Annotated in this window: 49 protein-coding genes (2 of these 49 cut by a window edge); 24 read left to right on the forward strand and 25 right to left on the reverse strand. The window is 44.6% G+C overall.

Annotated features, from left to right (window positions below; all coding sequences use genetic code 11):
* From iolD to iolG, 5 genes are all read left to right on the forward strand, one after another.
* On the forward strand, positions 1-1,394 hold the 3' portion of the coding sequence (gene iolD, locus OA79_RS09940) for a 3D-(3,5/4)-trihydroxycyclohexane-1,2-dione acylhydrolase (decyclizing) (RefSeq protein WP_063333081.1). Its footprint begins 469 nt before the window's first position; only the last 1,394 of its 1,863 coding nucleotides appear in the window; its start codon lies off the left edge, out of view; the stop codon is at positions 1,392-1,394.
* A gap of 28 nt (positions 1,395-1,422) precedes the next feature.
* Complete coding sequence (gene iolE, locus OA79_RS09945) at positions 1,423-2,346, forward strand: myo-inosose-2 dehydratase (RefSeq protein ID WP_063333082.1); 924 nt, start codon at positions 1,423-1,425, stop codon at positions 2,344-2,346.
* Between the two features lie 88 nt (positions 2,347-2,434).
* Entirely contained in the window at positions 2,435-3,961 is a 1,527-nt protein-coding gene (locus OA79_RS09950) for a CoA-acylating methylmalonate-semialdehyde dehydrogenase (protein WP_197465385.1), read from the forward strand.
* 21 nt (positions 3,962-3,982) lie between these two features.
* On the forward strand, positions 3,983-4,807 hold the full coding sequence (gene iolB / locus OA79_RS09955) for a 5-deoxy-glucuronate isomerase (RefSeq protein WP_063333083.1): 825 nt from the start codon (positions 3,983-3,985) through the stop codon (positions 4,805-4,807).
* 29 nt (positions 4,808-4,836) lie between these two features.
* Positions 4,837-5,835 carry an inositol 2-dehydrogenase gene (iolG, locus tag OA79_RS09960; protein WP_063333084.1) on the forward strand — a complete coding sequence of 333 codons (999 nt, stop codon included), beginning with the start codon at positions 4,837-4,839 and terminating at the stop codon, positions 5,833-5,835.
* Positions 5,836-6,326: 491 nt separating this feature from the next.
* Here the strand turns inward: iolG and OA79_RS09965 are convergent, their stop codons facing one another.
* Both OA79_RS09965 and OA79_RS09970 read right to left on the reverse strand, forming a co-directional pair.
* Positions 6,327-6,731: an acyl-CoA thioesterase gene (locus tag OA79_RS09965; RefSeq protein ID WP_063333085.1), complete on the reverse strand. Its 405-nt coding sequence runs from the start codon at positions 6,729-6,731 to the stop codon at positions 6,327-6,329.
* 104 nt (positions 6,732-6,835) lie between these two features.
* The gene (locus tag OA79_RS09970) at positions 6,836-7,450 is read right to left on the reverse strand and encodes a hypothetical protein (protein WP_063333086.1); all 615 of its coding nucleotides are present in this window, start codon (positions 7,448-7,450) and stop codon (positions 6,836-6,838) included.
* A gap of 420 nt (positions 7,451-7,870) precedes the next feature.
* On the opposite strand from OA79_RS09970, the gene fucP reads away from it, so the two are divergent.
* Entirely contained in the window at positions 7,871-9,175 is a 1,305-nt protein-coding gene (gene fucP, locus OA79_RS09975) for an L-fucose:H+ symporter permease (RefSeq protein ID WP_063333087.1), read from the forward strand.
* Between the two features lie 94 nt (positions 9,176-9,269).
* On the forward strand, positions 9,270-9,593 hold the full coding sequence (locus OA79_RS09980; protein ID WP_063333088.1) for a hypothetical protein: 324 nt from the start codon (positions 9,270-9,272) through the stop codon (positions 9,591-9,593).
* Between the two features lie 53 nt (positions 9,594-9,646).
* On the opposite strand, the gene OA79_RS09985 is transcribed toward OA79_RS09980, so the two are convergent.
* From OA79_RS09985 to OA79_RS10005, 5 genes are read right to left on the reverse strand one after another with little or no spacing between them, the layout of a single operon-like run.
* The gene (locus OA79_RS09985; protein WP_063333089.1) at positions 9,647-10,867 is read right to left on the reverse strand and encodes an MFS transporter; all 1,221 of its coding nucleotides are present in this window, start codon (positions 10,865-10,867) and stop codon (positions 9,647-9,649) included.
* Positions 10,868-10,897: 30 nt separating this feature from the next.
* On the reverse strand, positions 10,898-11,350 hold the full coding sequence (locus OA79_RS09990; RefSeq protein WP_063333090.1) for a pseudoazurin: 453 nt from the start codon (positions 11,348-11,350) through the stop codon (positions 10,898-10,900).
* Complete coding sequence (locus OA79_RS09995) at positions 11,340-12,176, reverse strand: ABC transporter ATP-binding protein (RefSeq protein WP_063333091.1); 837 nt, start codon at positions 12,174-12,176, stop codon at positions 11,340-11,342. The genes OA79_RS09990 and OA79_RS09995 overlap by 11 nt, the downstream gene beginning before the upstream one ends.
* A gap of 3 nt (positions 12,177-12,179) precedes the next feature.
* Positions 12,180-13,235 (reverse strand): FecCD family ABC transporter permease, encoded by a 1,056-nt coding sequence (locus tag OA79_RS10000; RefSeq protein ID WP_063333092.1) that lies wholly within the window; start codon positions 13,233-13,235, stop codon positions 12,180-12,182.
* Between the two features lie 34 nt (positions 13,236-13,269).
* On the reverse strand, positions 13,270-14,334 hold the full coding sequence (locus OA79_RS10005) for an ABC transporter substrate-binding protein (RefSeq protein WP_231908848.1): 1,065 nt from the start codon (positions 14,332-14,334) through the stop codon (positions 13,270-13,272).
* 290 nt (positions 14,335-14,624) lie between these two features.
* Between OA79_RS10005 and OA79_RS10010 the strand changes: the two genes are divergently transcribed.
* The 5 genes from OA79_RS10010 (at position 14,625) to OA79_RS10030 (ending at position 19,849) form a co-directional block, all read left to right on the forward strand.
* Positions 14,625-15,818 (forward strand): isochorismate synthase, encoded by a 1,194-nt coding sequence (locus OA79_RS10010; RefSeq protein WP_063333093.1) that lies wholly within the window; start codon positions 14,625-14,627, stop codon positions 15,816-15,818.
* On the forward strand, positions 15,808-17,430 hold the full coding sequence (locus OA79_RS10015; RefSeq protein WP_063333094.1) for a (2,3-dihydroxybenzoyl)adenylate synthase: 1,623 nt from the start codon (positions 15,808-15,810) through the stop codon (positions 17,428-17,430). The genes OA79_RS10010 and OA79_RS10015 overlap by 11 nt, the downstream gene beginning before the upstream one ends.
* A 10-nt stretch (positions 17,431-17,440) precedes the next feature.
* Entirely contained in the window at positions 17,441-18,340 is a 900-nt protein-coding gene (locus tag OA79_RS10020; protein ID WP_063333095.1) for an isochorismatase family protein, read from the forward strand.
* Positions 18,337-19,092, forward strand: a complete 756-nt coding sequence (dhbA, locus tag OA79_RS10025) for a 2,3-dihydro-2,3-dihydroxybenzoate dehydrogenase (protein WP_063333096.1) — start codon at positions 18,337-18,339, stop codon at positions 19,090-19,092. The genes OA79_RS10020 and dhbA overlap by 4 nt, the downstream gene beginning before the upstream one ends.
* Positions 19,093-19,165: 73 nt before the next feature.
* A complete protein-coding gene (locus tag OA79_RS10030; RefSeq protein ID WP_063333097.1) occupies positions 19,166-19,849 on the forward strand; it encodes a 4'-phosphopantetheinyl transferase family protein in 684 nt (227 codons plus the stop codon).
* 144 nt (positions 19,850-19,993) lie between these two features.
* Here OA79_RS10030 and OA79_RS10035 read toward each other — a convergent pair whose 3' ends face one another.
* Positions 19,994-22,036 carry a TonB-dependent receptor gene (locus tag OA79_RS10035; protein WP_063333098.1) on the reverse strand — a complete coding sequence of 681 codons (2,043 nt, stop codon included), beginning with the start codon at positions 22,034-22,036 and terminating at the stop codon, positions 19,994-19,996.
* A 125-nt stretch (positions 22,037-22,161) separates the two neighbouring features.
* Between OA79_RS10035 and fes the strand changes: the two genes are divergently transcribed.
* From fes to entS, 4 genes are all read left to right on the forward strand, one after another.
* The gene (gene fes, locus OA79_RS10040) at positions 22,162-23,460 is read left to right on the forward strand and encodes an enterochelin esterase (RefSeq protein WP_063333099.1); all 1,299 of its coding nucleotides are present in this window, start codon (positions 22,162-22,164) and stop codon (positions 23,458-23,460) included.
* Positions 23,461-23,488: 28 nt separating this feature from the next.
* A complete protein-coding gene (locus OA79_RS10045) occupies positions 23,489-23,713 on the forward strand; it encodes an MbtH family protein (RefSeq protein WP_063333100.1) in 225 nt (74 codons plus the stop codon).
* Between the two features lie 11 nt (positions 23,714-23,724).
* Positions 23,725-32,304, forward strand: coding sequence for a non-ribosomal peptide synthetase (locus OA79_RS10050; RefSeq protein ID WP_082825444.1), 8,580 nt, complete (start codon positions 23,725-23,727; stop codon positions 32,302-32,304).
* A gap of 77 nt (positions 32,305-32,381) precedes the next feature.
* Positions 32,382-33,671: an enterobactin transporter EntS gene (gene entS, locus OA79_RS10055; RefSeq protein WP_063333101.1), complete on the forward strand. Its 1,290-nt coding sequence runs from the start codon at positions 32,382-32,384 to the stop codon at positions 33,669-33,671.
* A 67-nt stretch (positions 33,672-33,738) separates the two neighbouring features.
* Here entS and OA79_RS10060 read toward each other — a convergent pair whose 3' ends face one another.
* The 6 genes from OA79_RS10060 to OA79_RS10085 form a co-directional block, all read right to left on the reverse strand.
* Entirely contained in the window at positions 33,739-34,539 is an 801-nt protein-coding gene (locus tag OA79_RS10060) for an ABC transporter ATP-binding protein (RefSeq protein WP_063333102.1), read from the reverse strand.
* Positions 34,536-35,525, reverse strand: a complete 990-nt coding sequence (locus OA79_RS10065) for a FecCD family ABC transporter permease (protein ID WP_063333103.1) — start codon at positions 35,523-35,525, stop codon at positions 34,536-34,538. The genes OA79_RS10060 and OA79_RS10065 overlap by 4 nt, the downstream gene beginning before the upstream one ends.
* Positions 35,526-35,527: 2 nt before the next feature.
* The gene (fepD, locus tag OA79_RS10070; protein ID WP_063333104.1) at positions 35,528-36,517 is read right to left on the reverse strand and encodes a Fe(3+)-siderophore ABC transporter permease; all 990 of its coding nucleotides are present in this window, start codon (positions 36,515-36,517) and stop codon (positions 35,528-35,530) included.
* Complete coding sequence (fepB, locus tag OA79_RS10075; RefSeq protein ID WP_063333105.1) at positions 36,507-37,535, reverse strand: Fe2+-enterobactin ABC transporter substrate-binding protein; 1,029 nt, start codon at positions 37,533-37,535, stop codon at positions 36,507-36,509. Before fepB ends, fepD begins: the two co-directional genes overlap by 11 nt.
* Positions 37,536-37,628: 93 nt before the next feature.
* Positions 37,629-39,074, reverse strand: a complete 1,446-nt coding sequence (locus OA79_RS10080) for a glycoside hydrolase (protein WP_063333106.1) — start codon at positions 39,072-39,074, stop codon at positions 37,629-37,631.
* Between the two features lie 105 nt (positions 39,075-39,179).
* Positions 39,180-39,722, reverse strand: coding sequence for a hypothetical protein (locus OA79_RS10085; RefSeq protein WP_063333107.1), 543 nt, complete (start codon positions 39,720-39,722; stop codon positions 39,180-39,182).
* Positions 39,723-39,859: 137 nt separating this feature from the next.
* Here OA79_RS10085 and OA79_RS10090 point away from each other — a divergent pair, with 137 nt between their 5' ends.
* The 5 genes from OA79_RS10090 to OA79_RS10110 are packed head-to-tail and all read left to right on the forward strand — an operon-like array spanning position 39,860 to position 46,495.
* Positions 39,860-41,011, forward strand: a complete 1,152-nt coding sequence (locus OA79_RS10090) for a pepsin-like aspartic protease (protein WP_063333108.1) — start codon at positions 39,860-39,862, stop codon at positions 41,009-41,011.
* Between the two features lie 36 nt (positions 41,012-41,047).
* Positions 41,048-41,812: an avidin/streptavidin family protein gene (locus OA79_RS10095; RefSeq protein ID WP_063333109.1), complete on the forward strand. Its 765-nt coding sequence runs from the start codon at positions 41,048-41,050 to the stop codon at positions 41,810-41,812.
* Between the two features lie 37 nt (positions 41,813-41,849).
* Entirely contained in the window at positions 41,850-44,189 is a 2,340-nt protein-coding gene (locus OA79_RS10100; protein WP_063333110.1) for an ATP-binding protein, read from the forward strand.
* Positions 44,189-45,124: a GGDEF domain-containing protein gene (locus OA79_RS10105; protein WP_082825445.1), complete on the forward strand. Its 936-nt coding sequence runs from the start codon at positions 44,189-44,191 to the stop codon at positions 45,122-45,124. Before OA79_RS10100 ends, OA79_RS10105 begins: the two co-directional genes overlap by 1 nt.
* Positions 45,125-45,169: 45 nt before the next feature.
* Entirely contained in the window at positions 45,170-46,495 is a 1,326-nt protein-coding gene (locus OA79_RS10110; RefSeq protein WP_063333111.1) for a DUF3422 family protein, read from the forward strand.
* A gap of 28 nt (positions 46,496-46,523) precedes the next feature.
* Here OA79_RS10110 and map read toward each other — a convergent pair whose 3' ends face one another.
* From map to OA79_RS10140, 6 genes are all read right to left on the reverse strand, one after another.
* Complete coding sequence (gene map / locus OA79_RS10115; RefSeq protein WP_063333112.1) at positions 46,524-47,291, reverse strand: type I methionyl aminopeptidase; 768 nt, start codon at positions 47,289-47,291, stop codon at positions 46,524-46,526.
* 1 nt (position 47,292) lies between these two features.
* Positions 47,293-47,502 (reverse strand): ParD-like family protein, encoded by a 210-nt coding sequence (locus tag OA79_RS10120; RefSeq protein WP_063333113.1) that lies wholly within the window; start codon positions 47,500-47,502, stop codon positions 47,293-47,295.
* A 90-nt stretch (positions 47,503-47,592) separates the two neighbouring features.
* Positions 47,593-48,378 carry a tryptophan synthase subunit alpha gene (gene trpA / locus OA79_RS10125; RefSeq protein ID WP_063333114.1) on the reverse strand — a complete coding sequence of 262 codons (786 nt, stop codon included), beginning with the start codon at positions 48,376-48,378 and terminating at the stop codon, positions 47,593-47,595.
* Positions 48,378-49,637: a tryptophan synthase subunit beta gene (gene trpB / locus OA79_RS10130; RefSeq protein ID WP_063333115.1), complete on the reverse strand. Its 1,260-nt coding sequence runs from the start codon at positions 49,635-49,637 to the stop codon at positions 48,378-48,380. Before trpB ends, trpA begins: the two co-directional genes overlap by 1 nt.
* Before the next feature lie 373 nt (positions 49,638-50,010).
* Positions 50,011-50,328: a bactofilin family protein gene (locus OA79_RS10135; RefSeq protein WP_063333116.1), complete on the reverse strand. Its 318-nt coding sequence runs from the start codon at positions 50,326-50,328 to the stop codon at positions 50,011-50,013.
* Between the two features lie 8 nt (positions 50,329-50,336).
* Positions 50,337-51,206 (reverse strand): M23 family metallopeptidase, encoded by an 870-nt coding sequence (locus tag OA79_RS10140; RefSeq protein ID WP_231908849.1) that lies wholly within the window; start codon positions 51,204-51,206, stop codon positions 50,337-50,339.
* 763 nt (positions 51,207-51,969) lie between these two features.
* Between OA79_RS10140 and OA79_RS10145 the strand changes: the two genes are divergently transcribed.
* Positions 51,970-52,386: a GFA family protein gene (locus OA79_RS10145; protein WP_063333118.1), complete on the forward strand. Its 417-nt coding sequence runs from the start codon at positions 51,970-51,972 to the stop codon at positions 52,384-52,386.
* A gap of 108 nt (positions 52,387-52,494) precedes the next feature.
* A complete protein-coding gene (locus OA79_RS10150; protein WP_063333119.1) occupies positions 52,495-53,058 on the forward strand; it encodes a TetR/AcrR family transcriptional regulator in 564 nt (187 codons plus the stop codon).
* Between the two features lie 79 nt (positions 53,059-53,137).
* On the opposite strand, the gene OA79_RS10155 is transcribed toward OA79_RS10150, so the two are convergent.
* Positions 53,138-54,382, reverse strand: coding sequence for a multidrug effflux MFS transporter (locus tag OA79_RS10155; RefSeq protein ID WP_063333120.1), 1,245 nt, complete (start codon positions 54,380-54,382; stop codon positions 53,138-53,140).
* Between the two features lie 155 nt (positions 54,383-54,537).
* On the opposite strand from OA79_RS10155, the gene OA79_RS10160 reads away from it, so the two are divergent.
* Positions 54,538-55,041, forward strand: coding sequence for a hypothetical protein (locus tag OA79_RS10160; protein WP_063333121.1), 504 nt, complete (start codon positions 54,538-54,540; stop codon positions 55,039-55,041).
* A 29-nt stretch (positions 55,042-55,070) separates the two neighbouring features.
* Here the strand turns inward: OA79_RS10160 and OA79_RS18215 are convergent, their stop codons facing one another.
* The 4 genes from OA79_RS18215 to dbpA form a co-directional block, all read right to left on the reverse strand.
* The gene (locus OA79_RS18215) at positions 55,071-55,229 is read right to left on the reverse strand and encodes a hypothetical protein (protein ID WP_156486249.1); all 159 of its coding nucleotides are present in this window, start codon (positions 55,227-55,229) and stop codon (positions 55,071-55,073) included.
* A 91-nt stretch (positions 55,230-55,320) separates the two neighbouring features.
* Positions 55,321-56,625 (reverse strand): guanine deaminase, encoded by a 1,305-nt coding sequence (guaD, locus tag OA79_RS10165; RefSeq protein ID WP_063333122.1) that lies wholly within the window; start codon positions 56,623-56,625, stop codon positions 55,321-55,323.
* A 42-nt stretch (positions 56,626-56,667) separates the two neighbouring features.
* A complete protein-coding gene (locus tag OA79_RS10170; RefSeq protein WP_063333123.1) occupies positions 56,668-57,057 on the reverse strand; it encodes a hypothetical protein in 390 nt (129 codons plus the stop codon).
* 5 nt (positions 57,058-57,062) lie between these two features.
* Positions 57,063-57,671, reverse strand: the 3' portion of a protein-coding gene (gene dbpA / locus OA79_RS10175) for an ATP-dependent RNA helicase DbpA (protein ID WP_063333124.1). It continues 774 nt past the right edge of the window; 609 of the gene's 1,383 nt are visible here — the last part of the coding sequence; its start codon lies off the right edge, out of view — the gene reads right to left on this strand; it ends in the stop codon at positions 57,063-57,065.

Consider the following 57,671-nt stretch of genomic DNA (forward strand, 5'->3'; position numbering starts at 1 on the left):
ATCGTCCTGAACAGTTAATTACCAGCTTGCCCGTTGCGATCAACACTATGTTGGATCCTATTTCTTGTGGTCCAGCCACCTTGGCTTTGCCACAAGACGTGCAAGCCATGGCATACGATTATCCCGTTAGCTTCTTCGCTAAAAAGGTACATGGATTACGTCGCAATCGTGCTGACTTACAACAATTGTCTGAGGCAGTTGACGCGATTAAGCAAGCTAAGAAACCCTTGATGATATTAGGTGGTGGCGCCCATTACAGCCAAGCGTTGCCAGAAATTAAAGCCTTTGTAGAAAAGCATGGTGTGCCGGCATGTGAAACCCAAGCCGGTAAGGGGGCTTTGCCTTGGGATCATCAATGGAATTTGGGTTCAGTCGGTGTGACGGGCTCCAGTGCGGCGAATGCGGCTGCTCAGGATGCGGATTTAGTCATCGCTGTAGGGACTCGTTTGCAAGATTTTACCTCGGCATCACGTACCTTGTTTGCCAATCCAGACTGCACCTTGTTGAGTCTCAATACCGCGCCTTTTGATGCGGAAAAGCACAATGCTTTGCCATTGGTGGCGGACGCGAAAACCAGCTTACAAGAGATGCAAGCGGATTTGTCTACTTGGCAGAGTGATCAGGCATGGCAAACGCAAGTTATGGAATGGAATAAAGCCTGGTTGGCTGCGGTAGACAAGGCTACGGCACTGCCACAACAGGCGAGTGATACCGCTTATTTGCCTACTGATGCCAACGTCATTGGCGTCATCAATCGTCAGGCACAAGCCAATACCACCATAGTGCAAGCGGCAGGCGGCCTGCCAGGAGAGTTGCATAAATTGTGGCGTACTTCGGACGACTTGGGTTACCACGTGGAATATGGCTTCTCTTGCATGGGTTACGAAATTGCGGGTGGCATGGGCGTGAAAATGGCCACGCCTGAGCGTGACGTGATTGTGATGGTCGGCGATGGTAGCTATTTAATGCTCAATTCAGAGATTGCTACCTCGGTTATGTTGGGTTTGAAACTTATCATAGTGGTGTTGGATAACCGTGGTTATGCCTGCATAAACCGTTTGCAAAATGCTTGTGGTGGAGAACCGTTCAACAACCTATTACAAGATTGTCATACGGTTGAAACAGGGGCGCCAAAAACGGATTTTGCCGCCCATGCCAAAGCGTTGGGGGCGGAGTCCGAGCAAGTGGCTTGTTTGGCCGAATTAGAGGCCGCACTAGAGCGAGCCCGAGCCAGTGATAAAACTTATGTTATCGCCATTGATACTGACCCAATGCCAAGTACGCAAGAGGGGGGAGCATGGTGGGATGTGGCCGTGCCAGAAGTATCGAGCAGACAGCAAGTAGTGGATGCTGAGCGTCACTATCAAGCTGCGAAACAAAAACAGCCTTATTAATCATTGAAACGATTTAGGATGCAATCAGATGAACAAAAATAACAACGCAGTAGCTGCTTCTAACGTTCGAATTGGCATTAATCCGCTGACTTGGACAAATGATGATTTGCCTTCATTGGGGGCTGATACGCCTTTGGAAGTGTGTTTGAGTGAAGCCCGCCAAGCCGGCTACAGTGGCATCGAATTAGGTAATAAATTCCCACGTGACCCAGCGGTACTTGGGCCAATTTTGCAAGAACACGATTTGTCTTTGGTATCAGGCTGGTACAGCGCGCGTTTAATGGAACGCAGTGCGGAACAAGAAATTACGGCCATGCAAGATCATTTAAACCTGCTTAAAGCATTAGGGTCTGATGTCATGGTGTTTGCCGAAGTCACCAATTGCATTCACGGGGATCTGTCTGCTCCTTTGTCACAGCGTCCTGGTATGACTGAGGAGCAATGGGTTGAGTACGCCAAACGTATTACCCAAGTAGCGGATTACATGGCCGAGCAAGGTGTTAAATTGGCCTACCATCATCATATGGGAACCGTGATTGAAACGGCTAAAGAAGTGGACAAATTAATGGCCATGACGGGCGACAATGTCGGACTTTTACTCGACACAGGTCACATCACCTTTGCTGGTGGTGATCCTCTGGAAATGGCGAAGAAACACGCTAAGCGTATTGTTCATGTGCATTGTAAGGACATTCGTCCAAGCATCCTTAAGGAAAACCTAAACCGTGACAGCGCATTTTTAAATGCCGTTCTAGACGGTGTTTATACCGTGCCAGGTGACGGAAGTATTGATTATGCTCCGATTTTTGATGTGTTAAAAAGCGTCGATTATCAAGGCTGGATCGTCGTGGAAGCAGAGCAAGACCCAGCCATTGCGCATCCATTAACCTACGCCACCATGGGCTATGAATACTTGTCGAGCAACTTGCAACAAGCCGGGTTTGCAATTTAGCACAAGCCGATAACAAGATTGATAACAACAGGGAGCACCAAAGAAGGTGTTCTGTTTACCGAATTGATGAATGAAAGAGAGAAGGTTTATGTCTAGTTCAAACACACTGATGGGTAATTTTATTGATAATCAGTTGGTAACGAGTGCATCAGCTCGTCAGGCGAATGTATTCAATCCCGCCACTGGTGATGTGTCGTTGCAGGTGTCGTTAAGTACGGTTGCGGAGACGGAAGCGGCCATTGCCTCTGCACAAACGGCCTTTGAAACTTGGTCACAGGTGACCCCGTTGAATCGTGCCCGAGTGCTGTTTAAGTTTAAAGCCTTGGTGGAAGCGAACAGCCGTGAATTGGCGGAATTGATTTCCAGTGAACACGGCAAAGTATATTCCGATGCCTTAGGGGAATTGACTCGTGGTCTGGAAGTGGTGGAATTTGCTTGTGGTATTCCTCATTTGCAAAAAGGTGAACACAGCCTAAACGTCGGTCGTGGTGTGGACAGCTACAGTTTGATGCAACCACTGGGTGTGTGTGCGGGTATCAGCCCATTTAACTTCCCAGCCATGGTACCAATGTGGATGTTTCCTGTGGCGATTGCTTGCGGCAATACGTTTGTGATGAAACCATCGGAAAAAGACCCAAGTACTATTATGCGTTTGGCGGAATTGTTGAAAGAAGCCGGTTTACCAGATGGTGTGTTTAACGTGGTGAACGGCGATAAAGAGTCGGTTGATGTCTTGCTAACAGACGAACGTGTTCAATCGGTGAGCTTTGTAGGGTCTACACCAATCGCAGAGTACATCTATGCAACCGCCAGTGCTCATGGTAAGCGTGTTCAAGCCCTTGGTGGTGCAAAAAATCATATGTTGGTGATGCCTGATGCGGACCCAAATCAAGTGGTGAATTCCTTGATGGGCGCGGCTTATGGCTCTGCTGGTGAGCGTTGTATGGCGATCTCTGTGGCGGTTTGTGTTGGGGATGAAGTGGCGGATAACTTGATTGCGAAATTGCAGCAAGAGATTTCGACTATGACGGTAGGCCCTGGTCTTTACGAACAGTTTGGTCTGGAAGAAGAACCTCACATGGGGCCTTTGATCAGTAAAGAGCATGCTCAGAAAGTACGTGATTACATCACATCAGGAGAAGCCGAAGGTGCGACCTTGGTCGTGGATGGTCGTCAGTTTGTGCGTAAAAACCATGAACAAGGTTACTTTGTAGGACCAACCTTGTTTGACCATGTGAAAGAGAATATGCGAATTTACAAAGAAGAGATTTTTGGCCCAGTGTTGTCTGTGGTTCGCGTCGATTCTTACGAAGAAGGTTTGGCTTTAATCAACCAACACGAATATGGCAATGGTACGGCGATCTTTACTCGCGATGGTGATACCGCTCGCCAATTTACTGAGAAGGTACAAGTGGGCATGGTTGGGGTCAATGTACCGATTCCTGTGCCAATGGCTTTCCACAGTTTTGGTGGTTGGAAGCGTTCTTTGTTTGGTCCTTTGCACATGCATGGTCCAGATGGCGTACGTTTTTACACTCGTATGAAGACCGTCACGGCACGTTGGCCAACAGGGCTCCGTGCGGGTCCAGAATTCTCTATGCCAACCATGAAATAATGTTTTATGAGGGGAAGCTCTATGTCTCGTTTACTCAGTAAAAAACGTCAACAGGCTGGGCAGTCACAAACTCAGCTGGTGACGCCAGCCAGTGCCAATTGGCAATATGTTGGCTTTGAAGCACATCAGTTAAAAGCGGGGGAGTCGGTTAGTCTTGCGACCGGTGGCGACGAAGTTTGCGCGGTCATTTTGAGTGGCAAAGCCAATGCGAAGACTCAACAAGCGTCTTGGGATGATATTGGCGATCGTATGAGTGTTTTTGATCAAAAAGCCCCTTATGCAGTGTATGCGCCGGCTCAAGATGAAATTCGTATTGAGGCGTTGACTGATGTGGAAGTGGCGTTTTGTAAAGCGCCAGGCAAAGGTGGCCATGCGGCTAAGTTGATTCGTCCTGAACAGTGTCAGTATGAGACTCGTGGTGTCGCCAGCAATACTCGTCATGTGTGCAATATTTTGTTTGGTAATGAGCCCGCTGACAGTTTGTTGGTATGTGAAGTGATCACGCCAAGTGGTGGTTGGTCTAGCTACCCGCCTCACAAGCATGATACTGACGCAGCGCCAGCGGAAACACAGTTGGAAGAAACCTATTATCATAAAATAGATCCGCCTCAGGGATTTGCTTTCCAGCGTGTCTACACGGACGACCGCAGCATTGATGAGACCATGGCGGTGGAAGATGGTGACTTGGTAATGGTGCCAGAGGGCTACCATCCTGTGGGCGTTCCTCATGGTTATCAGTCTTACTATCTGAATGTCATGGCAGGACCCAGTCGTAACTGGATCTTTCATAATGACCCCGATCATGAATGGATCATAGAACGCGATAAAAAAGTAAGTAATGCTTGATTGAATAAAAATAACTTAAGGATTTCACTATGTTGAATTTTGCTTTATTTGGTGCGGGTCGTATTGGCAAGATGCATGCGCAAAACCTTCAGGCGTTCGCGCATTCAAATTTGAAATACGTTTATGATGTGTATGCACCAGCCGCACAAGAAGTAGCAAAAGCCACAGGTGCAAAAGTGGCGGTCAGTGTTGATGACGTTTTAGCGGATCCAGAAGTGGATGCGGTATTGATCGCGACCAGTACAGACACGCACGTGGATTTGATCATCAAAGCGGCGAAAGCGGGTAAAGCGATTCTGTGTGAGAAACCGATTGATCTGGATACCGCGACCGTTAATGCTTGTATGGAAGAGATCAAAGATTGCAATGTGCCAATACAAATTGGTTTCAACCGTCGTTTCGATCCAAGCCATGACGCCGCAGCCAAAGCCGCTCATGATGGTAGTATTGGTAAACTAGAGCAAGTCATTATTAGTAGTCGTGATCCAGGTATGGCACCAGTGGAGTATTTGACGTCCTCAGGTGGTATTTTCCGTGACATGATTATCCATGACTTTGACATGGCACGTTTCATTTTGGCTGAAGAAGTGATTGAAATCCAAGCCTTTGGTAGTGCCTTGGTGGACGAAAAAATCACTGAAATTGGTGACGTCGATAGTGTCATGGTGATTATGAAGAGCCAATCTGGTCGCTTGATTCACATTAATGGATCGCGTCGTGCTGCTTACGGTTATGACCAGCGGGTTGAAGTGTTTGGTTCGGAAGGTATGGTGATTTCGGAGAATCAAACACCAACCTCTGTTGTGCGCTACAACACGGATACAACTGGTGTGAAAGATCCACTGTTTAACTTCTTTATTGATCGCTACGGTGCGGCGTATAACCTACAACTAACTTCGTTCATAGAGAATGTGTTGGCGAAGCGTCCTGTCTCTCCAAGTTTTGAGGACGGTCGTCGTGCTCAGATTTTGGCTGACGCGGCGCAGAAGTCATTTGATACCGGCGAGAAAGTGACCCTCTCTTGGTAGTGGGTTTGTTTAGCTATTTATTCTTTTAACGACAAAGCCCCTTTGCATTGCTTCACAGGGGCTTTTTATTAAAAAACTGTCTAAAACAAGAGGACTCGATCGCTGATTTAGGCCAACCAGTTTGTTGTCTCAACACCGCTCCAATTGACATAGGAGGCTGGGCTGTTTGGATTTGGGAATCGTTCAAGCTTGGCTTCGGTAAAGAGAAATTTGTACGCTTTATTTAGTAGTTTCATGGTGTCTTTTAACCTTCTTGTGAACAGCTGGATTATCATGATTTCACCCCTACTGGGTGACGAATTAGGCAAGCTTAAAAGGCGGCTCTGATGAGCACAACTGATGTGTTCTCAGGTGAATGGTGAGCTTATTTCAACTATCTGATTTGGAATGTGTTTTTCGCTGAATTTGGTCGGTTTCATGCTTAATTGAGGAGGATAAAGGCCCAATTGTGCACAATGCTTTATGGGCCTTAATATGAAGTTTGAAAAGCTTCAAACAATCGCCTGTTCGATTTTTTGGCGATAGTCTTCTGGCAGAGGAATGGCCGCTTGGTGTTCTTTTGAAAAACACACATAAGTGACGTCTGCTTCCACCACCAGTTTTTTGTTGTTGGCATTCACGATACGTTGTTTCATGGTGATACTACGGTTGCTTAATTTGGCAAATTGAGTTTCGACTTCCAGCACATCTCCAAATCCTGCCTCCGCTTTGAAGTCGATATTAATATTCACCACCGCCCACACAATGCCTTGTTTTAGCATGTCATCGCCGACATCGAATTCATCAAAAAAGGCCCAGCGACCTTCTTCTAAAAACTCCAAATAGCGGGCATTGTTAACATGTTGAAAAATATCGAGATGATAGCCTCTGACTTTGATTTGCACTTTACCTTGCATGCAGTCCTCCTATTATTTTTATTCATAGCAAGGTTAAAGCGACACGCCGTGCAAGCAAATAACAAAATCGCCTGATTTTAATGACAGTATGGCAGTGCAAGGAATTAGGGGGTCATGCTTTGTAAATGCTTGGCCATCGACGCGGCCTGTTCAGCGGCGTGAATCAAAGCCGGTTTTGGGGTTTCATGCCATTCATCTGGGTGTAATGCTCGTTTGTCACGGATTAAATCAATGGCTGATTGCAGATTGGGGTAGGTCTGTGGGTATTCTAGATGTAAAAATAGCGCCAGTAGGGCCACAGAGCGGCTTCTTCCACCTCGACAGTGGATCAAGAGGTTGCCTTGCTCTTTAACTGGGTATGAGGCTTTTTCCGGCATGCGTTGGCGTAATGCAGCACGCAGTAAATAGTATCCAGACAGTAGCATTTCTGGCGGATTTCCAGGGCCATCGATTAAGCCAATTTTATAGTAACGTACATGACCAGTACCAAAGTTCAGCAAAGGTGGCTGATGTTTTTGGTCGGTGGTGCTGGCAAAGTCGATGTCGAGATTGACGGCGCAGTTGAAAATAACCTTAATGTTGTGTTGCTGATGAAGCTGATGATCCGCTGCACCAACAGATCCTCCCAAATAAACGTCGACATGATATCCATCAATATTCTGCACAATTAAGCTCATTGGGGGACGAGGGTAGCGTTTTTTAGCGTGACTGTTGGTCATAATCCGTTGTGCCTTGTCAGTGTTTAGGGAGTGTGGTGCTTAGGTCAGTTTAACATGAGCGCTAAGGCCTGACCCTTTTTAGTCTTGATTAACGTTTCGTAGCGAAGCTAAGTCTGCTTTGGTGAATGTTGCGTCACGAATGTTTCATTTATGTTAATGAACTGGGTAAGAAAAAGTTAAATGCTTGTGTTTAAAACAAGTTTTCGTCATTTCGGTCATTTTTTGTCACGCTTGGTGGTAGGATCCTGCACCAAATTTTGATACTGCAAGTGCCAAAAGTCGTGTCATATTTTCCTGAGGAAAAGTGCCGTGAATTTTTGGTATTTGAGCATCATTATCAATGTCTGACAGCTGCAGAATACCTTATGTTGTTCTGGTGACAGTCTGTCTTCTAACTATAAATATAGATGTTGTTGCTTTATGAAAAATCAAAACTCAGCGATCCAAGAAAATGCTTCTAACCAGTTTGTTTATGGCAATATGAAACTGGCCTTTATTTTATTGATTACCTGCTTTGCAGCTTGGGGAGTAGCGGCCAATATGACCGATCCTCTGGTAAAAGTGTTCAGTAAAATTTTCACTATGAGTACGTTTGAATCTGCCTTAGTGCAGTTTGCTTATTATGGCGCGTATTTCTGCTTAGCCATTCCTGCCGCCTTCATCAATGCGCGTTATTCATACAAAGCAGGTGTGCTAAGTGGTCTTGGCTTAGCGATTTTGGGCGCGTTGGCTTTTTATCCTGCTAGTGCTTCCATGACCTATGGATTTTTCTTAGCAGCCTTATTCATTATGGCTGCGGGCATGTCTATTTTGGAAACTTCGGCCAATCCTTTCGTTATGGCGATGGGCCCTGAAGCGACCGCAACACGTCGTTTGAATTTAGCGCAAGCCTTTAACCCAGTCGGTACCAATATCGGTGTTTTTCTTGCTGCAACCTTGATCCTTCCTAAGCTGAACACTGCGTCAGCAGACGAGCGTGCCAGTATGGCGCCTGAAATGCTAAAGAGCATTCAAGCGGAAGAGCTGACAGGGGTCATGACGCCATATGTTGGTATGGCTTTTGTTCTGATGTTGATTTGGGTCTTGGTATTCTTTATTCGCGTACCAAAAGCAAATACGTCTGGGGCAGGCTATCGTGAAGAAGCGACTAAGATTGATTTCTTTGCAACCTTGGGACGCTTGTTTGGTAATGCTCAATACCGTTGGGGTGTGGTTGCTCAATTCTTTAACGTTGCAGCCCAGACTTGTACTTGGACTTTCACTATCCAATATGTTCAAGAAGCGATTGGCGGTACGGAAGCCAGTGCGGCGGATTACTTACAATACAGTTTGATCATCTTCCTAATCTCGCGTTTTGTGATGACTTGGTTGATGGGGTTCTGTCGTCCGGCTTTGTTGCTTAGCTTACTGGCAGCCGCAGGGACGGTATTGTGCTTGTATGCGGTATTAACGCCAGATGTATCCGGTGTGTGGGCTATTGTGTCTATTTCAGCTTGTTTGTCACTTATGTTTCCAACCATTTATGGTGTGGCTTTGAATGGTCTAGGTAGCGATACGAAATTCGGTTCGGCTGGATTGGTTATGGCGATTCTGGGTGGTGCGATTATGCCATTGGTACAAGGTGCGACGATTGACGCTTACAGTGCAACCGTATCCTATGTGGTGCCGGCGGTTTGTTTCCTAATGGTTGCGGCTTACGGTTTGTTCGCAATGAAGCGTACTTAATCGCTTATCCGACTTGTTGAAAAAAGCCTCGCTTATGCGGGGCTTTTTAATGTCTGTAAAATAATTCATACTATGTTTTTATAAGGAAGTGAATGTGTTTGCAAATGATTTTTTTACTCGTCGATCTGTGGTCTTTGCCTCAGCGGTTATTTGTACGTTTCTTTGGGGCAGTTCTTATCCAGGCATTAAGACGGGTTACTTGTTATGGCAAATTGAGGCAGACGATATTGCGTCGCAAATGGTGTTTGCTGGCCTGAGGTTTTTACTCGCAGGGGTATTTTTGCTGATCTTGATGGAAGTGATTGGGCGAAAAAAAGAGACCTTTCAATGGTTCAAATTCCGTCAGGTCTGTTTGCTTGGAATCACACAAACCAGCTTTCAATACGTATTTTTTTATATTGGAATAGCCATGCATTAATAATGAGAAGGTTTTACATTTTAATGACAGGTAATTTCCCTGTTTTGAAGTATTTAAGTCTTCAATGGCTGTTTAACCTGCCAAAACAGCAAGCTACCAGAAAGTAGGCCACAACAGGCCAAACCAGTCCAGATATAGGTATGAGAAATATCACTTGATGAGAGAAGCCAACCTATGGTGATGTTGCCGGTAAAGGCATAGAGGCCGCCTATACAAGAGTACAAACCATAATGGCTGCCAAGTGTTTTAGCTTCACAGAAAGTAGGGACATGTGCGCCCAATAAAGGAAATACCAGCATGGATCCTAAGCTAAAAAACAATGCACAAAATATAAACGGTATGGCTGGGAAGGTGTCGAAATGCAGGTTCAACCATAAATAACTGCTGCCCATAATCGACATGCCTAATCCCATGCCCAGTGCGGTGCCAAGTCGATGCTCAACAAAACGACTAACTGGCATCTGCATGAGGACGCCGGTAATGGATGACGTAGCAAACACCCAAGTAATGATGGTGACATCTTGAGTCACGACTCTTACTTCATGGGGAATGGCGACGTAAAGCTGGTGGAATAGCAGGTGATAAACAGAAGAACAAAGCACAAAGGCCATAAAAGCTTTGTGCCTGATCATACTGAGCCATTGTTGCCAAAAGGGCGGTTGGGGGTCTCTCAATGTGTTTTTCTGAGTGTCTAATTCTGGCAAAAAGCGCCACTGAATCACCAGAAGAATGCTGAATAATCCAGCTGAGAATAGACCCACTAGAGCAAAATCCACTACCAGTAAACTCAGACCAACTAATGGCCCCAATAACATACCGGCTTCAGAGGTCAGGTTTTGTAAAGCAAACACTTTTTGTCGCTGATTTCGATGAGGGTATTCTGACGCTAAATAAGCTTGGCTACTAGGCGTAAATAAGGCACCGGCAAAACCGGAACAAAAAGCCCCAAGTAAAAGTACAGGGATGCTTTGACCTAACCCCAGTAAAGCAAAACCAATAATGCGTATGGCGCAGCCCATTAAAATCAGCTTCTTATAGCCAAATAGATCCCCCAGTGTGCCACCGACCAAAAACAGACCTTGTTGGCTTAATACTCTCAAACCTATGATGGCCCCGACAAACCAACCCGTAATGCCCAAATCGTGCTGTAAATGATCTGCCAAATACGGCAGCAGCATGTAAAAGCCGAGATTAAAGGTAAAGCCATTTATCACCAGTACTTTGCCTGCTGGTGATAAAAGCCGAGAGTCGTTTATAAAGTGCTTGAAAAGCATGTTGTTGGGTTCTTTAAAGCGTTGTGGTGGCTAGCGAATTTGATTTAATAGGGTATCCATTCGCTCGGGCTTAAGGGCCATTTTAGAGCGTAAACGGGGGGCTTTTTTGTCAATCAAAGCTTGGTTTTTAGCATCGCCAACTTGGATCATACCGACCATGCCCATCATCAAATGTGGCGGGCAATAGTATAGGTGTACGCCTTCTGTATCAAGTGTGATGGTATAGGCTTTGTCCAAAGCAGATTTCCACTGTTGACTGCCTTCAGGTACCACATAAGACTGAGCGTTATGACCGGAATGATTGGGAAGAAACGTGACGGTGTCACCAACTTGAGCGTGAATAAAAGCGGGCTCGAATATCATGCCACCTTGTTCAGCTGAACCATAATTTAGCATTTGAATCTGCCATTCTTTGGCATAAGCGGTGTGGCCGAATAGGGTGATGCTAAGCGTCATTATCACGGCGTAAAGTTTAGATCGCATTGGCTATTCCTTTGGCTGATTGCGTTACTTTATTGTCTGGCAGTGCGTTTGCTTCTGCGCGGTTTCTACGAATGGTCCGTACGAAGGGTAGACCATGGCTGTCTTTGGATATTTCAGCTTGTACGCCATACACATTCTTGATTAGCTCAGGGGTGAGAATCTCTTTCGGATGGCCACTCTCCACCAATTGACCCCCTTTTAGCACTAACAGATTATCTGCATATTGAGCGGCTAGATTCAGGTCGTGTAACACCATTAAGGTTACCCAACCTTGTTGCTTAGTTTGCTCATCAAGGTGATCCAATAAAACATGCTGAAAGTGTAAGTCTAGAGCACTGACGGGCTCGTCTAACATGAGAATTTTGGGGTTACGCATCAAGGCTTGAGCGAACAAAATCATCTGGCATTGACCACCACTGAGTTTGTTTACTGAACGATTGGCCAAGTGCAACAGGCCGATTTTATCTAACGCCGATAAGGCTTGTTCAATTAAGGCATCATCAAGTCGTAAACTCAGTGCATCAAGTTGACCTAGCAAAACCACTTCCAACACGCTGAGTTCAACATCCAGTCGGATATCTTGCGGCATGTAGCCGAAGAGTGTACGCCAAGCTGACAACTGTTTTGTTGATAACGCTTGATCAAAAAAGCGTATGTCGCCAGATTTGGCTTTAATATCGCCAAATAGGGTTTTTAGTAGCGTGCTTTTGCCTGTGCCATTCGGGCCAATGATGACGTTGACTTTACCCGGTTGCAGAGAAAAAGACATATCTTTTGCGAGCGTTAAAGTATCTAACGTGACATTGAGTTGATTTATCGTCAGCATAATCTAGCGCCTTTTTCCTAAAATTAACCAGAAGAAGAAAGGCACACCTATGATGGCGGTAACTATGCCAATGGGGAATAAAGCACCAGGAACGATGACTTTCGATAACACGGATGCACTGGACAGTAAAAAGGCACCAATCAAAAAAGACAGCGGGATGAAAAAACGTTGATCTTCGCCTACCAAAATTTTCGCAATATTGGGTGCTACAATACCAATAAAGCCGATGATACCGACAAAGCTAGTCACCGTAGCGGTCATCAAGGCGACGATAAAGAGCGTTTTGAGACGCAAGCGACTGACATTTACCCCCAAACTTTTTGCTCTTTCTTCCCCTAAGCGTAACGCGGTGAGTTTCCACGCATCTTTCATCAAAAAGATCATGCAGACCAGAGTAACGCTACCGACAATCAGCAGATTAGACCAAGATGCTTTAGACAAACTGCCAAATAGCCAAAATAGAATTTGCTGACTTAACTCTGGCGAAGAAATGAATTGCACCAAAGACAATAATGATTGAAACAAAAACAATAAGGCAATACCGGCCAAAATAAGCTGACCAGAACTGATGTGTTGCATGGTCGCCAAAGCAAATAAGAAGGCTGCTGCTAGCATGCAGCAAACAAACGCGCCAAGAGGTACGGCCACATTCGCATTTAAACCAAGCGAGCCAACATACAAGGTCATGGCGGCACCAAACCCGGCCGCCGCGGCCATGCCTAAAGTATAAGGACTGGCCATGGGATTGTTTAACAGGGTCTGCATTTCAGCCCCACCTACCCCTAAAACACCACCAACGATGACCGCCATGATGGCAATGGGCAACCTTAGGTTTGTCACTATGACTTCTGTAGTGGGATCAACGGGCGTGTCAAAACCAATGAGATGAAGCAGGGCGTTTGCCACTTCTTTGACGTTTAATAACGATGGGCCAGTGGCCACATCCAAAATGAAAGAGGTGATTAACACCACGAATAGGATACTCATAACAAACCAGCGACGTTGTTCAGAACGTCGCTGGTTTGAAATAGCATCAGAAAGTAAACCTGATGACTGCATAGTTAGAATACCGGCTTAAATGTTAGGCGGTATATTACTCCGAAAGTTGAACAGTAAAAGTACCTGTAGGGGTAACAGGTAAGTATTTCTTATAGAAATCCAGATAAGCCTGCTCAGGATTGACGTCTTTGAACTGGTCTGGGTACATGGCTTTGGCCATGAATTGGGCCATAGAAGCATCTAAAATGGTACGGGAAGCACCTTGGTAAAGGCCATAGACTTGATCATTTTTTACGGCTGGCATTTGCGCCCAGCCTGCACGTTTTGTGAAACCGGCTAAGCGTTGTTCCGCCAAATCACGATCAATACCTTGTCCCATTGGCAGAGCATCGCCTTTGACACCAGACTCTGTACCTGTGATGAATACAACTTGTGGTTTTGAAGCCAATACTTGTTCTGGGTTCATTGGTCCCCACCACTCGACAAAAGGAGTGGCAATGTTATCGCCTTGCAACATGGTTACCATGGCACCCCACATGTTTTTACCGTAGGTAAAACTATATTGACTGGGTCCTTTGTTACCAAACTCGACGTAGGTACGTGGTTTTGGTAGCTTCGCTTCTTTAATGCGCTTGATAGTATTTTTAATGGTAGTTTGGTACTCGTTTGCGATTTGATCCGCGCGTTGTTCTTGACCTGTTAACTGACCAATAATCTGCGTGCTTTTTACGTGGCGTTCCAAGGTTTGTGCGTTGTAATCCACTACAACAATTGGAATACCTGCGTCTTCTAAGCGCTCAACATCCATTCCCAAGCCTTTGTATTGCCAATCGGATAATAAGACAACACTGGGTCTTAGGCTCACTACTTTTTCAATAGAAAACGTTTGGGCTTCCACTTCACCCACATCTGGGATTTGTTTTAGTGAAGGACGGTAGTTGGTGTATAGATTCCAGCTAGCCGGACGCCAAGCTTCCCAAGTATCGCGGGATAATCCGACCACATGATCAAAGGCTTTTTCTGTGCCTATCGCCATATAATCTTCAGCATAAAACCCGAGGACAACTCGTTTAGCGGGTAAGTCAACTTCAACTTGTCTGTCTAAGACATCATTAATAACCGTTACTTTTGCTTGGGCTGTAGCTGTCAATATGGACATTCCAAGAGCCATGGCAAGGAGGGAGCCGAGTTTCATCAATGTGATCCTTTATTTGAGAATGATTTTCGCATGTGAATCTTACTCAAATACGATCTTTTTTCAAGAAGTATTCATAGCAAGTACCAAAATGATTCTTATTGATAGGATTTTGTCTAAAAAGTTTTCGCTTCCAGCCCCTCTGACCTTTACTTGCAGATTTTTTACATTGAATGACTGGTTTAATTAAATGCAATTGATTATCATTCGCCGCGTCATTATAGAGTTAATGATTCTCATTATTGGAGGCTTTTATGGACGTTGCTTTTCCGGACTATGATTATGATGCTGATCTTTTGTCGTCGTCAGACCAGCACAAAACCGATTTATTTTTATTCAATTCCAGTCAAAATTTGGTACGAGCTAGAGGCGTGAGTCAAACGTTAGAGACGCCTCTGTCAGCCAAGACCTTTCAGCATGATGTTCAGAGAGTCTTTGACGCTGAAAAAATGAAAGGCATAGATAACCCTATTTTAGTGGGCGCTATTCCATTTGATTTGGATCAACCATGTCACCTTTTAGCCCCTAAATGGTCTGAAAGAGTTAAGCCCTTCTCTGCTAATTTCCCCGCCTTTAAAGACAAAGATTTTGCACATCACGTTCTAAGCCATTCGTTTACACCAGATCACAATAACTTCGTGAAAATGATTGAAGAGGCTTTGGTGACACTTGGTCACGATGATTTAAAGAAGATCGTATTGTCAAAAACCTTAGATTTGACCCTTGATAAGTCCGTAGACATCCCTCGTTTATTAACCAATATCATGGGACAAAACCCGAATGCCTATCATTTTAGTGTGCCGCTTGAAACGGGCATTCTGATTGGTGCGAGCCCTGAACTGTTGATCAGGAAAGAAGGTAGCACGCTTTATTCTAACCCGTTAGCAGGCTCTGCTAAGCGCAGCAAAGATCAGCAAGAGGATCGACGAGTTTCACAAGTATTGCAGCAATCTAAGAAAGATCAATATGAACATCGCATTGTAGTGGATGCCATTCGTAGTGCACTAATTCCTATGGTTCAGTCAATGAAGCTAGAGGAACAGCCAAGTCTTATTTCCACCCCGACGATGTGGCATTTATCAACGCAGATTGAAGCCATATTAGCGAGTGACTCAGGGCTGAGTATTTTTGATGTGATCAAGCGGCTGCATCCAACACCAGCCATGTGTGGCACACCTACAGGTTTAGCACATGACCATATTGCGGCATTAGAACCACATCAAAGAGGTTTCTTTAGTGGTTTGGTTGGTTGGTGTGATGCGCAAGGTAATGGTGAATGGGCCATTGCGATTCGCTGTGCTGAAGTGGCCAGTAACAAGGTGAGACTGTTTGCTGGTGCAGGTGTGGTACCGGATTCTTGTGTAGAAAGTGAATGGCGAGAAACCAGTGCAAAAATGCAAACCATGATTAATGCTTTTGGTATAAAGGATTTTAACAATGACGATTGAGTTTACGGCTTGGCCAGAAGAATTTGCGACAGCATACCGGGAAAAAGGTTACTGGACGGATCGTCCAATGACGGATTTGATCGATCATGCTCCTAAAGAGAATCTCGCGGTTTTGTGTGGTGAACGCCAATTTACCTACGCTGATTTAGGCCAAAAGTCTCAGAACCTAGCCGGTTATTTGCATCATCTAGGTCTTAAACAAGGTGACACGGCACTGGTACAGTTGCCTAATATTGCTGAGTTTTATGTTGTGTTCTTTGCGTTGTTGCGGATTGGAGTTGTACCAGTTAATGCTCTATTTAGCCACAATGAAAATGAGTTGTCCGCTTACGCAAAACAGATCAAACCAAGCCTTGTTATCGCCAGTCAACAGCACAGGTTATTTGCAAATGATCAATATTGGTTAACCCTGCAACAGCAAGAGTCTAGCCTGAAGCACATTTTATTGGCCGGAGCTGGCTGGGGGGCATCCTTGGATGAAGCAATGGCAACCTCGTCACAACAATTGGTTGACCACCCTAATGCACCAGACCAAGTGGCATTTTTCCAGCTCTCAGGTGGTAGTACAGGAACACCAAAGCTGATTCCAAGAACCCATAACGATTACTTTTTCAGCATACGTCGCAGTGTTGAAATATGTGAATTCTCCTCATCGACTGTGTATTTGTGCGCTTTACCTTGTGCTCATAACTTTCCCATGAGCTCTCCTGGTGCTTTCGGTGTGTTCCACGCTGGTGGCACTGTGGTAATGGCCCCTAATCCGGAAGCGAACGTTTGTTTTGATTTAATTGAACGTCATCAAGCCAATGTTGTGGCATTAGTGCCACCGGCGTTGGCTCTTTGGCTGCAAGTTGCTGTGGATCGGAAGTCCTCTTTAACCTCATTGTCCTTGGTTCAAGTAGGAGGGGCGAAATTAAGTGAAAGCATCGCAAGACAAGTTCCCGAGACGTTGGGTTGTCAATTGCAGCAAATCTTAGGCATGGCAGAAGGGTTGGTGAATTACACGAGATTGGATGATGACTTTGAAATCATTGCTAAGACTCAGGGTTACCCAATGTGCTCAATGGATGAAGTGAAAGTAATTGGGCTGAACGGCCACCCCGTTGCTCCTGGTGAAGAGGGCGAGTTGGTGACACGTGGGCCATACACCATTCGAGGTTATTACAAGGCAGCAGAACACAATGCCAAAGTGTTTGACCGCGAGGGCTTTTATCATACCGGGGATCTGGTAAGCCAAGATACGAATGGCTATCTAACCGTTGTTGGCCGAGATAAAGATCAAATTAACCGTGGTGGTGAAAAAATAGCGGCAGAAGAGATCGAAAATCTATTACTTAAGCACGAACACATTTTACACAGCGCCCTTGTTGCTATGCCGGACAGTATTATGGGTGAAAAAACCTGTGCTTTTGTTGTGCCTAGGCATGATGGATCAAAGTTGAAAAGTGTACAACTGAGAAAGTTCTTAAGAGGTTTTGGTATTGCTGATTATAAGGTGCCTGATCGCTTTGAATTCATCGATGCTTTACCGCTAACACCAGTAGGGAAACCTAATAAAGTGGCGTTACGAGACGTTATTCGTCAGCGTCTTCAGTTAAATAATGTGTCATAAGGGGAACAATATGAGCATTCCAACAATACCGTCTTATCCTATGCCAGCGGCCTGTGATTTTCCGCAACAAAAAGTAAATTGGGTGTTAGAGCCCGATAGAGCCGTCTTTTTAATTCATGATATGCAAGCGTACTTTTTGCGTTTCTATGATGCGGATTCAGAATTAATAAAGGCCTTAAAACAAAACTTATCCGCCATTAAGGCTTACTGTCATGCGCATGGGATTCCTGTTGTTTACACTGCGCAGCCGAAAGATCAGAAGCCGGAAGACAGAGCTCTGCTGAATGATATGTGGGGAAGTGGATTAAATGATTTTCCACAATTACAACATGTGGTTGATGAGCTGACGCCAAGTGAACAAGACACGGTATTAGTGAAGTGGCGATACAGTGCTTTTCATCGCTCTAATTTACAGGAGTTAATGGAAAGCTGGGGGCGAGATCAGTTATTGATCGGCGGAATCTATGCTCATATTGGTTGTATGATGACGGCTGTTGATGCCTTTATGCGCGATATTCAACCCTTTATGATTGGCGACGCCTTAGCAGATTTTAGTGAAAGTGAGCATTATCAAGCCTTGACTTACACTGCTGGACGGGCGGGTAGAGTGATTTCTACCAATGAGGTTTTGCTTGCCACGAGTGCTCGTTCAAGTGGTCTACATTACGAGCAATTTAAAGCACAAATTTTGAGTTTATTAGACGAAGACGAGCTTGAAGACTTTCAAGCGGATGATGAGTTGATTGATTATGGTTTGGATTCTATTCAAATTATGAATTTGGTTTCTCAATGGAAAGAATTAGGCGTAGACGTTTCCTTCCAAGAGTTGGCGTCGGCGGCGACTTTAAATGCGTGGTGGGATCTACTACAAACCAAAATGACAACGAAACCAGTGGATGTCGTGGAATGAGCCAACTCGATTTTACCGGAAAAACCGTTTGGGTGACGGGGGCTGGGCGAGGCATTGGGTTAGAAGTGGCAAATCAATTTCTCAGTCTTGGCGCTAATGTCATTGGTTTCGACCTCGCGTTTGATGGGGCATCCTATGAGTTTGAATGCATTACAGTGGACATCAGTAATGAGCAAAAGGTGAAAAGCCTTATTGGTCATGTATTGTTAAAGCATCCAGTGCTAGATGTGTTGGTAAATGCGGCCGGCATTCTGCGGATGGCCAGTGTGGATGAGACCAGCTGGCAAGACTTTACTGACTGCATAAATGTTAATGCGGGTGGTGCATTTTTAATGATTAAGCACACCATGGCGTGTTTTAAACAGCAAAAACACGGTGCTATTGTCACGGTTAGTTCAAATGCAGCAAAAGTACCAAGAACAAACATGATGGCTTACTGTGCTTCAAAAGCCGCCTTGAGTTCGCTTAGTCATACGGCTGGGTTAGAGCTGGCGCCTTATGGTGTACGTTGTAACTTGGTGTGCCCAGGCTCAACGGATACGCCGATGCAACGTCAGCTTTGGCAGGATGATCAAGCTGAAGCCAATACCATTAAAGGGTTTCCTGAGCAGTTTAAGTTAGGCATTCCGTTGGGGAAAATCGCGGCTCCAAGTGATATTGCTCAAGTGGTTGTGTTCTTTGCATCGCCAATGGCAAACCATATAACCATGCAAGATGTGGTGGTTGACGGTGGCGCAACCTTGAATGCTTAATCGGTTTCTTCAGAAACAGATTGAAATGCCCAATATATTTGTTATGTTGGGCATTTTTATTGGCTGTAACTAAGTGAAAAATAATAATCGAACTCGTATTCATTTCAAAGGACTGGGTGATGTTCTCGTTCATCATGTGTGTTTTAAGCAAGGCGATCTCATTGCCAATGAGCATACTTTTAACATCAAAAAGCCCAATGAATATCCGCGCTGGCGGTCAAAGCGAAAAGAAACCTATCTAGCTGGTCGACTTGCTGTTCAACTTGCTCAATTCTCACAAAATTTTCCGTTATTTGATGTTATTCGTGGCAATGATGGTGCGCCAATTTGGCCGACAAATTACATCGGGAGTATCTCTCATACGGATAATGAAGCGGTGGCAATTGTTGTTGAACCTGCTGAGTTGGCGATCAAGGGGGTTGGGATCGATATTGAGAGAGTGCAGAGTGCCGCTCAGTTACAGGATAGAGAGTTGATAGGAGAGCCCAAAGAATATGATCTACTAAGGAAAGCCGGTTTTGATGAGAGTATGGCCATTTTAATCTTGTTTTCTTTAAAGGAAAGTGTCTACAAAGCACTCTATCCATACGTTAAGCGATATTTTGATTTCCTAGACGCTGAACTGGTTGAGCTTGAAGAGCACCATTGTTGTATTCGAACAAAAGTGACGTTAAGTGATTCAGTGCCTGCAGGATTTTTGGTAAAGGCAAGGTATCAAATACAGAATAGCAATTTATTGTCTGTCGCCTATTGGTAAGGTATAGGGAATGACTGGACGTTGATGATTGAACACCATAAATGTCTTGTTGATGGCGGTAGTGTCTAACAATAAAAGAAAGTATAAAAAAGACGAATCATGAGTGATTCGTCTTTTTTATTTGAGCTAATACCGCTAAGCGAATTACATGCGGTAAGTCGCGCTTAGACCGATCGTGCGAGTTTGGCCAACTGATGCGCGTGTTCCTCGGTTAATCAGGTAAACAACGTCTTCATTGGTCAGATTTTTAATGTAACCATCTATCATGAAGTCGCCGATTTCGTATTTAACTCTAGCGTTTGTAATGACATAGTCACCCGCTTTATAGTCTTCGGTATTGCCCAAATCCGAGTAATACTCCCCAACGTAGGTAGCGTCTGCTCCAAATGACCAGTTATCGCCGATATACTGAGTAAAGCCCAGCCCTAAATTTAAGTCAGGGGAATAAGTGATTTCATTACCATCCCAAGAAGAAGTGTCTGCGTCGGTAGAGTCAACTTTTGTTTGAAGTGTACCGATAGAGCCACGTATTTCTAAGTTATCTGTGGCAAGTACCGTAGCTTCTAATTCAGCCCCGTAAGTATGTACAGACTTTACATTAACTAGGCGGTTTGAAGTATAGGCTTGATAACCTGAGTAGTCGTTGTAGAAAATGTTTGCGTTAAGGATGAAGCTATCAAAATGACTTTTACTACTGAATTCGTAGGCAGTAACTTCTTCTTTGTCATACGTGTAGTAGCTGTTATCACTCCAATCTAAGCCAGCGCCGCCAGCGTTATAGCCTTTACGTATAGAGCCTCCTAATGTTGTATTGCTTGTTAGAATGTAGGTAGCACTTAATTTTGGTAAAAGTGTTGTCTCTGTTTCATCATGATCAAGGGTGCTACCGTTTGAACGAGCGAGTTTTCTGTCTTGACTCATGCGCTCAATACGACCGCCTGCTGTAATGGCTAGTTTTTCTGTCGCTTCGAAAGTAGTTTCACCAAAAAACGCAAGGGTTTTTTTGGTGCCATTTGCATCAAAGTCTGCTGCTGAGTTCCAGTCAACGTCGAGCAGGGTATCTGTTTGAGATAAATAAAGACCAATTAGGCTTGTAGATCGGCTATTTTGAGGTGTTATTAAGATTCTATTTTCTAAAGCTGTGGTTTCTTCATTTCTCCATGCCTGAGTCTTGCCTGTGTATTCATCAAAATGACTATCTTGCTTACTGCTGCTAATTTGCAAGGTATTTTTGATTCCGTCACTAATTTGATAGTCGATATCAAGAGATACCGTATCTGAGGTTGAATCTTGTATACGTGTATTTTCAGAGCTTAAATCTAATGCTTGGTTATTGTAATCCGATGCCCAATCAAGAAATTCACCTTCATCGTTTCTAGTCGTTATGCTTAGTTTTGCGGATAGGCCATCAATATTTGACGGATTCCAAAGTAACTTTCCCCGAAAATTTGTTGATTCAGCATCATCAAGATCAGGTGCATCGCTGTTTACATTTGTGTAGCTCAACCAACCTTCACCTGTTGTACCATCAAAAGTTAGTCGATAAGCTAATTCGTCCTCGATAAGCGTGCCTGAATTCATAACTGCGATGTTCTTTTTAATATTGCTGTTGTCATATTTTTCTAGACCTAAGCGAATTGCACTTTCAGAATCAAAAGAAGGGTCGTTAGTCTGAATTACAACAGCTCCACCAATTGCATTGGCGCCTTGGTACGTTGATTGTGGCCCTCGAAGTACTTCAACGGCTTGAGTATCCCAAAGCCCTGTAGGGGTGTAGTTATATCCGGCCCATGCTTCAGATACACCATCTACCGTGGTGGTTATACGAGGACTACTTCCCGTTATATAGGCATTACTTCCTGTAGCTGCGCCAGTACCATTAATGCCACGAATATTTATCGTACCAAACCCTGCTGTTGTAACGTTTGGTGCTTGAGTTACTACATCGTTCATTTTTTTAGCTTCACCACTAGCATAACTTTCCCCATCAATAACCGTTACAGCTGTAGTTGTGTCTTTGATGTCTTTATCAATTTTTTCCCCTGTCACCACTAATGTTTCTAGTTGAGTCGAGTTTTCAGCAAATGTATTGGCTGAAATTAAAGCCGCATTAATGCTGATGACAGCGATGGCCACAGTAGATAAATGACTTGGAGTGCGAGTGGATGAGTTCTTAGAGAGATACATGATATTCCTTGTTTTGCATCAGTTTAGTAAAGACTTTGTTAATGTTATTGATAATGAGAACGCTTCGCAATAGTATTGGTGAAAATATTTAACAATCTCGTTTTAATTGAATCAAGGAGGAAGAGTTGTTCGATAAAACAGAGCGCCATAGATTGCTGAACAGTGTTGGAATGGATCTCCATCCGATCGGTTGTCGAGCGTGGTGGGAAGTAATTCGTCAAACTGGAACTCCTTTTATAAAGCCATTAAACGAATCGAGCAGTCTTGTGGTTTTCATCTGGCAAGATCCCGAGGGAAATGAGCAGACATCAACTACCGCTAGTGTGTTATTGGATGTGAATTCACTAACGGATCATCATAGTTGGTATCCAAAATGTCTTCACCGCGTACCTGAAACGGATGTTTGGCTAGGTCAATTGGAAGTGGATTCAAGATGGCGTGGCAGTTACTCCTTTATTCCAATCAAACAACATCAGTTACCAGAAATAGTACGAGAATCACGGTCAGATTCTCGTGAATCGCAACGTAAATGGTGGATGGAGGTTGCGATTAACCAAATAGCGGACGACTTAAATTTGTTGTCTACTTTGGTTTCTGGCTGGGGAATGAGTTCTCCTTTGCATCTCCCTCATGCAAAAAAGGAAGAGGGGTGGAAAGAGTGGGAGCAGGAGCGACTTAATGCCATTCCAGTTGATCGAATTCATACTCTGTACTGGGTAGAAAAGCTACTTAAAAATCAGCGGCCATGTTGTCTTTTCTCTACCGCGACCGGTGAGGCGCCATTGGTGATTTTACTGGATGGGCAGAAATGGAATGCCGCCAGTGGCACGCTTTCTGTACTTCAATATTTGACGGACACGCAAAAAATTGCACCAGCGCACTATCTTTTAATTCCATCTATTGACGGTAAGACTCGTTGGCAAGAGTTAGGTTGTAATCACTCTTTTTGGCTAGCAATAGTCAATAATTTATTTCCGCTCGTTCAGACTCATTTGTCGAAATCTAATCGATCTATTTCGGATTATATGGTTGCAGGTCAGAGTCTAGGTGGGCTTTCGGCTCTTTATGCTGGTTTGGTATTTCCGGATTACTTTTCAAACATTATTAGTCTTTCTGGCTCTTTCTGGTGGCCGGAAGAGAATCGAATGCGCGATTCTAATTCGAGTAAATCTTGCGACATAGTGGTCAATAGTCTGGCAGATCAGATCCTCCAGAAACGTTTCAGCGTGTCTCATTTAAAGGTTTTTATGACGGTGGGAGCCGGCGAGGGTGATATGCACTTTTACAACGATATTACGTGTAACGCAATTAAACAGAGAGGAGGCGTTGTGCATTACGACAAGGTTTATGGTGGTCATGATTGGCTATCCTGGCGTTCAGGTCTTATTGATGGCTTACGACACTTAATGCCAGCAAGGTCTTAATTTTATTGAATTTAACAGGGAGTAAACAATGAATAATGAAAGTGTAAATCCATTTGATGATGATTCTTTGACTTTTTTAGTCTTAATAAATGACCTACAGCAACATAGTTTGTGGCCTGTTTTTAAAACCATACCGAAAGGTTGGCATTCGACGTTTGGACCAGCTTCTCGTATCGAGTGTTTAGAGTATATTGAAAAAAATTGGACAGACATTCGTCCTCAAGCCCTTTCTACTCCAGCTAATCGTGTTTAAAGAAGTTCTATATGAAAAACAATACGGCACCATCAACTAATCATCCCGACATGTTTAATAACGAATCTATAAACCTTACTGATGTACAAACCGGTATTTGGCTTGCGGACCAAATCTCTTCACAGCGTAATGTTTTTACGATTGCTCACAAGGTTCACATTGGTGGTCCTATAGATGAGCCTTGTTTAATGAAATCGATTGAAATGGGATTGAAAGAAGCAGATACAATTAATGCTATTTATCGAGAGGAAGAAGGTATTCCTGCGCAAACGTTAAATCAACGCGATTTTTGTATTGCGCCAGAATGGTTGGATTTATCGAACGCTGATCACTGCGAATCGACAATGGATTTGTTGATTCAAGAGGACTTGGAGGCTGAATTGCGACTTTCCTCTGAAAAGCCTTTGGTTCGACAAATTCTTATTAAGCTCTCTGCACAACATTATGTTTGGTATCAACGTTTTCACCACATTATGTTAGATGGCTTCAGCTTCAATATGTTCACGGCAAGAGTGGCGAGTATTTATCAGTCACTTATTGACGGGAAAGCGGTATCGGATTCGCCATATAGGTCATTCTATGAGGTAGTAAAAGAAGAGCGGCAATACAAAGCATCGGACAAATATCGTTTAGATGGTGAGTTTTGGCAATCTTATTGTGCTGATTTACCACATGTCATGAGCTTGTCGAATACGGCAAGGTCGCAAACGCAAGTTGAGAAAGACGGTTCCACACCGCAAAGATTAATTAGGTTAAATACTCGTGTTCGTGCAGAGGCCTTACAGTCTTGTTTGAGTCTATCTCCATTTTCAAAGTTAACTTCTGCGGACTTAGCCTTGGGATTAGTGTCAGCGTATTTGATTCGAATTAGCGGACAATGGCGAGTACCCGTTGGCTTCCCATTTATGGGACGAGTTGGCAGTGTCGCATTAAATTCCCTAGGGCCTGTTGTCAATGTTGTTCCTATGATTGTTGATGGACATATAGACGATAGCATTTTTGATCTTGCACTGCGTATCAAACAAGATTTAAAGAAAATACGAAAACATCAAAAATACAATGGTGAGCAAATTGCTCGTGATCTTAGTCGGGTGGGAGAGGCGTTATATGGACCTACTCTTAATCTACGTTTGTTTGACTATGATTTGTCGTTTGGAGAGGTCAGCGCCAAGATAGAACACCTTGCCGCGGGTCCTGTTGAGGATCTTGATTTTGGAATGCATTTTGAGAAAGGTGATCTTTGTATCGAGTGGGTGGCGAATGACCATAAATATGACTTAGCAGCACTGCAAATACATGTCGATCGATTTGAGCAATTTGCTCAGCATTTACTATCTTCGCCAAGCACTCGTTTGAATACGTTATCAGCTTTACTTTCATCAGAAAAAGCGGATATTCAAGTTTGGCAAAGTGGAGTTGTCGTTTCTCCAGAGCAGGCGTTAGACCATCCTTATTCAAGTTTGATTGAGTGTTTCTACAAAAATAATCGTCCTGCTTTAGCGACGACAACCGCCTTGGTAGTCCAGGGGCGAGAAGTATCATTCGATGAATTACATCTGAAGATTGCGCAATGGATGCAAGTGCTGGCCGATTATGGTGTTGTTAAAGGTTCCTGTGTTGGGCTTGCCTTGCCACGAGATGAACGCATGGTTTATGCCATGTTTGCCACAATGGGACTTGGTGCCCATTATTTGCCGATCGATCCTACGTACCCGCAAGAACGTATTAATTGGATGTTAGAAGATTCGGCGCCGCAAGTGTTAATTACCAGTGACGGTTTCGGTTTTAAGGTGCCTGACATCATCTCTGTGCTATCTGTTGATGATGATCGTTTTGTTCAATCTTTGAATCAGAAAGATCCATCAATGGCGATGTTTGATCTCCCTTCATCAAGTGATGTGGCCTATATTATGTACACGTCGGGCTCTACAGGCAGAGCCAAGGGCGTGGTAATTTCCCATCTGGGGTTGGTCAATCTAGCGCTCGCCCATTGGCTGCGTGATGGCAAACAATTAGCTGACAAGCTAACTCGAGTGAATGCGATGCTGACGGCCTCTTTCTCATTTGATACCAGTTGGGATACGTTGTATTGGCTTTGTTTTGGCCACACCTTACATATTGTTGAAGATGAGGTGTGTAAAGACCCAGAACTGATTCAGTATTATTGTGAAAAGCATAAAATACACGCAACCGACTTACCGCCGTCTGTGTTAGCACAACTTTTCGATATTGGTGCGACAGAGACTGGAAAGCATTTTCCCGAGTTGGTGTATGTGGGCGGGGAGGCCGCTTCTTCTAAGGTGTGGGAGCAAGCGCGTAATCATCCTGAATTAAAAGTGAGAAACTATTACGGCCCAACGGAAAATACTGTAGACAGCTTGGGTGCGTCTGTAAATGATTGTGAAAAAGTCATTATTGGTCGCCCTATTGCTAATACCCAAGCCTATATATTGGATTCTAGTTTGTCGCCTGTTGCGATCGGCATTCCCGGTGAGCTTTATGTTTCAGGACCAGGCCTTGCCCATGGGTATCTAAATCAGCCCTCAATGACCTCGACTCGATTTATCGCTAACCCATTTATCAATGGCGAAAGAATGTATCGAACAGGGGATTTGGCTCGGTGGTTAGAGAATGGTTTGGTGGAATTTATTGGTCGGACTGATCATCAAGTTCAAATACGCGGTCACCGAGTTGAACCGGGTGAAGTGGAAGTTGCACTGAATTCATTACATGGGGTGAAGAGCAGTATTGTTATTGCTAAAAAGCAAGGCAATACCCATCGTTTAGATGCGTATGTGTTGGTGGAACAATCATTTTTAAGTTTGAGCGATTCTACTGACCAACCGTTAGAAAATGCACTCATGTTGTCTTTATCTACCCAGCTGCCAGCTTACATGGTACCAGCCACGCTGACAGTATTAGACAGTTTTCCATTGAATACCAATGGCAAGATAGATCGAACCGCATTACCAGACCCTGTGTCTGTGGGACGTGAAGGGTTAGCGCCTAAAGGCGAAAAAGAGATTTTACTGTGTCAGTTAGTTCAGCAAGTGTTAAATCTAGACAGGGTGTATGCTGACGATGACTTTTTTGCACTAGGTGGTGACAGCATAGTGGCAATGTCGCTCGGCAGCCTTGCTCGTAAAAATGGTTATTCGTTACGTGCAAAAGACGTATTTGAAAGCCGAATCATTAGTGTCATGGCTACATGTCTTTCTCCTTCGGATAACATAAAACGAAACCCGAGTATTCAGTCGGGTCCTGTGGCTGAATTGCCGATTTATCAGTGGATGAAAGGGGCAGGTGGATTAGACCTAGCGTATTTTCAGGCCGTTTGTTTCGCGTTACCTGATGCGATGACGCTAGTTGAATTTCAGCGGATTGTGGCTGAACTGGTCGCGGCTCATGGTATTTTGAGTTCACAAGTCAATTCGTCTTATTTAGATGTAGGTATGGCAAATCAACATACTGTTTCTGTTCAGACGTTTGTCGATGATGGGCCCTTATCATTATTAACCGATCGTGCTTTTGAAGAGCTGATTGACGCTCAATCTAAGGTAAAATCAACCCATGCGTTTCCTGCTATGCGTGCTGGCTATTTACAGTCTGGACAGCAGAAAGCCGCCATTATTGCTTTGCATCATACGATTGTTGATGGGGTATCGTGGCGGATTATGTTTTCAGAGCTATCCCTCCTTCTGAATAATCCTAATCATAAACTTCAGTCATGCCCAAATACATTATTGGATTGGCAAGCAACCTTACAGAGACATGCTGACCGTTGGCAGTCTCAAAGCCAATATTGGCTAACGCAATTACAAGGTCAATCACTGTTTCCTAGGGAGGCATCAAGGGAGCGTGGACATCAACGAATAAGGTTAGACGAAACAGTTTCCGACTTGTTACTAGATGCTTTACCTAAGCAATATCGATGTCAACCTCAAGAAGCTCTGTTAAGTGCGTTGTATCTTGCTCTTGCTCAGCAATACCAAGTTACTGATATTCCGATCATGTTGGAGTCTCATGGGCGAGCCGATATCAGTGAGCTTGATCTGACACGAACTTTGGGGTGGTTTACGGCCGAATATCCTGTCCGTATGACAGGTAAAAAGACTTTATTGTCTAAGTTAAATACTTTTAAGACAGAGGATGTACCTTTCGAAGCCGTTGTTCAATTAGTGCGTCGTACCTTGATCAATGTGCCAGATGAGGGGGTAGGATACGGTGTATTACGTTATTTAGATGATGAATGGCGAAATGCATTTGCCCAACAAGAAAAGACATCGTCGCCACAAATTCTTTTTAATTATCTTGGCCGTTTTCAGCAAAATGATCTCTTACTATTGCAAGGTGATCAATACTTTAAAGACACCTTTGAAGTGTATCAATCGGATCGATTGGCCTCTAATTATGCTTTGGAATTAAATGTTTTTATTGAGGAGAAGCAAGGCGTATCAACGTTGGTCGTTCATGTTGGGCACGACGTAAGGCAAATCAAACAGCAAGAAGTAGAAGCGTTATTGAATCGCTTGGCTGATGTTGTAAGGGAGATGACTTGTTTTGCTGAAAAACATCAAGCGATAGCAGCAGATACCTTAGTTGCAGAGGATTTGAAAGGTTTAGTACTAACAGAACAAAATCTTGACAATCTCCGTAGCCAATATGGTGCTTTGCAAGCCGTATTGCCCGCATTGCCTTTGCAGGAAGGTTTACTGTTCCATGCTCAATTGGAGCAGGAAACGCAGGCAGAGGATGCCGGTTACAGTTCATTAGCACGGTTGTCTTTTTCGGGAGAAATGAATGCTGAACGCTTAAAAGAGTCTTTGGGAGCCGTGATCGAGAAGCATCCACAGCTTGGTGCCTTATTTGATTTTTCTCAAGGTGATACTGCGTTGCAGATTTTGCCTTGGCGTCGTCGTAGTGAGCGAAAAAATTGGTGGCCACTACAAGTGGTGGATTTAAGAGATCAAGACATTGAATCTCAGTTAACTCAATTAAAAGCCATTGAGGAAAGCGAATTAAGTCGGGATTTTATGGCCTTTCAATCGGCCGGTATTCCTTTACTGAATGCTGTTTTAGTGACGATGTCAGAGCGTCAGCATTATGTATTTTTGAATGCGCATCATTTGGTCGTAGATGGTTGGTCAACGCCGATTATGTTACGTGATTTGGTTACCGCATATGGTAGTGAAGGTATAGAGCTTACAACGGCATCGGTTCCTTATACATGGGTCGTTGAGCAATTAATGACGCGAGACAAGCAGGCGATGCGAGTGGCCTGGAAAGAGGCCATGAAGGATGCATTACCGACATTGTTGTATGCAGAAACACCGCCATCGGACTTGGTGACAACGCATACATTAACATTGAAAAGTGCTGAATTTACTAAGCTGAAAGCGATATTCCAAAGTAAGGGGCTTACTTTAAACAGTGTTTTGCAAACCCTTTGGGCCAATGTGTTATTTACAATGACGGGTCGTTCTGATGTGGTGTTTGGTACCCCAATATCTGGACGTTTTAGTGATGTAATCGGCATTGAAGAACACATAGGTTTGTTCAGTAATACGGTTCCTGTTCGTGTTCAATTACAAGCAGAATTGACTCTATGGCAGCAAATGCTGCAGGTGCAAAATGAACAAGTCGCTTTATTGGAACACGACGGATTAGGCTTAGCTGAGATTCAGCGGTTAGGCGGACATAATAATTTGTTTGATACTTTGCTTGTGGTTGAAAACTTCCCTGAACAGACGAGTTTGTTTAATACAAATTATCACGGATTATCGCTGAACGAGGTTTACAATCGAGGGTTTACGCATTACCCACTGACTGTTCTAGCATTGCCAAGTGAGCAATTGGATTTGCTGTTTGAATACCGAGGCGGTGACGAAATACAGACGCTCATGTCGCGATTTGACATGCTATTGAAATCGTTAGTGAAGGATGCTGCTGAGCAGCAGCACGCATTAGATTTGCGTTTGACAAGCGAAAAAAATGTCATTAAAAATTTGAATGATACATCTAAAATTTTGCCTCAAATGACCCTAAGAGATGCACTGATAAGGCAAGCTTTAGATGCCCCAGAAAGAGCATGTTTGTCCGATGAAAACGGTCAATTAAGCTATTTACAGGCGCGTTTTGAAGTCGTTATTTTAGCCCAAAAATTGCAATCATTAGGAGTGCAACCGGGTGATATTGTTGCCGTTGCCTTACCACGATCCGTGAAGTTGAGTCTGGCGTTATGGGCAATTATTGAAGTCGGGGCAGCCTATCTTCCTCTGGATACTGGCTATCCGGATGAGCGATTAAATTATATGTTAGGTGACGCCAAACCAAGCGCTTTAATTACCCTCGAATCAGAAACGTCTCGTTTTGACAGTCAAGCGGCGCGCTATTTTTATGATGGGGATATCACCCCAGCGGAGGATTCTCGTGCCAAGCAAGCGATTGCCGAATGGCAAGCGCCAGCATTGAGCAGTCATAACGCGGCGTATTTACTTTATACATCGGGCTCCACCGGTCGACCAAAAGGGGTTTTGGTGTCACATCAAGCCATAGTAAACCGTATTCTCTGGATGCAGGATCAATATCCATTAGTAAGTGAGGATGTGGTTTTTCAAAAAACGCCTTGCAGTTTTGATGTGTCGGTTTGGGAGTTCTTCTGGAGCGCAATGGTCGGAGCAAAGTTGCATATGGCTCCACCAGATGCGCATCGAGATCCTAATCAACTTCAGCAGTTAATTTCAGATCACAGGATCACAACACTTCATTTTGTGCCATCGATGTTGGCGGCGTTTGTTGCTTCATTGAGAGACTCCAGTGTTGATACTTGTCGTACATTAGTGCGCGTATTTTGCAGTGGCGAGGCACTACCTGTGGAATTGTCTAGGCAGTTTGAAGAGGTGGTTGGGTGTGAACTACATAATCTTTATGGGCCAACAGAAGCGGCGGTGGATGTGACCTACTACCCAGCCTATGGCGATGATTTGGCTCAGGTGAAGGGTGTTGGAGTACCTATTGGTTATCCTGTTTGGAATACCCAGCTAAGAATTTTAGATGACTTCTTACGACCTGTACCAATTGGTGTGGCGGGAGAACTGTATTTATGCGGTACCCAGCTGGCTGATGGTTATTGGCGTCGACCTGAGTTATGTGCCACACGGTTTGTCGCAGACCCATTAGGCGATGGGGATCGAATGTATCGAACAGGAGATGTGGTTCGCTGGTTAGATAATGGTGCAGTTGAGTATCTGGGACGCAGTGATGACCAGCTAAAAATTCGAGGACAACGCATTGAACTAGGTGAGATCGAGCAGGTTTTGTCATCTCAAGAGGGGGTTGACCAATCCGTTGTGGTGGCAAAAGCGTGGGGGCACGATCGTGATGTGATGGGGGCTGACGCTCGTCAATTGATTGCCTATGTGACGAGTCTATCTGGTGAGTTAGATACTTCTCAAATTCGAACTTTGATGAGTGAAGAATTGCCTACTCATATGGTACCAGTGTTGGTTATCCAATTGGATTCGATGCCGTTAAGCGCCAATGGTAAATTGGATCGTAAGTCATTGCCACTACCGTCAGATGTAGTGGATTCTAGCCAAGGTAGACAAATTAAATTAGGGATCGAAACGGACATAGCAAACGCTTTTTCTAAGGTGTTGGGGGTAACAAAGTTAACTGCCAGCGACGATTTTTTCAGTTTAGGTGGACATTCTATTTTAGCCGTACGCCTAGTTTCAGAGTTGCGTAGAACGCTCAAACTTAATGTGACGGTTGGGCAAGTGATGGTATCGCCAAGTATTGAAAAGCTCGCGCATGTTCTGGGAAATCAGAACTTGACTAGTAGTCGAGAATTGTCTGGTTTTGGAGCAGTGCTTCCTATTAAACAAGGCGATGGTACACCGATTTTCTGTATTCATTCTGCATCTGGCTTTGCTTGGCAGTACACTGGTTTATTGCGTTATATTTCAGGGGGTTATCCTTTAATTGGATTGCAGTCACCACGTCCAGATGGTCCGATTGCCGCGCAACAAGATATGGAGGGCGTGATTGCTCAGCATTTAAGGGTGTTGAAAGAGCGTCAGCCAACAGGACCTTATCGACTCATTGGTTATTCGCTTGGTGGTGTCATTGCGCATGGTCTAGCCGTCCGTTTACAAGAAATGGGGGATGACGTTAGCTTCTTAGGTCTTTTGGATACCTATCCGCCAGATGAGCAAGATTGGTCAGGGTCGACAGAAACAGAAGCACAAGATGAAGTTGAGCGAGAAAAAGCGCAATTCATGGCGACGTCGGAAGAGATGCTAGATGAACAAATGGAGGTGGAACGCGATGCCATGTTTGCTGATATTGTGAAGAATTATGCAGACTCAGTCACCTTACTTTCTAAGGCGAAATCACAGCGTTATCAAGGTAAAGCTGTCTTGTTTGTGGCGGATAAAACTGTGCCTGATGGTATGGATATTCAAGCAACTTGGGCGCCTTACCTGGATTCACTGGAAGAGCATCACGTTGATTTTGCTCATGAAGATATTTTATCGCCAGAGGCCTTGGTGGTGTTGGGTCCTTTATTTAATCAATTGATTTCAGAATAGCGTCTTAGAATCGCTTATTGGTAATCGTCTGTGCGCGGCTGTTGTCGCGCCATATTTAATCTTTTTAAAGAGTTATTATGTCAAAATCAAATATCATGTTGGACTTTAGCTTGCTGAAAACCAACGCCAATTTTCGCGCTATCTTCATTGCTCGTTTGATGTCTGTATTGGGCATTGGCATGTTAAATGTTGCGGTGCCTGTGCAAATATACGAATTAACTGGGTCCAGTTTACAAGTCGGTTTTGCCGTGGCGTTAGATGGCATCGGTATGTTTATTGGTCTGATGTTGGGTGGGGTGTTAGCCGATAGAATGGATCGTAAGTGGTTAATATTGTTTTCCCGTTCCATTTGTGGGGTTGGTTTTGTGCTGCTCGCGGCGAATGCGTACTTGTCTGAACCAAGTCTTTGGGCGGTGTATGCGATCTCTCTTTGGGATGGCTTTTTCAGTGCGATCGGTATGACGGCATTAATGGCGTCGATACCGCATTTGGTTGGACGGGAAAATCTGCCCACAGCCGGTGCATTGAGTATGTTGATTGTGCGTATCGGTTCGGTGATATCGCCAGCGGTGGCCGGTGTGGTGATTGTGTCGTTTGGGGTGACATGGAACTACACGTTAGCGGCCATTGGGACCTTCTGCACCTTGATTACCCTGGTCACTTTGCCAAACATGAAGCCGCAACAAGGCGGTCCTCAAGAGCATCCGATGAGATCCTTAGTGGATGGTTTTCGGTTTGTGTTTACGCACAAAGTCATTCGCGCCGTAGTGGCATTAGGCACATTGGAAGCGGTCACGAAATCCATTCGCATCTTATTTCCTGCTTTGGCGGCCACGGCATTTGGCGGTGGGGCGTTTGAAGTGGGTCTTATGTATGCCGCGGTGCCCGTTGGATCGACATTAGGTGCGCTGACCAGTGGTTGGGTTCGTTATACAGCACGACCGGGCGTGGTGATGCTGGTCACGGCATTCTTATCATTTTTCTGTGTTGCTGCCTTGGGCTTTATGGGTCATCTGATATGGATGTTGTTGGCGTTAGCGGTATTCGGTTACCTCGGTTCGATCGGAGGCTTATTGCAATATACGATTGTCCAAGGCCATACCCCAGATCATATGCTAGGTCGCATTGGCAGTTTCTGGACGGCACAAGATGTGGTGGGCGATTCCGCTGGCGCACTTGGCATTGGGGTAATTGTAAAAGTACTCTCGCCCGTCATGGGATTGGTGGCGCTTGGTTTTGGGTGCGCGGCGGCCACTCTATTGCTAGGGGCTGGTGTGCGTTCGTTGCGGGACACCAAGTTGATTGATGCAAACTTATTTCCGGCAGAGGAGTCAAGCGAGAGTTCTTCCAAGAGCGTTGCTGCGTAATCCGTATTGGATCACAGAAAACGAAAAAATGGCGGGGTCTTGTGACCGCGCCATTTTTATTCAAGTGTTAACATTGGCGGCTTTTCGGTATGACCAAAGGTGTACCAGAAATAGGGTCTTCTATAATCAGACAAGGTAAACCAAATACCGATTCAATTAAGTCCTCAGTGACGATCTCGTTTGGCTTGCCCGTGGCGACAATATGGCCATCTTTCATGGCTATGAGATTATCGGCATAGCGACAGGCGTGGTTCAGGTCATGTAATACGGCCACCATGGTATGGCCATTCTTTTGGTTTAAATCCTGAAATAAATCCAGTAATTCCATTTGGTGAGCAATGTCTAAGTAAGTGGTAGGCTCGTCTAACAAAAGCACAGGCGTTTGCTGTGCTAACGCCATGGCCACCCATACACGCTGTCTCTGTCCGCCAGAAAGCTGGTCTACATGATGTTGAGCAAAGTCGGTAATGTGTGTCGCCGCCATGGCCGCGTCGACGGCGTTTTGGTCTTCTTCACGCCAAGGTTGGAACCATTTTTGATGAGGGAAGCGGCCCCGTGAAACCAAATCCATCACCTTAATACCGTCTGGGGCAATGGCGCTTTGCGGCAACAGTCCTAACTGTTTGGCGACGTCTTTTGTGGTTTGTTCGTGGATGTTGCGACCATTTAACAATACCTTGCCCGATTCTGGTACCAATAAGCGGCTCATGGCACGCAATAAGGTAGATTTACCACAGCCATTTGGGCCGACAATCACACTGAATTTGCCTTCCGGAATCTGTACGGATAAATCTTTGGCAATGATGGTTTGATCGTAGCTAAGAGTGACGGACTCAGCCGCTAATAAAGTGGATGAATTCAGGCTCATAGTCTTCCTTCTCGTACAATTAAATAAACCAAATAGAGGCCGCCTAAACTGATGGTGACGAGACCAACAGGAAGGGTGATGCCTTGCCAAGCATGTTGCGCTAAGAAGTCTGCCGCCAGTAATAGCATGGCACCAACCAATGCGGATGCGGTAAGTGAAATGGACGCATTATTCTCCAAACGACGAGCGATTTGTGGTGCGGCCAGAGAGATAAAGGCAATGGGGCCGGTAATCGCGGTCGCCACAGCGGTCAGTGATACACCGACAAACATGAGCGCTAAGCGGCTCTTGTTCACAGAAACCCCGAGAGCGGCGGCGGTGTCGTCTCCCATTTCCAGTAATTTCATACGACTGTTCATCGCCAGAGCAACACACATCAGCAATATTAATAAGATGGCGGCGGGTAAAATCCTAGACCAGGTCATACCGTTCAGCGAGCCCGCACTCCAAAGTGCGGCGGTCATGGCGGTTTCAAGGGACACGGATAAGGATAACCACTGATTAAAAGCGGTTAGAGTCGCGCTGATAGCAATACCAACAATAATCAGACGAAAGCCGGAATGACCGTCTCGATAAGCAAACAAATAGACTAAAAGGGCGGCGCAGAGTCCCCCCAAAATGGCTCCTAAAACGCTCATCCAATAGACATTACCAAACCAAGCAATAGAGAGTAGAACGCCAGTAAAGGCACCGACATTAAAGCCCGTAATATCAGGACTACCTAATGGATTGCGAACCAAGGATTGGAAGACCGCGCCGCTGACACCCAAGCCTGCCCCAATAATTAAAGCCCCTAAGGCCCGAGACGCTCGCCATTGCCAGACGACAATGGATTGGTATGGGCTGGCTTCTCCGGTGAGCAATTGCCAGATGCCTGTCATACCTTGAGCGACTTGTTGGCCTGTAAACAAGGTCGCCACTAGAACCACCAGTGTCAAAATAAATGCGACAGGAACGAGAGAAGGTTTGTACTGACGTGGCATCATAATTAAGATGCCCCCTTTCGTCTGACAAGATAGATGAGAATCGGTGCACCAATAAAGGCGGTGACAATGGAAACCCTGAGTTCACCGACAATCAAGACTCGTCCAACAATGTCGGCGAAGAGCAGTAAGCAAGGAGTCAAAATAATACAGAATGGCATGACCCAGCGTTGATCTGGGCCCACCATCCAGCGGGCAATGTGAGGTATCATTAGACTGACAAAGCCAATCGGTCCGGCCGCCGCCGTTGCCGCCCCGCATAATAAGGTAATGGCAATGAGAGCGAGAATCTGTGCACGGGCTGGCTGACTCCCAAGCGCCGTGGCGAGTGAATCTCCTAACCCAAACGCATTCAGGGCTGGGGTAATGGCCAAAGCAATAAGGCAGCCAATGATCACCACAGGCGCAATGAAGAAGGGGATGGCAAGATTGCGAATGTCTAAACTGCCAACCGACCAAAAACGAATTTGATCAAAGGCGCTAGGATTAAACAGTGTGAGTGCTGAACTTAAACCGCCAAATACGGCCCCAATGGCCACACCAGCAAGGGTGAGTTTTAATGGATCAACTCGACCACCACCTAAGCGGCCAACATAGTAAACCAGTAAACTGGCTAGCAAAGCGCCAATGGCGGCGTAGATAAAAAACTCACTGAGTTGTGTCGCACCGAGAAAGACAATGCTGATGGCGATGGCCAAACTGGCGCCTAGATTGACGCCCAAAATACCAGGATCGGCCAACGGATTGCGGGTAATGGCTTGGATCAAGGCTCCTGAGGTGCCTAACGCCATCCCCACAAACAAACCATTGAGCGTTCTAGGCAGCCGTCCTTCAAAAATGATGGTTTTTGCCAGGCCAGTGTCATCACCAGAGGCGATGTTCCAAAGTTGCTGAAGCGGTATGGCTTTGGCACCAAAACACAGGCTAGCGAGCATAATAATGCACAAACAAATCAAGGCGAAGGTTAGCCAAATGAGTCTTTGTTTAGTTTGCATGCTTGGGCTGTCCAAAAAGCGTTTGTAGGCGGTGTAATAGGTTCGTAGCGCTGTAGTAATCTAGCCGAAACGTGTCATTGCCCACGGCATAAACCTGATGGTTTATGACCGCTTGAGTGGCTTGTAAATAAGGGGTGTGAATGAAATCCTTTACTCTTTCTTTGGCGGCCGCAAAAAGCAACACACTTTGGCCCGTAATGGCATCTGGAAAGCGCTCTCCTGTGGCAATGATAATGTCATTGCGTTGCCCCATACTGTTGTCGCCCTTCACGGAGTCTGGGACTTCAGCCAGTTGAAAGCCTAACTCCGTCAGCAGTTGACCTTGGGCCGATTCATGTGTCCAGATATTGCCGCCGGTATTGTCTTGGTAATACACCATTGCCGTCGTTGGTTGTGGTGGTAGTTGAATCATTGCTTTGGTTTTCTGAACGTCTTGTTCAAACTGGGCAATAACAGATTGGGCTTGTTCTTCTAGTCCAAGAAATTGGCCAAAAATGTTCGCTAATTGCATCCAGCTTTTATCGTCGTAGCCAATAATCAGGGTGGGGGCGATGTCTTTTAATTGCGCATACAATTTTCGTGCAGAATCACCGCCAGTCGCAGAGATAATAATAAGATCTGGTCTGGCTTCAACAATGGCTTCGGCGTTGGCTTCGGTCTGGTACAGAGGGATAAGTTTTCGCTGTTTGGCAACGCTTTCCCATTGGCGCATAAATCCGTATTCACCGGCGACGTCAGTATTTGCCATGGTGCCACCGGTGGCGATAACTGGCGCATTAATGGCGAGAAGGGTGCCGGTCAGCGTGACGCTGGTGGAAACGATTCGCTTAGGAGGTTGTGTTAATGTTAGTCGGCCTTGTTCGGTCTGAATGCTTCGTGGCCAGCCAGTTTCAGCTTGAGAGACTTGCCAAAGAGCGAGGTCTGATTCAGTGTTATGTTCTTGTTCACAGCCTGTTAAGACAACCAAGCAGACAACAGACAACAGCATATAACGAACCAACCCAGTCATGCCGACCATGATACACCTCTTCCATTAAGATAAAGGCGGCATTATAGCGAGGTAGATTGAAATTTTACAGTATTGATAATTGTTTTTATTTGCGTTTGTGATCTATACCGTAAAACACCAAAAATTAATGCTGTATGGACTGATCAGGTTGAGCTTGGATAGTTTTGGAAAATCACTGAGCTTCACCTTACCGTTGCGGAATTTGGGTCGTATGCCATTGATGCGAACTTTTTTGGCGGTTAAGGAATCGGCTGTAATTTCAAAGCGTTTCTTTTTCAAGCCAAAGTGGTGGCAGTGAATCATTCGAAATTGCGATGTCATATTGATGATGAGAAGTGTGCATTTGCCCGTTTTTTTGGTGTTATGACAATACACTAAAATAGACGAGTCACTGCTTTTTACCTGATAGACTTCATTGCCCATGAGTTTTTCCCATAACCAGCTGACCCAAAAATCTGGATTGGGTTTGAGCGTTTGTCGGTTAATCAAAGCGTAATCGCCTCCAATCAGGCTTTGTCTAATCATCACTTGTTGACCAAGCTTTGCGCCTCGTCCTAGTTGGTCGGCCCACCAAAAAGAGGAAATGAAGCGATCAGACAGTTTGGCTTGACCACCACATTGTGCCGAGCCGCTTTCACCTGTCCACACTTGCGCTTGAGTCTGGTATTGGCGGCGATAGTCATCCAGTTTTATAGCGTACTTTTCAAAGCTATCCAGTGCGTTTAATGACAGTAAGTTACGAGGTGTGGCGGCACGGGTTTTGACTGGTGAACGGCTGCTCTGGAACGGGTAATAGTGCCAGTCGACTATGTCTAATGTTTCCGTTAAGTTCTCTAAAAATGGCACGGTGATGTTGCTAAAGGGTTTAACCGCTTCGCCAATCCTTGGCCAAAAGGCGCTGCCTGGCCCGGCGACTAAACTGGTTGGACTGTGTTGTTTGATGCAGCGAATGAATCGGTCATAATCTTTAGCCAGTTTTTTGGCACTGGGCTGAGCCGTGATGCCATGAAAGGCCCAGTAAGCATTGAGTTCGTTGCCCAGTTCACAAACGGCGATGTGTTGATTGTTTTGTTGGCTGTAGGTGAGTAAGTCGACGACCTCGTTTGCTTGCCATTGACCTTGTAGACGGCGTTCAAATAAGCCGTATTTAAAGGTGAACATAAGCCATAGATCATTGCGTTGGCAAAAATCATGTAGCTGGTGCCAGGTGACTTGAGTTAATGGCAGTGCGTCTTGGCTGGGGGCATTGTGGCTAGTGAAATAGTGGAGTTTATCCGCTTCTGATCCGCCCACGCGGACATAGGAAGGCCCAAGAGATTGGACCAGTTTGTCGAGTTTCTCTTGTTGTAAATCCAGTGGCGGTGTCTTTTCTGTGCCTAACCCTTGTTGAGTGCCTTTGCTGCCTTCCCACCAAAATCCCCCTGCGAGAACGGAGATATCAATTGAAAAGGATAAATACCTAGGGCTGATGCAATGCATGGGGGTCGGTGAGGTGAGACTGACCGACACCTGTTTGTTGAGTCGCTTGATGTTCGTTTGGCGGCCCATTGAGCGCTTTAAATTGATGGCAAGCAAGGCGTTATTCCGATCTTTGGTTGCCTATAGACTGCCGGATAAATATGACAGTTTCGTGATCGGGCCAAACTTGTGGTTCTAAAGGAAAGAGCAAGTTTGGGTTTGTTTTAATGCTTCGTTATGACAGACGGCCGAATAAGCCTCTGGATTTTGAATAAACGCATAGTGCTGATTGGAGTTACGGCAACGCATTTGGAAGCGAGCGAGCTTTTGTTCATAGTCATCGCGAATCAGTTCATAGGAATAAAGACTGACACTTTCTTCTTCATCGAGTAAGGCTTGTTTAGTTTCTCGGATCAGTTGGTTTAATTGTTGATGTTGGTCTCGTACCTTATGGCAATATGGGGTGTTTTTACTGGCCTGTTGGCATTCTTCTAGGCTGGTTACGAGTCTGGCCTGCTGTGTTTCATAGTGTTGAATTTGCTGTTTAATACCTTGGCTCACTTGCTGAGCTTGTTGGTGGTTTTGCTGACGTTGGTTAACTTGCATGGCCACTTGGTTTAATTGTTGTTCTGCGATTAAGCAGCGTTTGCCAAATTCAATCAGAGGATTACCAAAGGTGTGTGTTGACCACATAATCACAAGGGCGGCACCCATTAAATTTCGTTTTATTGACCACATAGTTCCATTCTTTCTGTTTTCTTAAACGTGCTAGAAAATTTGTTGATCTAGAGCATGGCTTCCAAATTCACTTTGGTTGAATCCACAAACTGAGTATACACTCAGATCCATCAAATGGATAAAAGGATGAATTTGATATGTCTAAGGATTACAAAATGGGATTTTCCGTACCACTTTATCGTGGACCTTTCCAAAACAATGGGGCGTCTCCTTGGTTCGCTCGAGTTGGCTTTGGCACGCCTGCGCAATCTCTGAAGATCTGTTTTGATACAGGCAGTGACTTTAATTGGGTGACTTCAAGTTTGTGTGCCAGCGACACTTGCCATCATTATGGCGGTGAGCAATTTAACTTTCAGGCATCAAATACTTTTCGTTGGTTAAGTCAGGAGCCACAGTCGGTTAGCTTTGGACCTTGGGGCACCATGGAAGTAGAAGCTGGGCAAGATATCGTTAGGTTGCAGCCTTCGTCACCTACCTCAGAGATTGATCTCATCAGCGATCTCTATTTGGCTCAATCGTACAGCAGTCGGCATTTTGCTGAGCTTGATTGGGATGGCGGCATCGGCTTGCCCAGCGTGGTGACTTATTCCGCAAAAGTGGGGGGCTCGACAGAGCAAGCGGCATCCTTTCACTTTTTTGAAAGTCTTATTCAACAAGGCAAAGTGAATCCAGATTCACCTTTTGTCGGCTTTTTGACAGACATTCCAGAACGACAAGGACGATTAGAGTTTGGTTTGCTTAATCAAGCTTATCGTGACAGTCGCGAATATTTGTTTTTGCCTTGGCAAGAATATCAAGCGAACTATCTTTGGACTACGCCATTGCTGTCTCTCTCAATGGGGGGAAAGCACTTGTTAGAGGCCAAAGACGGTTTCTTTTTTGCTCTCGACTCTGGTTCTTCTCAGTTTAAAGGCGATGAAAATTTGATGAATTCATTGCTGTCGTTGGCAATGGATAAAGAGACTTTGTCGATTCAAATTGGGGAAACGGATAAGGGAGAAGCGGGCGAAATAACCGTAAATTCGACATTATACGATGTGCTCATCGAAGAAGGGCAAGATAAGGGGCAAGTGATTAGTCAATTTGATCCTATGGAAGGCGCTGATGACATTGCTTTAGTTGGTTCCATCATCATGGATCACCTTTATACCCTTTATCAATATAAAGCTGAGCTGGTGGATAAAGTTTGGCAATTAAAACCCCTTGGTGTGTGGATTTTTAACAAACCGGATGGGCCGAAAATTATTACCAGCCGACAAAGTAAACGGGCAAGTCTGTTTGATGCATAGGCTTTTACAGCAATGGTTTATCTTAAGGAGTAAAGAATGGCGTTCATTTTACATGGTGTTTGGCAAAACGAGTACGGTTCTAGAATGACCTTAGATGTCAGTGAAACGGGACAAATTGTCGGTGAATATCAGTCCACCACAGGCGCGTCGGGCACCTATTTTCTCGTTGGACATTGCCGTCCACAAGATCCCGATCCTCAACAAGGTCAGCCGTTGGTCTTATCCATTTTCTGGCGACCATTTGATGTTGAAGCTGAGGACGATGGTGTTCATTGGGTGTCGACTTATTGCGGGCAATTAAACGCGAATGGGGAGATGACGGTGATCAATACTTTGCTAACAACCACGCCTTATCAAGCCTTTGAACCAGGGGATTACATTGATAACTTGGTCTTTAAGAAGTCAGACAGTGTCACTGTTTTAGCGGATTCAACAGCGTGGCAAGAAACCTCTCAACAGAATGACAATCCAATTAATGGTGTTTGGTCGTCCGATGATAAGACCATCCAGTTAGCGCTGGCGGTGCAGAATCAAAAGTATGGTGTGTTGGCTGGGGAACTGTCTTATCAAGGTGAAAAAATTCAGCTCATTGGTTTCACGGACACCTATGCGAATAACAATATATTACAAAGTCTAACGCTAAGTGGATATATGCTGACGTCTTTACAACCTATTTCGTTAGTTGGCCGGATGGATGCGACGAGAAGTCGTTTGTCTTTATCGCGATGGCTGGCCAATGGAACAGATAGCAATAATGCGTATTTTCAAGCGAATTCAATGAACTGGCAATTCGCGAAGTAATCAATTGATTGACGTGATGGACTGTGAGGGATAACACATGAAGTTGAGCCATACCTATGATAAACATGAGCACGATCAAACCATCTTAGATTGTTTTCGACAGCTTTGGCGTTATTCTGCAGACTTAATGTTCATTATGTCGGTTGAAGCGGACGGTGAATTTGCTCTTTATGATAATAATCCGGCTTCCAAAAAAGTCATGGGGCTGGAGCAAGATTCAACCATTCATCGATTAAATTTGCGTGAGCAGTTCGGCGATGAAATGGCTGAGCAAGTGTATGCCACATATCATGAAGTGCTTGCGGCAGGCACCCCTATTTCTGTCGAGCAAAATGGTGTGCGAGGGGATGGCTCTAAGATTTATTTTGATACCCTTTTTGTGCCCATCTATGATGCTTCTAATGCGCCTATTTTTGTGTGCGGTGTGAGTCGTGACATTACCAAAATCAAAGACGCTGAAAAAGTTGCTCTTCAAGCCAATGAAAAGCTTACTGAGTACAGTCTTGCTTTAGAGTCAGTTAATCATGATCTAGATCAGAAAGTACGAGAGCGAACAGCGGAACTTGAACGTGCTAAGTTGATTGCTGAAGAAGCTTTAGAAGCGAAGTCTTCTTTTGTTGCGCGCATGAGTCATGAAATTCGAACCCCAATCAATGCGGTGATTGGACTCAGTTATTTATGTCTAAAAACGCCTTTAAATAAAGAGCAAACCGACTCTCTTTCAAAAATACTATCGGCTGGTGAATCCCTACTGGGAATCGTTAATGATGTCTTGGATTTTTCGAAAGCAGAAGCGGGGAAAATGACCCTTGAAGAGAGCCCTTTCCATATTCATAGTCTGCTAGAGCATGCCATTAATATTAATGCGGTTCAGGCAAAAGCAAAGCAAATCAGCCTCAGTAGTGATGTATCGCCCTATATTCCAGCAAGTCTCTTAGGGGATCCGTTAAAGATTCAGCAACTATTGGTGAATTTGATCACCAATGCCGTCAAGTTTACTGAACGTGGTGGCATTACGGTTCGCCTGTCCTGTTCACCCATATCGGAACAAGAGATCCTGTTAACTGGAGAAGTAATTGATACTGGCATTGGTATTTCAGTAAAAGATCAAGCCCGTTTGTTTCTGTCGTTTCAGCAGGCAGATGACAGTATCACGAGGGTGTTTGGTGGCACTGGATTGGGGTTGGCTATCTGCCAACAAATATGCCATTTAATGAATGGTTCGATCTCGGTTGAAAGTGATATAGGTAAAGGTGCGACATTTCGCTTTAATATACCATTGAAAATACATCAAGAAACCTTGGCGCAATCGAAATCGTCAATGAAAACCAGTGTGACGATTCCAGATTGTCAGGCTTGTAAAATACTTTTGGTGGAAGATAACCTAATTAATCAAAAGGTCATGCTAGGTTATTTAAATGAAACGAAAGCGCATGTTGTGATTGCAAATAATGGGCAAGAAGCGATCGATAAAGTATTGCACGAACATTTTGATTTGATCTTGATGGATATTCAAATGCCAGTCATGGACGGGCTAACGGCTACTCAAAAATTGCGAGAGTTGGATGCCAGTAAACACATTCCTATTTTTGCGATGACAGCCCATGTTTCCGATGATGCAAAATGTAAATCCGCTCAGGCTGGCATGAATGGACATCTGGATAAACCGATTGACAAGAATGAATTGTACAAAATTTTACAAATTCACTTACAAAAGGTTAAGCAATCTAATTCATTGGAATGTAAGAAAAAAATATTATCCGATCAGTTTTCTCATGAGCAGGAAGTATTGTCTAATATTTCGGCTATCGATACATTAGATGTTTGGCACGCTATTGAAAAACTTGATGGTAAATACGAACTTTATTTAGATTTACTTATATCTTTTTATGGAAGGTATAAGCACTTTTCATTTAGTGGTGTGTCTCAATCTGACACCTTACTTAATATTCATTCACTGAAATCCAGTTTGGCCTATATTGGCGCGATTAAGCTTTCTAATGATTGTGCTGAGTTAGAGCAAAGTGCAGCGATGAAGAGCATTTCTTCTCAACAGTTGAAAGAAATTGAGTCCAGTATTAATGCCTTAATTACGGCATTAACGGGGAAATTATCACCACGTTTAAAAGATGGTGAATTGCAAGTTAATCTTGATCAACAACAAATAGTGATTGAAAAGCTCGAGAACATTCATAGCTTATTAATACAGTCCGATTTTGTTGTAGAGGGTCAATTACAAGATGTCCAGCAAATGCTGATGGGCACCAAATACGCTTTATCAATCGAAAATATACTTTACTCTGTTTCGAGCATTGAATTTGAGTATGCCGCCTCTCAAGTAGCCGAACTCATGTTTGATTTGCAAGGTGATAAATAATGGCAATGACCAATCAACAACGCGTTTTAGTCATTGATGACGAAAAAATTAATTTGAAAGTTATCAGCGATATTTTAAGAGAAGATGTAGAGGTTATTCTTGCCGTTAATGGTGAGCAAGGCATTCGTAAAGCCGTTGAGTTGCAGCCTGATCTTATTTTGCTCGATGTGCTTATGCCTGGTATGGATGGTTATGACACCATGGCACGTCTTCGTCATGATGTCAGAACCAGTGCCATTCCGGTGATTTTTATCACCGCCTTGAATGATTCGAGTCATGAAGAAAAAGCCCTCTTGATGGGCGCTTGTGACTACATACAAAAACCGCTTTATACCAATATTGTACAGGCTAGGGTGCGTTTGCATTTGCAGCTGACTAAACAAAGGAAACTGTTAGAAGAATTGGCTAACATTGATCCGTTAACGTCGTTGGCCAATCGTCGTAAATACGAAGACGTCATTTCATCAGAATGGCAGTCCGCGATAGAGCATCAAGAATGCTTGTCTCTCTTGGTGATTGATATTGATAACTTCAAACACTTCAACGATTGTTATGGCCATGCGACAGGCGATAAGGTTCTTAAACAGGTGGCGTCTGTTTTGGCTATGCAGGTCAGTCCTGGTGAAGGCTTGGTGGCGCGTTATGGTGGCGAAGAATTTGTCGTGCTACTGCCGCGTTTTTCTCAGCATGAGGCAACGAAAGTAGCGCATCAGTGTATGTTGGAGATTGAACGTCTTAATCTCAGTTACCATCATGGTGGTCAAACGGGTCAAGTGACTGTCAGTGTCGGAGGGGCGACATGCTATCCGCAGAATTCAGATTTACTCTGCGAATTTTTTGATCGTGCTGACAATAAGCTTGTTCAGGCAAAAAATACGGGAAAGAACAAGATATTATGGGATGTGTCTGATAAATTAGACGTCCCAATGAAGTGATAGGCTTCGTTACATTCGCAACGATTGAATGATAAATTAGTCAAAATGAATTTAAATAGTACCAACCCGTTACACGGTTTAGATGTGCATCCGTTGCGAGATTCTCTCTATGACGAACTGCACTCTCGACCTTTTCAGGTGATTTCCAGCCCTGCTCGCATCAGTTATTTGGCGATTATGCTCGACAGTCAGCAAAAGCAGACGGAGTTTGAGCATTTTTGTCTACTGCACCAATCCTTCGACCTTACACCGCCACAGCACGACAGTGCTTGTATTGAAGTGGATTTCGGTCCGTTCATGATTCGACGTGACAAGCATCTCGAATTTATTTCTTACATGATTAGCACCCATCAGATAACAGAAGACTTTGGGGTGTTTGATCAAGATGCCTTGTCTTGCTTGCCGAGTGCTTGGCTGTCTGAATTGCCTGGTAAGGTGATGGTCGCATTTCATGTGGCGGTTGAAGACGCGATCACCAAGGCTGAACCTGATCTAGCCGAGGTTAAACGTCATTTTGAAGGCATGCGAATGGTGGGCAGTCGACCGCAAAATGGCGATGTTCAAGTCTGGACCAGCTTTAAACTGCACAGTGATGGTTGTGGGCGCTTCCTGATTTATAATAAGAGAATGAGTGACAGCCAGTTAGGTCGCTTGGTGCAGCGATTAGTAGAGATTGAAACCTATCGTTTGATGGCGTTATTAGCCCTGCCTATGGCTCGTCAATACAATGCTGAGCTGGTTAATATGGATAATCAATTAGCTCAAACCACGGCTAGGTTATCAGATGATAATGCGCAACTGGATGAAACCTCTTTGCTCGCAGAGCTGATTGATATGGCCGCTTGGGTCGAGGCGACCAGGGCCAAAGTGGCGTTTCGTTTTAGTGCAGCAAAAGCCTACCATGAACTGGTGTTAAACCGTTTAGAAGAGTTAAAAGAAGATGAGGTGTCGGGGCATCTGACCATCACCGAGTTTATGACTCGACGTTTAACCCCAGCGGTAAGAACGTGTGTGACGACCAGTGATCATTTAGAAAGTTTGTCTACGCGAATAGATCGGGTCTCAGATATGATGCGAACCCGAGTGGATATGTCGATTCAGTCGCAAAACCAAGAGTTACTTTCCTCAATGGATCGACGTTCAAAAATACAATTGGCGATGCAGCACACAGTAGAAGGTTTGTCTGTGGCCGCCATTAGCTACTACAGTGTGGGCTTGCTGAAATTTTTAATAGAAGCGGCGTACGATAAAGGCTTTCAATTTGATAAAAGCCTTGTGATTGGATTGACTGTGCCGCTTGTTGTGGCGGGTGTTTGGTTAGCAACACGAAAAATTCATAAGCGCTTTTTGCGTTTGGCGAAAGAGAAATAAGGCTTTTCGGCCGATTTTCCCTGAGTTATTACTGCTCTTCCGCTCGTAATGTGAGGACTTCATAGCCTGTCTTGGTGACGAGAATGGTGTGTTCCCATTGCGCGGACAGTTTTTTGTCGGCGGTGACCACCGTCCAGCTGTCTTTGCGAGTCTTGGTTTTGGCTTTGCCTTGGTTGATCATGGGCTCAATGGTGAAGGTCATTCCTTCTTTTAATACCAAGCCTGTACTAGGTTTGCCGTAATGAAGGACATTGGGCTCTTCGTGCATTTCCCTTCCAATACCGTGACCACAATATTCTTTTACAATAGAGTAGCCTTTACTTTCTGCTAGCCTTTGAATGGCGAAACCGATATCGCCTAAGGTCGCGCCGGGTTTGACGGTTTTAATGCCAGCCCACATAGCCTCATAAGTGGTTTTAACAAGCCGTTTGGCCATTAAACTGGCATTGCTCATTACGTACATTTTACTGGAGTCTGCAATAAAGCCGTTCTTTTCAAGAGTAATGTCGAGATTAACAATGTCACTGCCTTTGAGGATTTTATTGGCATTAGGGACGCCGTGACACACCACCTCATTTATGGAAGAATTCAATACAAACTGATAGCCGTATTGACCTAAGCTGGCCGGTCTAGCATTGAGTTCATCACGAATATAATGTTCGACCTTATCATTGATCTCTAACGTCGAAATGCCTTCTTTGACAATGCCATCCAGCATCGTAAATACTTTGGCTAATAAAGCACCTGATTCGCGCATAAACGCAATTTCTTCTGCATTTTTAATCTTTACTTGCATGTCATTTCACGCCGATAGAGGGGATGTCTTGATCTATCGTGCTGGCAAGCTCCTGAGCAATGAGCTCAGCAAACGTCAAGGTTGGATTGAGCTCTGCCAAGCGGCCCATTTTTATCCAGAATTCGGCCTGCGCGTTAATAGAGCGAGACATCACTTGACTGCTTTTGCGAATGTCACCGTGAAGTTGATCAGAGATTTTAATAATACCCATAATATATGATCCGTATATGATTTATATATGGATCGTATATTATGAGAAAGAAATTTACAAGAGAGGTTGTTGGTAAGAGGAACGGGGCAACTAATGAAACAATTCCTTGATCAGTTCGATGCCCGCGTTTTGACCACCTTGGTTGTAGGCATCGAGCAGTGCCGAACCTAATATCGCGATGTCTGCTTTACCGATAAGTTGCTCTATCTGGGAACGTTTACGCAAGCCAAAACCAACCCCAATGGGAGCACTGGCGTGTTGTTTGATTAGAGCTAAATAATCATCCAAAGAGGCATCTTTTGCTTTACTCTCGTGACTGGAGTGACCGGTTACCCCAGACCTTGCGACACAGTACAAGAAGCCACTGGCTTGACTGGCTAACATAGTCAGTCGCTCAGTCGGTGTCACTGGTGTCACCAACCAAACTGGATCAATATTATGTCGCTGGCAAGCTTGTTGGTACTGTGAGGCCGCCTCAATTGGTAAGTCTGGTAAAATTAGGCCTTGAATGTTCTCTTCGGAGGCGCGTTTAGCAAGCTTTTCTAAACCGAAACGGTACATTGGATTAAGGTAACTCATGAGGACGATGCGGCTTTCTGGGAAATCTCGTGCCAGTTCTCCCAATTGGGACAAACAAGTGTCAACGTCCAATGTTTGTTCCAGTGCCTTGTGACAAGCGGCGACAATACTTGGGCCGTCTGCCACCGGGTCTGAGAACGGAAATTGTACTTCAATGAAGTCAACGCTTTCTTCTAATAATCGTCTCATCCAAGATAGGCTTTCCGTGACGCTTGGATAACCATATACCACATGGGTCATGGCCAAAATGGGTTTACGGATGAGTTTTTGCTGGGTAAATTCGGCTAATTGGCTCATCAGTTTTGCTCCTGATTATCAAGATGACGAGTAGGGTAAGACGCAAGGTAATCGTTCAAAAATTCAGGAAAGGTTTCATCTTGCACGGCTTTCGCGACATTAAAAATATCTTTGTCACCACGGCCCGATAAGTTAATGACGATCTTTGAATCTTTCGGCAAATTTGGTGCGTCTTTAAAGGCACCAGCGAGGGCATGAGAGGATTCAAGCGCAGGAATGATGCCTTCTTTTTTCAACAACAGAGTACAAGCGGCAATGACTTCATCGTCCATGGCGTAGGTCATTTTGATACGACCTGTTTCGGCCAAATGGGCGATAATAGGTGAAACACCTACATAATCTAAACCCGCCGCGATGGAGTGTGTTTCTTGCAGTTGTCCGGCATTGTCTTGTAAAAACATGGTGGCAAAGCCTTGTGCGATACCTGGTTGACCAAGGTTGTGAGATAAGCGAATCGAGTGTTCGCCTAATGCTAAGCCTTTTCCGCCCGCTTCCACGCCAATCATTTCCACTTCTTTGTTGTCAAGGAAAGGCAGGAACAAGCCGCATGCATTGGAGCCACCACCAACACAAGCGTAAAGGCGGTCTGGGAATTGGTCGAATTGGGCGACACTTTGCTGACGCACTTCATTGCCTATGACCGACTGGAAAAAAGCCACCATTTCAGGGAAGGGCGCACAACCACAGGATGTGCCGATCAGATAATGGCTGTCTTCATGGCTGGAAGACCAATCCCGTAATGCTTCATCTAAGGCATCGCGCAGGGTTTGTGCGCCAGTGGTAACCGGCACCACTTCGGCACCGAGTTGTTTCATCCAAAACACATTTGGGTACTGACGCTCGATGTCTTTTGCGCCCATATAAATGGTGCATTCTAAGCCCAAACGAGCGGCAACCAGTGCCGTTGCAATACCATGTTGACCGGCTCCGGTTTCGGCGATAACGCGTTTTTTGCCCATGTGTTTAACCAATAAACCTTGGCCGATGACGTTATTCATTTTGTGCGCGCCACTGTGATTCAAATCTTCACGCTTTAGATAGATTTGCGCACCACCAAAATGCTCGGTCAGGTTAGCGCAAAACGTGAGGGGAGTGGGGCGGCCTGAGAATTGTTGCCACTGTTTATTCAATTCCGCTAAGAAGCTTTCATCCTGCTTCGCTTCCTCAAAGGCGGTTAAGATTTGCTGCTGACTGGCAAACAGAATTTCAGGAATGTAGCTGCCGCCATATTGGCCGTAGAAACCATTTTCGCTTTGCATGGCTTGCTCCTAATAATTTATTAACTAAACGGTATGGTAAATAAATTAAATCATGCGGAGATCAACGTCAAGCTATTCGCGTCATCAACATGGCTTTTTGACGGAGTCTTAATGCTGTAAGAGAGGATTTAAATCACGAAATAATGGCGTTAATCGTTTTGAAACAGGGACTTAACTTAGGGAGGATAGAGCATTTTTCAACAAGGCAGACGTTCAAAAGATTTATTCGTAGCATCGCTAGATATTTGGCGTTAGCTAAGAGCCAACAAGATATATAGAAAATTGCTGGAAAAAAGAAATTGCTGAAAAAAGAAAAGCCAAAATTCGCAATGGATTTGGCTTTATCGTCTTTTAAGAGAAGTGCATGATTTTTCTAAACCGCATCACTGCTAATCAAGGTCACTTTTTCATCTAGGTCTAATGCTTCTTGTTGGGCGACGTTCTTTTCGGCAGGGTTGGTAATACCGGTAAATTTACCGCCAGGTTCGATGCTCAAATTGTCGCTATAAACGGTGCCACTCACGCGTCCGCAACTTAAAATTTCGATATAAGTTGCATAGCAAATGCCTTCAAAGTGGCCATTTATAATCAATTTTTCCGTGTTGATTTCACCCAACACCTTGCCGGACTCACTAATTTTTATCTGCTTAATAGCATCAATTTGCCCTTCAACGTGACCATCGATTTGCAACTGGCTCGCTACTTGGATGTGTCCATTAATAGTGCAACCTTCTGCGATGAGAGTTGTAGCTGACGACTGACTCTTAACTGTACTTGACCCACCAAAGATTCCCATCCTATACCTCTTACACTTTCAAATATTGTATCGAAATTATCTACATTCCAACTTATAAAGGGTTTCGGGTTTAGAGCTCGTCCAACAAACCTAACTTCATAGTGAAGATGAGGGCCAGAAGATAAACCACTGTTTCCTGAATAGGCGATCAAATCCCCTTTTTTCACAAAGTCACCGCGTTTAACGGCAAATTTGCTTAAATGAGAGTAGGAACTCGAAAAACCATAAGCATGAAATATTCTTAAATAGTTGCCAGAGCCTTTGTTGCTTGGACGAATCACTTCGACCGCACCGTCTGCCGGTGCATAGATTGGTGTTCCGGTATTGACCGCAAAATCTTGACCGCGATGGAACTTTACAATCCCTGTTACTGGGTGTTTACGCTTACCGTATCCTGATGACGTTCGAGCATTGATGACCGGTGGACCACTAGGGATTTGCGTTAACATCATGACGCGCATCGATGTGGTTATAGTAGCGGTATCTAAACGAGATTCCAACTCGGCACCATTTTGATCACTCATGCCAAGTACGTTTTCTAAATCATTAAGCCTGTCGGAGACCAGCTGCATGCGCTCCTCACGCTCTGATAAATCGTGCTCAAGGGTGGACTTTAAGGCCGTTAAGGCAGTGAGTTCACGATTTACCGATGAATATTTTGTTTCAAGCTCTTTCTGTTTAAGTTTGGCAAACTCGGCCTCATGGACGAGATAATAAATAACAATGCCTGTGACGATCACACCAACAAACACTATGTAACTCAACACTTTCATAGTGTGTCGAAACTTCTTTCCAAAGCTAAAATGCTTACTTCCATGAATAGAAGAGACTGATATTGTTACATTATCTTTCATTGCTTACTTGTATCCCAACATCATGACCGCTTGACCGAAAGAAGATTTGAATAGAAAGCATACGATTTACATCATATTGCTAATCTTTGTATACGGCTTCCTTGTTTTTAGGCAGTTTTCATACCTAAAGTACCTTTTCTTTCTTACATAAATGTTTCATTTTGTAAGTAAGGTTTTTGATTGTAACAACTCGAAGCTAAGTCGGATAGTGTTTGCGTTCACAATTGTCTACCGTCAGTAGAGATGACAATGTGATTGTGACAGAGTAATGCGATTTGACAGTGGTTTTAAATGGCTTGTCTATAAGCTGTCTTGTCTGTCTGTCTGTCTTGTCTGTTTTGTCATGTGGAAGCAGGTTTGCCGCTTGGCTTGAAGGCGTTCAAAGTAAGGGGTGGGCGGTATAAAGCATTGTGGGATTGATTCAGTTATGAATCAGTCGGATTTATTGGTAATACATGCTATTCGATTTATCTTATATCCTAATTGCTGAGCTAAATACCGCAAGTTTATAGTGGTTAACCTCTTGGCGTGTTCCTTTAGGGCCATTTATTGCTTTTAGTTTGCCTATTGTCGGAGGTATTCTATCGTTTGTCGTGTATGAAGTGATGGTTAAATGCTTGACTGATATCTGTTTTTATCAATTTGGTGCGACTTAAAAGACGTGGTTCAAAAGGAGTGACTTATGAGTGATGCAAAATACCCAGTTCGTGGTGCTTGTCAGTGTGGCAGCGTTCAGTATCAACTGTTGTCAGCACCCAAAATGATCGTGGCGTGTCACTGTAAAGAGTGTCAAAAGCTTTCTACAAGTGCGTTTAGTATTACCGCCATGGTGGATAAAGAGCAGTTGCTAATTGAAGGCGAGTTGGCTGATTGGCAACGCGGTTCGGACAGTGGTAATGTTTCCGCCGCTAAATTCTGTGTGACATGCGGTAATCGGATTTATCATTTTGATCCGGCTAAACCAGATCTACTTAAGTTAAAACCCAGTACCTTAGAGGACACCTCCATCATCCAACCCTCTGCTCACATTTGGGTGTCGGAAAAACAAGATTGGTATGATATCCCAGAAGGCATGACCGTTTTTCAAGGGCAACCATAGTGTGTTGACTGATAAGTCATTTTCTTGGATGAAGGCCTATTTGGCGGCGTATTAAAATTAATTGGTTAGAATGAGGCATGACATGCTTCAACTAAGGTTAGAGGAAACATGGCTAGGGGAAGACCCAGTAAAAAACACCATATTGTGTCGGCGGCTTGTGAGTTGTTTACTATACAAGGCTATCAAGGTACGAGTATTGATCAAGTCGTAAATGCCGCCGCCGTTTCTAAACCGACGGTTTACAGTAACTTTCCGACCAAATTGGTTTTGTGGGAGCAGGTGCTAGAAAGCGTATCTGAGGCCGCTGAGCAAAGCTTGTCGGCAACCTTCGACGCGTGTCAGCAATCCGCATCACAAGAGGCTTTGACAGCTTGGCTGAACCTTTGGAATACGTGGGTTTCGAAACCTGAGAGGCTGGCTGTGTATCGTATTTTCATTGGTGAACAGCATAAAATGTCGGCCACCTCGATGGCACTTTTTGCGCAATTTGAAGGGCAGCTTGAAATTATACTGGTGCGTTGGAAAGACGTTTATCAAGTGCCAGATGACATCTATCGATTGCTGGATGCCGTCACGCGGCGATCTTTGCTGTTGCCAGCTTTACTAAAACAACCGGCCATTTCGAAAGCGGAGTTGTTGTCCGAGTTACAGCCGATTATTGGCAACCACTAGAGTAACAAAACAGAAAAGCTCGCAACGATTGCCTATTCATCGTGCGAGCTTGTTTGGTTCATGAGGTGTTCGTGAAGTGTTAGGCCGAGGCGCTTCCGACTTCCGGTAGGTCTTCGATACGACCTTTTTCAGCCCAAAACATAATGGCGAGGGCAAGAGAGCCCATGATCACAAAGCCTGCTGAAATAGGAATCAATGTATTGTCATACAATTGGCCTATCACGGTGCCGATTGACATGGACATGATAGAAGAGACGGAACCAATGATGGCTGAGGCGATTCCAGCGACGTGCCCCATAGGCTCCATGGCCAGGGCATTGACGTTACCAAACAGCAAACCAAAGCAGAAAAATAAGACGCTGGCGTAGAGCATAAACATCCACAGATTAATGTCCACAAAGGCATGTAGGCTTAAGAAAATCGCTGACGCCACCACGACTAAGCAAATGGCGCGAAAGGCAATGTGTCGAGCACCATAGCTTTCCACCACTCTCGCGTTGATTAGGGATGATACGCCTAGGACCAAAGCCAATAAGCCAAAGTAGAGTGAAAACATATTGCCTGTTTCAAATTGCACCTGAAAAATTTGCTGAGACGAGTTCAAATAGCCAATAAAGCTACCAAAAAATAACCCCATACAAATCGTATAGCTTGCGGTGATTCGGTTGGTGATAACTTCTTTAAAGCCGTCATAAAAGCCTTTCGTCGAAAACGCAATGCGCTGTTCTTTAGGTAGGGTTTCTTTTAAACGGAAGAAGATCCACAGCATCAAAATGATGGCGTAAACGAGATACAGCTCAAAAATACCACGCCAGTCAGAGATCAGCATAATGCCTTGGCCGAGTGTCGGCGCAATGGCCGGTACCAGTACAAAAATCATCATTACCAACGACATGATGCGGGCCATTTGCGCACCGTGAAATAAATCACGTACAAGTGAAATGGCTGAAATATACGGTCCAGCAACGCCTAAACCTTGTATAAATCGACCGATCATTAGCATTTCAAGGTTATTTGCTTGATAGCAAATTAAGGTACCAATAAGGTAAAGGGCGAAGCCTGAAAATAAGACTGGACGGCGACCTAGAGCATCTGAAAGCGGGCCGCAAATCAGTTGTCCTAATGCCATACCCAAAAATAACATGCTGATCAGCAACTGTGGTTGGTTAGCCGTGACGGCACCAAGGTCATTGCCGATAATACCCAAAGCCGGTAAGAGAGCATCAATTGAGATGGCAACAATTGACATAAGAAGGGCGACCAGAATAGTGAATTCCTTTGCCTGCATGCCAGAAGCCTGAGTATTGTTATGGGCGTTTTCCATAGAGATTCCATTGGGGTGGTTTAAGCTGGTGAACCCACTGGAAATGAGTTCAGATAATTTAATATTATACTTAGGATTTATGACGTTCCGTTGGCGTTTATGTGTACAAAATAAGGAAGTGGACAATCGCTTAATGTCGTATCTAGGAGGTGTCAATGCAAGACAGTGAGAGAGAGAAAATCGAGCTAGAGCATCAAGCCGCTAAACTCTTTATGCGTTGTTATGAAAGAAACACCGGCAAGCCGATTCGTCACATATGGCACAATGATCCAATGCGCCCAGATGTTTCGTGTGTATTTGAAGGGGAGCGGCTCGATTTGGAAATTGCGCATTTATATGGTTCCGAAGAAGAGGCGATGGAAATCCTTGGACGGCATTTGACGCCTCAGACCCATCAGGTACTTGCGCAATTAAAACAAGAACCAGTGGAAGAGCGGTTATTAAAAGCCCTGAATAAGATTTTAGAAAATAAAGCGGGCAAACGTTATCAAACCGAGCGCGTGTGGTTAGTCATTCGCAATGCGCATCCGGCTTGGCGACAAGAAGACATTAAAGCCGTAGAGCATTTAATCTGTATTCCAGAACCTCATGTGTTTGAAAAAGTTTGGATACTGGGGGATTTTGAAGGCAAAACGGGCATTGTGCGGCTGTATCCTTAATGACAAGGTCAACTGTGTTTCTTTACGGCCTAATGATTTTTCTGATTATCTGAACTTGCTGCCGTTGGTGTCTTTTTATTGGCATTTTGCTGGCGCATTTTTTTCACTGTCACCAAGCAAATGGTTAACGCAATGCCAACAAAAAAAATGGCAAAAGCGCCCAGAGCAATGACGGCTTGAGAGTGCATACTAGCTTGGCTCCTTCGTTATATTGAGGGAAAAAGTCGTCATGAATAATACCTCTTGTTTCATCCTATTCATGACGTCTGTGACCTGGTTTTAAGTTCGACGATGAACGCATTGGCCAGCTGAGAAGGTGGCTTGAATCGCTCGATCATCTCCTATGGTCATGAAAACAAATAGGCTTTCTTCTATGTTCTTCGACAAGGCCAAGCGTGAACGAAGTAAAGGCGTGGCCTGCTTGTCTAATAAGATAAAATCCGCTTCACTGCCTACCGTAAGGTTACCAATTTTATCTTCCAGTCGCAGTGCTTTAGCGCCACCTAAGGTGGATAAGTACAATGATTTGATTGGGTTTAGGTTTTCATTCTGCAGCTGAATGACTTTGTAGGCTTCGTTCATTGTCTGCAGCATTGAAAAGCTGGTGCCGCCGCCGACGTCCGTTCCTAAACCCACATTGACGTTATGCTGCTCGGCTTTGCTGAGTTTGAATAAACCGCTGCCAATAAACAGATTGGAGGTGGGGCAGAAGGCGATGGCCGATCCGGTTTCGTTCAATCGTTGGTATTCGTGATCACACAAATGAATGCCATGAGCAAACACAGAGCGTTCACTGAGCAGTTGATTTTGATCGTAGACATCAAGATAGTGCTGACTGTTTGGAAAGAGTTCTTGTACCCAAGCACACTCGTCTTTGTTCTCAGATAAGTGCGTGTGCAGGTAAACATCATCGTATTCGCTGAGTAATTTGCCGGCTAACGCCAGCTGCTGATCTGAGCTGGTTGGCGCAAATCTTGGCGTGATGGCATAGTGTAAGCGACCTTTATTATGCCATTTTTCAATCAGTTGTTTGCTTTCTTGATAACTCGTTTCAGGTGTATCGGTCAGGTAATCAGGGGCGTTACGATCCATCATGACCTTGCCACAAATCATACGCAAGTTATGTACTTGGCTGGCTTCAAAAAAAGCATCCACAGACACCTTATGAACCGTCCCAAAGACTAAGGCCGTGGTGGTGCCATTACGTAATAACTCCGCTAAAAAGCGGTCTGCGACATCACGAGCATGATCTTTATCGCTGAATTTGGACTCTTCTGGGAAGGTATAGGTATTGAGCCAAGTCAGCAATTGTTCGCCATAAGAACCAATCATATCCGTTTGTGGATAATGAATATGAGTGTCAATAAAGCCCGGCGTTATGATGGCGTTCGGATGATGCTCAATTTGAAGAGAGTCTGGCAAATTCGGTATTAAGGTATTGGCATCACCCAAAGCGTGAATCTGATCGCCATCGACCACCAATAAGCCATCTTCAAAATATTCGTAAGCGGCTTCTGTACCCACGTCTTTTGGGTCTGCAATACAGTGAACAATGGCCGCACGCCAAGCTTTTAATTGCGTCATCTTGTCTCTCTCTAAAATATTTGACCGAACGGTTATACTTTATCAGTTCTTGTCTTGGCTTTCACTAAGTTGGCGAATTTTGACGCGATAGAATAGGGTGGCTCGGAGGATGACAACGAGGCAAACTCCCAGCGTATCGGCATAGAAATCTAACCATTCGCCATATCGATTGACACTGGGTTGAATCAATTCAACGGCGCCGCCCCATAGAATAATGAACACAGACAGGTAAAAAAAGCGTTTAAAAGGGCCAAATGCACACATCAAGGCCCAGCCCCCAAAACCAATGACATGATGCAACTTGTCTGACCCTGGGACAGCAGGCAGTTGTTCCATTGGTGTTAAGGTGGCAAGACTGATGACAATAAAGCCGACCAAGAAGCCAACGAGTTGCAACCAAGGGGCTTGAATAAGAGCGTACATCCTTGTCATGGTGATTACCTTAAAATACGCGCACGAATATTACGGCCTTTAATCTTTTTGTTTTCTAGTGCTTTCACGACTTTTTTCGCGACTTGGTTATCAACGGCCACGTAAGCATGGAAATCAAAAATATCGATTTTGCCCACTTGCTGTTTGTCTAACCCCAAACCTGCGGTTAACGCCCCTAGAATATCACCTGGACGAAGCTTATTTTTGCGTCCAGCATCAAAGGCGATGGTGGTTTTTTCCGGTACTAACCGATACGTCAGATCCGCTTCCTCTAATTCAATAAAGTTGGCTTTGGTGTCAAAACGACTTTCAATGTCACGCACTTTGTAATCGTCTTTTGAGGTAATTAAATTGACCGCAATACCTGCGGCACCCGCACGGCCAGTTCGCCCAATACGGTGAGTATGAACGTCAGTGTCTCGGGTGGTGTCATAGTTGACGACCAGATCAATCTCTTTCACATCGATGCCACGGGCCGCCACATCGGTTGCGACTAAAATACAGCTGCTTTGATTACTAAAACGCACTAATACTTGATCTCGCTGTTTTTGCTCCAAATCACCGTGGATGGCTTGTGCGGCCACTTTGTGATCATCTAACCAGTCCGCCACGAC

The sequence above is a fragment of the Marinomonas sp. TW1 genome, assembly GCF_001625355.1.
In the GTDB taxonomy this organism is placed as follows: domain Bacteria; phylum Pseudomonadota; class Gammaproteobacteria; order Pseudomonadales; family Marinomonadaceae; genus Marinomonas.

Excerpts from the sequence above, each read along its gene's own strand:
- iolE (WP_063333082.1), top strand. The coding sequence starts at position 1,423 with ATGAACAAAAATAACAACGCAGTAGCTGCTTCTAACGTTCGAATTGGC.
- OA79_RS09950 (WP_197465385.1), top strand. The coding sequence starts at position 2,435 with ATGTCTAGTTCAAACACACTGATGGGTAATTTTATTGATAATCAGTTG.
- iolB (WP_063333083.1), top strand. The coding sequence starts at position 3,983 with ATGTCTCGTTTACTCAGTAAAAAACGTCAACAGGCTGGGCAGTCACAA.
- iolG (WP_063333084.1), top strand. The coding sequence starts at position 4,837 with ATGTTGAATTTTGCTTTATTTGGTGCGGGTCGTATTGGCAAGATGCAT.
- OA79_RS09965 (WP_063333085.1), bottom strand. The coding sequence starts at position 6,731 with ATGCAAGGTAAAGTGCAAATCAAAGTCAGAGGCTATCATCTCGATATT.
- OA79_RS09970 (WP_063333086.1), bottom strand. The coding sequence starts at position 7,450 with ATGACCAACAGTCACGCTAAAAAACGCTACCCTCGTCCCCCAATGAGC.
- fucP (WP_063333087.1), top strand. The coding sequence starts at position 7,871 with ATGAAAAATCAAAACTCAGCGATCCAAGAAAATGCTTCTAACCAGTTT.
- OA79_RS09985 (WP_063333089.1), bottom strand. The coding sequence starts at position 10,867 with ATGCTTTTCAAGCACTTTATAAACGACTCTCGGCTTTTATCACCAGCA.
- OA79_RS09990 (WP_063333090.1), bottom strand. The coding sequence starts at position 11,350 with ATGCGATCTAAACTTTACGCCGTGATAATGACGCTTAGCATCACCCTA.
- OA79_RS09995 (WP_063333091.1), bottom strand. The coding sequence starts at position 12,176 with ATGCTGACGATAAATCAACTCAATGTCACGTTAGATACTTTAACGCTC.
- OA79_RS10000 (WP_063333092.1), bottom strand. The coding sequence starts at position 13,235 with ATGCAGTCATCAGGTTTACTTTCTGATGCTATTTCAAACCAGCGACGT.
- OA79_RS10005 (WP_231908848.1), bottom strand. The coding sequence starts at position 14,334 with ATGTCCATATTGACAGCTACAGCCCAAGCAAAAGTAACGGTTATTAAT.
- OA79_RS10010 (WP_063333093.1), top strand. The coding sequence starts at position 14,625 with ATGGACGTTGCTTTTCCGGACTATGATTATGATGCTGATCTTTTGTCG.
- OA79_RS10015 (WP_063333094.1), top strand. The coding sequence starts at position 15,808 with ATGACGATTGAGTTTACGGCTTGGCCAGAAGAATTTGCGACAGCATAC.
- OA79_RS10020 (WP_063333095.1), top strand. The coding sequence starts at position 17,441 with ATGAGCATTCCAACAATACCGTCTTATCCTATGCCAGCGGCCTGTGAT.
- dhbA (WP_063333096.1), top strand. The coding sequence starts at position 18,337 with ATGAGCCAACTCGATTTTACCGGAAAAACCGTTTGGGTGACGGGGGCT.
- OA79_RS10035 (WP_063333098.1), bottom strand. The coding sequence starts at position 22,036 with ATGTATCTCTCTAAGAACTCATCCACTCGCACTCCAAGTCATTTATCT.
- OA79_RS10045 (WP_063333100.1), top strand. The coding sequence starts at position 23,489 with ATGAATAATGAAAGTGTAAATCCATTTGATGATGATTCTTTGACTTTT.
- OA79_RS10050 (WP_082825444.1), top strand. The coding sequence starts at position 23,725 with ATGAAAAACAATACGGCACCATCAACTAATCATCCCGACATGTTTAAT.
- entS (WP_063333101.1), top strand. The coding sequence starts at position 32,382 with ATGTCAAAATCAAATATCATGTTGGACTTTAGCTTGCTGAAAACCAAC.
- OA79_RS10060 (WP_063333102.1), bottom strand. The coding sequence starts at position 34,539 with ATGAGCCTGAATTCATCCACTTTATTAGCGGCTGAGTCCGTCACTCTT.
- OA79_RS10065 (WP_063333103.1), bottom strand. The coding sequence starts at position 35,525 with ATGATGCCACGTCAGTACAAACCTTCTCTCGTTCCTGTCGCATTTATT.
- fepD (WP_063333104.1), bottom strand. The coding sequence starts at position 36,517 with ATGCAAACTAAACAAAGACTCATTTGGCTAACCTTCGCCTTGATTTGT.
- fepB (WP_063333105.1), bottom strand. The coding sequence starts at position 37,535 with ATGGTCGGCATGACTGGGTTGGTTCGTTATATGCTGTTGTCTGTTGTC.
- OA79_RS10080 (WP_063333106.1), bottom strand. The coding sequence starts at position 39,074 with ATGGGCCGCCAAACGAACATCAAGCGACTCAACAAACAGGTGTCGGTC.
- OA79_RS10085 (WP_063333107.1), bottom strand. The coding sequence starts at position 39,722 with ATGTGGTCAATAAAACGAAATTTAATGGGTGCCGCCCTTGTGATTATG.
- OA79_RS10090 (WP_063333108.1), top strand. The coding sequence starts at position 39,860 with ATGTCTAAGGATTACAAAATGGGATTTTCCGTACCACTTTATCGTGGA.
- OA79_RS10095 (WP_063333109.1), top strand. The coding sequence starts at position 41,048 with ATGGCGTTCATTTTACATGGTGTTTGGCAAAACGAGTACGGTTCTAGA.
- OA79_RS10100 (WP_063333110.1), top strand. The coding sequence starts at position 41,850 with ATGAAGTTGAGCCATACCTATGATAAACATGAGCACGATCAAACCATC.
- OA79_RS10105 (WP_082825445.1), top strand. The coding sequence starts at position 44,189 with ATGGCAATGACCAATCAACAACGCGTTTTAGTCATTGATGACGAAAAA.
- OA79_RS10110 (WP_063333111.1), top strand. The coding sequence starts at position 45,170 with ATGAATTTAAATAGTACCAACCCGTTACACGGTTTAGATGTGCATCCG.
- map (WP_063333112.1), bottom strand. The coding sequence starts at position 47,291 with ATGCAAGTAAAGATTAAAAATGCAGAAGAAATTGCGTTTATGCGCGAA.
- OA79_RS10120 (WP_063333113.1), bottom strand. The coding sequence starts at position 47,502 with ATGGGTATTATTAAAATCTCTGATCAACTTCACGGTGACATTCGCAAA.
- trpA (WP_063333114.1), bottom strand. The coding sequence starts at position 48,378 with ATGAGCCAATTAGCCGAATTTACCCAGCAAAAACTCATCCGTAAACCC.
- trpB (WP_063333115.1), bottom strand. The coding sequence starts at position 49,637 with ATGCAAAGCGAAAATGGTTTCTACGGCCAATATGGCGGCAGCTACATT.
- OA79_RS10140 (WP_231908849.1), bottom strand. The coding sequence starts at position 51,206 with ATGAAAGTGTTGAGTTACATAGTGTTTGTTGGTGTGATCGTCACAGGC.
- OA79_RS10145 (WP_063333118.1), top strand. The coding sequence starts at position 51,970 with ATGAGTGATGCAAAATACCCAGTTCGTGGTGCTTGTCAGTGTGGCAGC.
- OA79_RS10150 (WP_063333119.1), top strand. The coding sequence starts at position 52,495 with ATGGCTAGGGGAAGACCCAGTAAAAAACACCATATTGTGTCGGCGGCT.
- OA79_RS10155 (WP_063333120.1), bottom strand. The coding sequence starts at position 54,382 with ATGGAAAACGCCCATAACAATACTCAGGCTTCTGGCATGCAGGCAAAG.
- OA79_RS10160 (WP_063333121.1), top strand. The coding sequence starts at position 54,538 with ATGCAAGACAGTGAGAGAGAGAAAATCGAGCTAGAGCATCAAGCCGCT.
- OA79_RS18215 (WP_156486249.1), bottom strand. The coding sequence starts at position 55,229 with ATGCACTCTCAAGCCGTCATTGCTCTGGGCGCTTTTGCCATTTTTTTT.
- guaD (WP_063333122.1), bottom strand. The coding sequence starts at position 56,625 with ATGACGCAATTAAAAGCTTGGCGTGCGGCCATTGTTCACTGTATTGCA.
- OA79_RS10170 (WP_063333123.1), bottom strand. The coding sequence starts at position 57,057 with ATGACAAGGATGTACGCTCTTATTCAAGCCCCTTGGTTGCAACTCGTT.